This window comes from Candidatus Binatia bacterium (genome assembly GCA_029243485.1).
GTDB lineage: Bacteria > Desulfobacterota > Binatia > UBA12015 > UBA12015 > VGTG01.
In genome coordinates this window covers 1-57,302 of sequence record JAQWRY010000056.1, presented here as the reverse complement: position 1 = coordinate 57,302, position 57,302 = coordinate 1, and the positions used below count along the sequence as shown (strand labels likewise).

Annotated in this window: 54 protein-coding genes and 1 pseudogene (1 of these 55 running past the window's edge); 24 read left to right on the top strand and 31 right to left on the bottom strand. The window is 64.1% G+C overall.

Annotated elements, in window-relative coordinates; translation table 11 throughout:
- Positions 1–611 carry the 3' portion of a nitroreductase family protein gene (locus P8R42_16005; GenBank protein MDG2306117.1) on the top strand. The gene continues 31 nt to the left of window position 1, outside the view, so only the last 611 of its 642 coding nucleotides appear in the window; the start codon falls outside the window, past its left edge; it ends in the stop codon at positions 609–611.
- Between the two features lie 123 nt (positions 612–734).
- Here the strand turns inward: P8R42_16005 and P8R42_16000 are convergent, their stop codons facing one another.
- Positions 735–935 carry a hypothetical protein gene (locus tag P8R42_16000; GenBank protein ID MDG2306116.1) on the bottom strand — a complete coding sequence of 67 codons (201 nt, stop codon included), beginning with the start codon at positions 933–935 and terminating at the stop codon, positions 735–737.
- Between the two features lie 144 nt (positions 936–1,079).
- On the opposite strand from P8R42_16000, the gene P8R42_15995 reads away from it, so the two are divergent.
- Complete coding sequence (locus P8R42_15995) at positions 1,080–2,183, top strand: amidohydrolase family protein (GenBank protein MDG2306115.1); 1,104 nt, start codon at positions 1,080–1,082, stop codon at positions 2,181–2,183.
- A gap of 1 nt (position 2,184) precedes the next feature.
- On the opposite strand, the gene P8R42_15990 is transcribed toward P8R42_15995, so the two are convergent.
- Together P8R42_15990 and P8R42_15985 are read right to left on the bottom strand one after the other, a co-directional pair.
- Positions 2,185–3,135, bottom strand: coding sequence for a hypothetical protein (locus P8R42_15990; protein MDG2306114.1), 951 nt, complete (start codon positions 3,133–3,135; stop codon positions 2,185–2,187).
- Positions 3,136–3,149: 14 nt separating this feature from the next.
- Complete coding sequence (locus tag P8R42_15985; protein ID MDG2306113.1) at positions 3,150–4,316, bottom strand: amidohydrolase family protein; 1,167 nt, start codon at positions 4,314–4,316, stop codon at positions 3,150–3,152.
- Between the two features lie 494 nt (positions 4,317–4,810).
- Here P8R42_15985 and P8R42_15980 point away from each other — a divergent pair, with 494 nt between their 5' ends.
- Together P8R42_15980 and P8R42_15975 are read left to right on the top strand one after the other, a co-directional pair.
- A complete protein-coding gene (locus P8R42_15980) occupies positions 4,811–5,971 on the top strand; it encodes a hypothetical protein (GenBank protein MDG2306112.1) in 1,161 nt (386 codons plus the stop codon).
- 288 nt (positions 5,972–6,259) lie between these two features.
- Entirely contained in the window at positions 6,260–6,514 is a 255-nt protein-coding gene (locus tag P8R42_15975) for a hypothetical protein (GenBank protein ID MDG2306111.1), read from the top strand.
- Here P8R42_15975 and P8R42_15970 read toward each other — a convergent pair.
- From P8R42_15970 to P8R42_15960, 3 genes and pseudogenes are all read right to left on the bottom strand, one after another.
- Positions 6,511–6,969, bottom strand: a complete 459-nt coding sequence (locus P8R42_15970) for an SRPBCC family protein (GenBank protein ID MDG2306110.1) — start codon at positions 6,967–6,969, stop codon at positions 6,511–6,513. The two genes, P8R42_15975 and P8R42_15970, sit on opposite strands and share 4 nt — an antisense overlap.
- Before the next feature lie 4 nt (positions 6,970–6,973).
- Entirely contained in the window at positions 6,974–7,393 is a 420-nt protein-coding gene (locus tag P8R42_15965) for a hypothetical protein (GenBank protein ID MDG2306109.1), read from the bottom strand.
- A gap of 53 nt (positions 7,394–7,446) precedes the next feature.
- Positions 7,447–7,929: pseudogene (locus P8R42_15960) on the bottom strand (hypothetical protein).
- Between the two features lie 341 nt (positions 7,930–8,270).
- On the opposite strand from P8R42_15960, the gene P8R42_15955 reads away from it, so the two are divergent.
- Positions 8,271–8,477, top strand: coding sequence for a cold shock domain-containing protein (locus tag P8R42_15955; protein ID MDG2306108.1), 207 nt, complete (start codon positions 8,271–8,273; stop codon positions 8,475–8,477).
- 96 nt (positions 8,478–8,573) lie between these two features.
- On the opposite strand, the gene P8R42_15950 is transcribed toward P8R42_15955, so the two are convergent.
- Both P8R42_15950 and P8R42_15945 read right to left on the bottom strand, forming a co-directional pair.
- Entirely contained in the window at positions 8,574–8,819 is a 246-nt protein-coding gene (locus P8R42_15950; GenBank protein ID MDG2306107.1) for a hypothetical protein, read from the bottom strand.
- 174 nt (positions 8,820–8,993) lie between these two features.
- A complete protein-coding gene (locus tag P8R42_15945; protein ID MDG2306106.1) occupies positions 8,994–10,520 on the bottom strand; it encodes a hypothetical protein in 1,527 nt (508 codons plus the stop codon).
- 202 nt (positions 10,521–10,722) lie between these two features.
- Here P8R42_15945 and P8R42_15940 point away from each other — a divergent pair, with 202 nt between their 5' ends.
- Entirely contained in the window at positions 10,723–13,011 is a 2,289-nt protein-coding gene (locus P8R42_15940) for an O-antigen ligase family protein (GenBank protein MDG2306105.1), read from the top strand.
- 142 nt (positions 13,012–13,153) lie between these two features.
- Here the strand turns inward: P8R42_15940 and P8R42_15935 are convergent, their stop codons facing one another.
- Genes P8R42_15935 through P8R42_15925 form a run of 3 tightly spaced genes read right to left on the bottom strand, consistent with a single transcriptional unit; the run spans position 13,154 to position 15,469 of the window.
- The gene (locus tag P8R42_15935) at positions 13,154–13,429 is read right to left on the bottom strand and encodes a DUF4404 family protein (protein MDG2306104.1); all 276 of its coding nucleotides are present in this window, start codon (positions 13,427–13,429) and stop codon (positions 13,154–13,156) included.
- Positions 13,430–13,484: 55 nt separating this feature from the next.
- Positions 13,485–14,750: a hypothetical protein gene (locus tag P8R42_15930; protein MDG2306103.1), complete on the bottom strand. Its 1,266-nt coding sequence runs from the start codon at positions 14,748–14,750 to the stop codon at positions 13,485–13,487.
- An 11-nt stretch (positions 14,751–14,761) separates the two neighbouring features.
- Positions 14,762–15,469, bottom strand: coding sequence for a hypothetical protein (locus P8R42_15925; protein MDG2306102.1), 708 nt, complete (start codon positions 15,467–15,469; stop codon positions 14,762–14,764).
- Between the two features lie 212 nt (positions 15,470–15,681).
- Between P8R42_15925 and P8R42_15920 the strand changes: the two genes are divergently transcribed.
- On the top strand, positions 15,682–16,215 hold the full coding sequence (locus tag P8R42_15920; GenBank protein ID MDG2306101.1) for a hypothetical protein: 534 nt from the start codon (positions 15,682–15,684) through the stop codon (positions 16,213–16,215).
- Between the two features lie 154 nt (positions 16,216–16,369).
- Here the strand turns inward: P8R42_15920 and P8R42_15915 are convergent, their stop codons facing one another.
- Positions 16,370–19,510 carry a glycoside hydrolase family 2 TIM barrel-domain containing protein gene (locus P8R42_15915; protein ID MDG2306100.1) on the bottom strand — a complete coding sequence of 1,047 codons (3,141 nt, stop codon included), beginning with the start codon at positions 19,508–19,510 and terminating at the stop codon, positions 16,370–16,372.
- Positions 19,511–19,594: 84 nt separating this feature from the next.
- Here P8R42_15915 and P8R42_15910 point away from each other — a divergent pair, with 84 nt between their 5' ends.
- Positions 19,595–20,041, top strand: coding sequence for a sulfatase-like hydrolase/transferase (locus tag P8R42_15910; GenBank protein ID MDG2306099.1), 447 nt, complete (start codon positions 19,595–19,597; stop codon positions 20,039–20,041).
- Between the two features lie 512 nt (positions 20,042–20,553).
- On the opposite strand, the gene P8R42_15905 is transcribed toward P8R42_15910, so the two are convergent.
- The 5 genes from P8R42_15905 to P8R42_15885 form a co-directional block, all read right to left on the bottom strand.
- Positions 20,554–21,747 (bottom strand): cytochrome P450, encoded by a 1,194-nt coding sequence (locus P8R42_15905; GenBank protein MDG2306098.1) that lies wholly within the window; start codon positions 21,745–21,747, stop codon positions 20,554–20,556.
- Positions 21,748–21,828: 81 nt separating this feature from the next.
- Complete coding sequence (locus P8R42_15900) at positions 21,829–22,908, bottom strand: tRNA pseudouridine(13) synthase TruD (GenBank protein MDG2306097.1); 1,080 nt, start codon at positions 22,906–22,908, stop codon at positions 21,829–21,831.
- A 304-nt stretch (positions 22,909–23,212) separates the two neighbouring features.
- A complete protein-coding gene (locus tag P8R42_15895) occupies positions 23,213–23,623 on the bottom strand; it encodes a hypothetical protein (GenBank protein MDG2306096.1) in 411 nt (136 codons plus the stop codon).
- A complete protein-coding gene (locus tag P8R42_15890; GenBank protein ID MDG2306095.1) occupies positions 23,620–24,231 on the bottom strand; it encodes a hypothetical protein in 612 nt (203 codons plus the stop codon). The genes P8R42_15895 and P8R42_15890 overlap by 4 nt, the downstream gene beginning before the upstream one ends.
- A complete protein-coding gene (locus tag P8R42_15885) occupies positions 24,228–24,509 on the bottom strand; it encodes a hypothetical protein (GenBank protein MDG2306094.1) in 282 nt (93 codons plus the stop codon). The genes P8R42_15890 and P8R42_15885 overlap by 4 nt, the downstream gene beginning before the upstream one ends.
- Before the next feature lie 49 nt (positions 24,510–24,558).
- Here P8R42_15885 and P8R42_15880 point away from each other — a divergent pair, with 49 nt between their 5' ends.
- Positions 24,559–25,341, top strand: coding sequence for a hypothetical protein (locus tag P8R42_15880; protein ID MDG2306093.1), 783 nt, complete (start codon positions 24,559–24,561; stop codon positions 25,339–25,341).
- A gap of 283 nt (positions 25,342–25,624) precedes the next feature.
- Here P8R42_15880 and P8R42_15875 read toward each other — a convergent pair whose 3' ends face one another.
- Positions 25,625–26,476: a phytanoyl-CoA dioxygenase family protein gene (locus P8R42_15875; protein MDG2306092.1), complete on the bottom strand. Its 852-nt coding sequence runs from the start codon at positions 26,474–26,476 to the stop codon at positions 25,625–25,627.
- Positions 26,458–27,351: a haloalkane dehalogenase gene (locus P8R42_15870; protein ID MDG2306091.1), complete on the bottom strand. Its 894-nt coding sequence runs from the start codon at positions 27,349–27,351 to the stop codon at positions 26,458–26,460. The genes P8R42_15875 and P8R42_15870 overlap by 19 nt, the downstream gene beginning before the upstream one ends.
- 169 nt (positions 27,352–27,520) lie before the next feature.
- On the opposite strand from P8R42_15870, the gene P8R42_15865 reads away from it, so the two are divergent.
- On the top strand, positions 27,521–28,759 hold the full coding sequence (locus P8R42_15865) for an aspartate aminotransferase family protein (GenBank protein ID MDG2306090.1): 1,239 nt from the start codon (positions 27,521–27,523) through the stop codon (positions 28,757–28,759).
- A gap of 391 nt (positions 28,760–29,150) precedes the next feature.
- Here P8R42_15865 and P8R42_15860 read toward each other — a convergent pair whose 3' ends face one another.
- The gene (locus tag P8R42_15860; GenBank protein MDG2306089.1) at positions 29,151–29,609 is read right to left on the bottom strand and encodes a YaiI/YqxD family protein; all 459 of its coding nucleotides are present in this window, start codon (positions 29,607–29,609) and stop codon (positions 29,151–29,153) included.
- Positions 29,610–29,760: 151 nt separating this feature from the next.
- Here P8R42_15860 and P8R42_15855 point away from each other — a divergent pair, with 151 nt between their 5' ends.
- Complete coding sequence (locus P8R42_15855) at positions 29,761–30,627, top strand: RluA family pseudouridine synthase (GenBank protein MDG2306088.1); 867 nt, start codon at positions 29,761–29,763, stop codon at positions 30,625–30,627.
- 492 nt (positions 30,628–31,119) lie between these two features.
- Here P8R42_15855 and P8R42_15850 read toward each other — a convergent pair whose 3' ends face one another.
- Positions 31,120–31,485, bottom strand: a complete 366-nt coding sequence (locus P8R42_15850; GenBank protein ID MDG2306087.1) for a hypothetical protein — start codon at positions 31,483–31,485, stop codon at positions 31,120–31,122.
- A gap of 224 nt (positions 31,486–31,709) precedes the next feature.
- Positions 31,710–33,116: an aldehyde dehydrogenase family protein gene (locus P8R42_15845; GenBank protein MDG2306086.1), complete on the bottom strand. Its 1,407-nt coding sequence runs from the start codon at positions 33,114–33,116 to the stop codon at positions 31,710–31,712.
- Between the two features lie 262 nt (positions 33,117–33,378).
- Between P8R42_15845 and P8R42_15840 the strand changes: the two genes are divergently transcribed.
- The 6 genes from P8R42_15840 to P8R42_15815 all read left to right on the top strand — a co-directional run bounded on the left by P8R42_15840 (position 33,379) and on the right by P8R42_15815 (position 39,463).
- Positions 33,379–34,221, top strand: a complete 843-nt coding sequence (locus P8R42_15840) for a ThuA domain-containing protein (protein ID MDG2306085.1) — start codon at positions 33,379–33,381, stop codon at positions 34,219–34,221.
- A gap of 246 nt (positions 34,222–34,467) precedes the next feature.
- Positions 34,468–34,872, top strand: a complete 405-nt coding sequence (locus tag P8R42_15835; protein MDG2306084.1) for a hypothetical protein — start codon at positions 34,468–34,470, stop codon at positions 34,870–34,872.
- Positions 34,873–35,170: 298 nt separating this feature from the next.
- The gene (locus P8R42_15830; protein ID MDG2306083.1) at positions 35,171–35,992 is read left to right on the top strand and encodes a Rieske 2Fe-2S domain-containing protein; all 822 of its coding nucleotides are present in this window, start codon (positions 35,171–35,173) and stop codon (positions 35,990–35,992) included.
- Positions 35,993–35,997: 5 nt separating this feature from the next.
- A complete protein-coding gene (locus P8R42_15825) occupies positions 35,998–36,252 on the top strand; it encodes a hypothetical protein (protein MDG2306082.1) in 255 nt (84 codons plus the stop codon).
- Positions 36,253–36,368: 116 nt separating this feature from the next.
- The gene (locus P8R42_15820; protein ID MDG2306081.1) at positions 36,369–37,193 is read left to right on the top strand and encodes a DUF374 domain-containing protein; all 825 of its coding nucleotides are present in this window, start codon (positions 36,369–36,371) and stop codon (positions 37,191–37,193) included.
- 641 nt (positions 37,194–37,834) lie between these two features.
- Positions 37,835–39,463 (top strand): NAD(P)/FAD-dependent oxidoreductase, encoded by a 1,629-nt coding sequence (locus P8R42_15815; GenBank protein ID MDG2306080.1) that lies wholly within the window; start codon positions 37,835–37,837, stop codon positions 39,461–39,463.
- Between the two features lie 211 nt (positions 39,464–39,674).
- Here the strand turns inward: P8R42_15815 and P8R42_15810 are convergent, their stop codons facing one another.
- The 5 genes from P8R42_15810 to P8R42_15790 form a co-directional block, all read right to left on the bottom strand.
- On the bottom strand, positions 39,675–39,809 hold the full coding sequence (locus tag P8R42_15810) for a hypothetical protein (protein MDG2306079.1): 135 nt from the start codon (positions 39,807–39,809) through the stop codon (positions 39,675–39,677).
- Between the two features lie 480 nt (positions 39,810–40,289).
- Positions 40,290–40,499 carry a hypothetical protein gene (locus tag P8R42_15805; GenBank protein MDG2306078.1) on the bottom strand — a complete coding sequence of 70 codons (210 nt, stop codon included), beginning with the start codon at positions 40,497–40,499 and terminating at the stop codon, positions 40,290–40,292.
- Positions 40,483–42,144, bottom strand: coding sequence for an NAD(P)/FAD-dependent oxidoreductase (locus P8R42_15800; protein MDG2306077.1), 1,662 nt, complete (start codon positions 42,142–42,144; stop codon positions 40,483–40,485). The genes P8R42_15805 and P8R42_15800 overlap by 17 nt, the downstream gene beginning before the upstream one ends.
- A 5-nt stretch (positions 42,145–42,149) precedes the next feature.
- Positions 42,150–42,422 (bottom strand): hypothetical protein, encoded by a 273-nt coding sequence (locus P8R42_15795; GenBank protein ID MDG2306076.1) that lies wholly within the window; start codon positions 42,420–42,422, stop codon positions 42,150–42,152.
- Positions 42,423–42,565: 143 nt separating this feature from the next.
- On the bottom strand, positions 42,566–42,811 hold the full coding sequence (locus P8R42_15790; protein MDG2306075.1) for a hypothetical protein: 246 nt from the start codon (positions 42,809–42,811) through the stop codon (positions 42,566–42,568).
- Positions 42,812–43,102: 291 nt separating this feature from the next.
- On the opposite strand from P8R42_15790, the gene P8R42_15785 reads away from it, so the two are divergent.
- The 5 genes from P8R42_15785 (at position 43,103) to P8R42_15765 (ending at position 49,804) form a co-directional block, all read left to right on the top strand.
- Positions 43,103–43,360 carry a hypothetical protein gene (locus P8R42_15785; protein MDG2306074.1) on the top strand — a complete coding sequence of 86 codons (258 nt, stop codon included), beginning with the start codon at positions 43,103–43,105 and terminating at the stop codon, positions 43,358–43,360.
- An 85-nt stretch (positions 43,361–43,445) separates the two neighbouring features.
- Entirely contained in the window at positions 43,446–44,492 is a 1,047-nt protein-coding gene (locus P8R42_15780; protein MDG2306073.1) for a nucleoside monophosphate kinase, read from the top strand.
- A gap of 536 nt (positions 44,493–45,028) precedes the next feature.
- Positions 45,029–47,479 carry a TonB-dependent receptor gene (locus P8R42_15775; protein ID MDG2306072.1) on the top strand — a complete coding sequence of 817 codons (2,451 nt, stop codon included), beginning with the start codon at positions 45,029–45,031 and terminating at the stop codon, positions 47,477–47,479.
- The gene (locus P8R42_15770) at positions 47,479–48,834 is read left to right on the top strand and encodes an MFS transporter (GenBank protein ID MDG2306071.1); all 1,356 of its coding nucleotides are present in this window, start codon (positions 47,479–47,481) and stop codon (positions 48,832–48,834) included. Before P8R42_15775 ends, P8R42_15770 begins: the two co-directional genes overlap by 1 nt.
- A 136-nt stretch (positions 48,835–48,970) precedes the next feature.
- Positions 48,971–49,804 (top strand): phytanoyl-CoA dioxygenase family protein, encoded by an 834-nt coding sequence (locus P8R42_15765; protein MDG2306070.1) that lies wholly within the window; start codon positions 48,971–48,973, stop codon positions 49,802–49,804.
- Positions 49,805–49,949: 145 nt separating this feature from the next.
- Here P8R42_15765 and P8R42_15760 read toward each other — a convergent pair whose 3' ends face one another.
- The gene (locus P8R42_15760) at positions 49,950–50,096 is read right to left on the bottom strand and encodes a hypothetical protein (GenBank protein MDG2306069.1); all 147 of its coding nucleotides are present in this window, start codon (positions 50,094–50,096) and stop codon (positions 49,950–49,952) included.
- A gap of 1,297 nt (positions 50,097–51,393) precedes the next feature.
- Here P8R42_15760 and P8R42_15755 point away from each other — a divergent pair.
- Complete coding sequence (locus P8R42_15755) at positions 51,394–52,680, top strand: hypothetical protein (protein ID MDG2306068.1); 1,287 nt, start codon at positions 51,394–51,396, stop codon at positions 52,678–52,680.
- 149 nt (positions 52,681–52,829) lie between these two features.
- On the opposite strand, the gene P8R42_15750 is transcribed toward P8R42_15755, so the two are convergent.
- Positions 52,830–53,315, bottom strand: a complete 486-nt coding sequence (locus P8R42_15750; GenBank protein MDG2306067.1) for a 5'/3'-nucleotidase SurE — start codon at positions 53,313–53,315, stop codon at positions 52,830–52,832.
- Between the two features lie 1,411 nt (positions 53,316–54,726).
- On the opposite strand from P8R42_15750, the gene P8R42_15745 reads away from it, so the two are divergent.
- Entirely contained in the window at positions 54,727–55,461 is a 735-nt protein-coding gene (locus tag P8R42_15745; GenBank protein MDG2306066.1) for a methyltransferase domain-containing protein, read from the top strand.
- Between the two features lie 847 nt (positions 55,462–56,308).
- On the opposite strand, the gene P8R42_15740 is transcribed toward P8R42_15745, so the two are convergent.
- On the bottom strand, positions 56,309–56,587 hold the full coding sequence (locus P8R42_15740; protein ID MDG2306065.1) for a DUF1566 domain-containing protein: 279 nt from the start codon (positions 56,585–56,587) through the stop codon (positions 56,309–56,311).
- Positions 56,588–56,705: 118 nt separating this feature from the next.
- Complete coding sequence (locus P8R42_15735; protein ID MDG2306064.1) at positions 56,706–56,951, bottom strand: hypothetical protein; 246 nt, start codon at positions 56,949–56,951, stop codon at positions 56,706–56,708.
- Positions 56,952–57,302: the final 351 nt, after the last annotated feature.

The following is a 57,302-nucleotide window of genomic DNA, read 5'->3' as shown; positions in this document are numbered from 1 at the left end:
TCACTGCGCGCGCCGTGCGCCACCTGAAGACCGACCCTATTCCCCGCGCCGACCTCGAGTACTTGATCGAAGCCGCGACGATGGCCCCCAGCGCGGGCAACATGCAGATGTGGTCCTTCGTCGTAGTGACCGACCGCGACCAGATGCGGCGGATGGCCGACACCCACCGCGACGTCGGACGCCAGTACATCCGCGACGGCGTGCTCGCCGATCCCCAGCTGGATGACGCGCGACGCAAGATCTACACGGGCGCGATGCACAATGTCGAACACCTCGACGAAGCGGGCGCCATCATCGTCGCCTGCCTGACGATGCCCTGCCCCGACAATGTCGGTGTCGCATCGGGCCTGTTCGGATCAATCTACCCGGCGATCCAGAACATCACGCTCGCGGCTCGCTCTCGCGAGCTCGGGACGGTCATGATCACCCTCGCCACCGACCACTGTCCCGTCGGGCCGAAGGCCCACCCTCCGATCCGCGAGATCCTCGTTCTCCCCGAGGGCGTGGAGGCCGTCGCGCTGATCCCGGTCGGCTACCCCGAGCGCCGCTTCGGGCGACCGAACCGCCGCCCAGCCGCGAAGTGCACTCACTGGGACCGCTGGTCGGCCTAACGGCCGAAGCCCCCCTCCCCCCGCAACTCCGCCGGCCGGACGCCGAGAACGCGGCTGATGTGCACGATCGCGGCGCGGGAGGGCACCTGGGCAGGCAACACCCTCACCGAAGAGAATCGCGTCCTACACGACCGCGCCCAACTCGCCCGTAGTCAGATCGACGAGATTCGGCACATTGCCGGCAGCGTTGCCGAACCCGACGTCGTTTCCGTACAATGCGTCCCCGTCGATGAACTGCGCCGCCGCCCGGACCGACGAGATCGTCGCCCGCTCGTTCAAAACGACCTCGGCGGGCACGTCCCGGCCCTGACCGAGCACCGCCAACGGGCGGCCTTCGGTTCCCCTACCGGCCGGGTGCCGCCTCACCGCCGACCGAAACGAGGCCCTTCAACCCGGGCCGATGGAAAACCAACCCCACCTGGTGAAGAACCGGTCGACCGGCCCGACCCGATGTGGCAGGACCAACGCATGAGCGATCTTGAGCCCGTGATCTCCGCCGACTCACATATCTGCGAGATCGAGGCATGCTACGACGACATCGACCCCGACTTCCGCGACCGGCGGCCCAAGGCGATCTTCGACGAACAGGCCGGCGCCGTCCTCGAGATCTCCGACCTCGGTCTCCGCATCCCAATGGGACTCGTCTGCACCGGCGGTCGCCCACCAGAAGACTTCGGCCGCGCCGTCCCGTGGGAAGAGATCCATCCCGCCGGCTTCGATCCCGCCGAGCGCCTCGCGATTCAGGACGCCGAGGGCGTGCGAGCCGAAGTGCTCTACCCCTCATTGGGCATGATCCTCTGCAACCACCCGGACGTCGACTACAAGAAGGCGTGCTTCGACGCGTACAACAGGTGGCTCGCGAGTTTCTGTGAGAAAGACCCGCAGAGGCTTCTCGGTGTCGGCCAAGCGACGGTGCGTACAATCGACGAAGGCATCGAAGAGCTTCGCGCGATCAAGGCGCAAGGATTCCGCAGCGTGATGCTGCCGGGCGATCCCTCCGTCGAGGACTACGACCACCCCTGTTACGACCCCCTGTGGGAAGCGTGTATCGATCTCGGACTCCCCGTGAGCTTCCACATCCTGACCACGAAGGACGGGATCATGGACCGGGTCCGCGGGAACTCGAACCTCGTCCGCCAGATCAACACGGTCCGTGGTGTTCAGAACATCGTGATGGTGCTCATCCTCGGCGGCGTCTTCGATCGGCATCCCGACCTCCGTGTCATCTGCGTAGAAGCCGACGCCGGCTGGGTCCCCCACTTCAAATTCCGCCTCGACCACGCTTACGAGAGGCACCGACACCACCTGAGCACCACGGAACTCGCGCGGATGCCGGGCGAATACATGGACGAGAACGTCTACGTGACGTTCCAGGACGACTACAGCGTGAAGCACGTACGCGGCGGCCTCGAGATGAGTCGGGTCCTTTGGGCGACCGATTTCCCGCACAGTGACGGAACGTATCCCTACACGCGCAAAGTGATCGACGAGGTGACCGACGGCCTCGACCCGGCCGATCGCAACCGCCTGCTGCGCGGCAACGCCGCCGCGCTCTACGAGATCACCTACTAGTCTAGCTCCCGAAGAAGTGCTCCCAGATCAGGTCGCTCGCGGAGATGTCCGCCGTCGTGTGACCGAGAACGGGCACCTCGAGCGCACCGGGCCAGGTGTGCCCGCCCCCTTCGACGAAGTACCACTCCGTCTTCGCGTCACAGTTGGCCCACGAGTACCGGAGCACCTCGTCGCTGACCCGCTCCTCCATCCGCTGCGGTGCGCAGCCGTTGTGCTCGGCCCAGTTCTGCAGTGAATCCGGGACCGGTGGGTCGTACCAGGGCGCGCCTGAGCCGGCGAACGGCACGACGAAGTCCGCACTCCCATGGAAGTAGAGGAGAGGCCGCGAAGGCGCGCCTCCGCACTCCGCTTCGTTGTAGTACTGGTACGTCACGGCCGCGTAGGCATCGAACGGGCTCTCCGTCAGACACTCCAGGGCCGAAACCATATCGCCTCCGGCGGACATGCCGGTCGCGAAAAAGTCGTCGGTGCAGTACTCGTCCTTCATCAAGTCGACAAGGCCCAGAACGAAGTCGACGTCGTAGTCCCGCACGCGCAGGTTCGCCTCCCACGCGCTGTTCCAGTAGCCGGCGAGCTCGTGGGACGGGTCGAAGAAGACCTTGTTCGCATCCGGAGTGACGAGGATGACGCCGTCGCGATCCGCTTGTTGCGTGAAGTCTCCGTAGACCAACTGTGAAGGGGCCGTCGAGCCGGAGCCGTGGAAGTTGAAGACCACGTCGGCCCGGGTGCCCTCCTCGTAACCGGCGGGAAGGCGGAGCAGCCAAGTCCGGTCCGTGCCATCCGGAGCGGGAAACGTCCGCTCCATGTAGGGACCGTTGAAGTCACCGCCCGGCCCGCTGAGAGGGCCGCCCGAGCCGCAGGGCTCGGCAACCTCTTCCGCCGGATTGGACGAAGAGCCGCATCCGGCAATCAGTAGGGCCGCTACGAGGATCGAAAAAATCGGAAAGCGCACCGTCGGCAGGCCCCCTAGAGCCCCATCACGGCTTCCATGTTGCCGTGATAGAATGCGTCGAACGTCGCGTCGTCACACCCTTGCATCGTCGCCTCGAACTTCTCGATGGGATTATGGGTGCCCTCCGGATGCGGATAGTCCGAGCCGAAGACGAGAATCTCGGGGCCGATGTTCTCGATGATCCATCCCAGAGGCTCGCCGGCAAATGGCGCGAACCTGAGGCTCTCGCGAACGACGTCCGAAGGCTTCTGCTGCTCCCGAAGGTACGGCTGCAGATGACGGAACGTGTGCGCGGCCGTATCGATCGCCTGGAGCCACGACGGGAGCCACACCGCGCCGTGCTCCATCGAGATGCCCTTTAACCCAGGCACGCGATCGAACACCCCGTCGAAGATCATCGCCGACAGGAACAGCTCCGCGCTGTTCTTGAGACCGAGCATCCCGAGCGCTCCCGGAGGCGCGTCACCGGTCGCTGCCAGCGCCGCCTGCCCGTTGTTCCCAAAGCTCGGTGAGACGGGCTGGTACTCTCCGTTCACGGCAATGTGAACTACGAAGGGCGCACGCGCGTCACGAAAGCGCTTCCAGATCGGATCGAAGTCCGGATGCGTGAAGGACCGGGCCGCCGGGTTCGGCTCGTTTGTGTCGACCATGAAGGTGTAGCAACCATCGCGGAGCCCCTGGTCCATGAGCCCCGCCGCGACCTCTGGTCCGAGAGAGAGCGGAATGTACCCGATCGCGCGAAGCCGCGTATCGTGACCGCAGAAGGCGCCCATCGCCCGGTTCAGCGCGCGCGCCCCCGCCTCGAGAACGCGCGGATCCTTGCTGTGGGCGAACTGGTGAAACGCGAACGTCGGCAGAACGAGCTGCATCTCGAAGCCGAACAGATCGAGTGCGTGCGAGCGCTCCTTGGGGTCGAACGCTCCGATCCGACTCCAACCGCTCTTGCGCGTGTCCAGGAGGCTCGCCTCGAACTTCGCCATCACCGCATCGTCTTCCTGACGAAGCGCAAAGAGCTCCTTTGCGCGGGCGAGAGCCTCGGGCACGACCGGGAGTTCCGTCTGCGCGTCCATCGGCGGGATGAGCGCCCGCTCGGCCGGGTCGGCGAACTCCACGAGGAAGTCATCGAGCTCGATGACGTGACTGTCCGCATCGATGATGCGGCGGTGAGCGGCGTAGGTCATTGGCATCTCCTCAGCGAGCGTCGAGATTGCGGGACGCGGCCGAGCGCTTGCGGCCCAGGATCTGCGCCAGCGTCGCCCCCTTCGCATCCGCGATGTCCCCGCAGGCCTCATGTACGTGTAGCATCTCGAAGTGTCGTGCGTCACTCCGGCGGCGCCTTCACTTCCCTTCCCGGAAGGCCACAGCGTCGATGCCGAGTCCCGCACCCAAGAGCACCTCCGCCGTCCGGATGCGTCCCAACGGCTTCCGACTGGGGTTCGAGCCGCGGCAAAGGTGCAGCTAGTTCCGGCCCCGATCGTCAGGGAATCGCAATAGTTTCGGGTTCTCCGCAAGCGCCGTCGCAACCCCGTCGGCTTGCAGACTCGTCACCAGATCGAGCATCCGGGTCTTCGAGATCACGCATTCTCCTTCATCATCTCGGGCGGCGGATGGCTAGTGGTTTCAAGCGTTCACCTTTGCCCAAACATGCGCTATGGATCCTTGCGGAGGTCATGCAATGAGCACTCGATCCTGGTGGCAAAACGGGTTGGTTCTGACGGCGTTTCTGTTTGCTTGCGAGTCCACGACAGCTCCTCCGGCCACCCAGAACGACCCTCCACCACCCGCCGCGGCCGCTCCGACCGAGCCGGCCGCGGTCGTCGCGGCAACAGGGACCGGAACCCGCGGCTTTGTCGTATCCCAATGGTACGACGAGCTCCCCGACGCAAAGCCGGCCGATTGCCCCGACGGCATGAACCCCTCCGAGTCCGAGTACTACGAGGTGGACACCAAGGAGTTCGCAGCCGCGATCAAGGAGATCGGGTACAGCGAAGCCCAGCAGAAGTTCTTCCCTCCCGACGCATGCAGCGAGCCCACCGCGCAGCCCGATCCCGGCTTCAAGACGTTCAAAGCCTCGATTCCGGTGGCGGGACTCGACCTCGACGGCGTCGATTCCAGTGGTGACGACGGCAGCGGATGCGCGCACAAGGACTTCACGAGCCCTGACGGCGAGACCGGGATCGACAACCAACACTGGCGACTACTCGGCTGCACCAAGGGCTACCAACCCGACGGGCAGCTGGATCGCATGTACCGCGAAGGCAACTTCATCAAAGAGGGCTTCCCGATCCTCTTCGAGCTCACGGGCGTCGACGACCCGCAGAATGACGAGAACGTGGAGTTCCGCATCTTCTCGAGCGCGGACCCGGTCACTCTCAGCGCGTCGGGCGATGTCCTGCGCGATTTGAGTCTACGCGTCCACAACGAAGCGAAGTACACGAGCGCCTCCGCGAAGGGCCGCATCGAGAACGGGGTCCTCACGACGGACCCGATCGACATCCGACTCCGCCTGAAGCAGCAGGTCATCGACGACGAGTTCTTCTTCCGAGATGCGCGGGTGCGAGCGAAGCTCTTACCCGACGGTCGGCTCGAGGGCGTCATGGGCTACTACTGGGACACCGAGAATTTCTACAAGGTCAACAACGACCACTACATCGGCGACTACCACTCCGGACGCATCGCGGCAGAGACGCGGGGCTACATGTGCGCTGGGATCTACCACGCGATCCCGCGCATCGCGGATGGGCATCCCGATCCCGAGACCGGCAAGTGCACTTCGATCTCGGCCGCCATGCACTTCGAAGGGATGCCGGCGTTCGTGATCGAGGAGGAGTCGTAGGCCGGGCCCCTCAGGGCAACGGGTCGTGCAAGAACGTGAACTGCACTTTACACTTCACACCAGTGCCGATGTCGTCACCTCCTGCTGCGTGATCGAAAACACCGAGCTGCTTCGCATTCGTAATCAGGGGCGGTTCGTGGCCGGAAGAACTACGATCGCGAGAAGCTCCTGGGCAAGTGTCTCATCCGGATACGAGTAGATGGAAGGGCCAGGGAAGCGGCCATGAGACCCACGAGCACCAGCACCCCATGGAGATCGCCCGCGCCACGGCGAACCCCACGTCGTCGCATGGACGAACGATGCGGGCGGCACGCCCGTATTCGGAACCAGCCTGGGGCACGCGGACAGCACGATCGACGACCCGGCGCGCCGGCGCGCGACGACTTCTCTGCCGGCAGCGGCATGCACTACCTCGGCTGCATGGCACACCCGCTTCTGTGGGGAGAAGACGCCGAGACGTGCAAGTCGGAGTGCTTCGCGTCGAAGCCCAGTCTCGAAGAACTCCTCGTCGCCTGCCCCGAAACGACGCCGGGCTCGGACTAGGCCGCCGCGCCTTCTACCTTGGCCTTCAGGGCCGCAAGGATCTGCTGGTAGACCATGTTGTGCCCGCGCTCTCCCCCGAGCAGGAAGCCGACGTGCATGAGCCAGCGGTTCGACCGGACCTTGCAGTAGAACGACACCCGCGTCTCATCCGCGCCCACCTCTTCGAAGACCCAGCGGCCCGCCCCGACGAGATCACCGTCATCGTACGTCTCTTCGATCGACGTGGGTCGGTCAATCTTCTGAATCGTGCGCGTGAACCGAGACTTCACCGGCGAACCCTTCGGCGACAACTCGTGGCGGAGCCGCGCTCCGGGCTCCACCGCGCCCCCACCGATCACGTCGATCCGATACCGCGGATACCACTCCCTCATCCGCGGATAATCCAGAACGATGTCGAAGAGCTCCGCCGCCGGTGCCCTGATGACCATGCTGTCGACCGTGTCCATGCTCGGCATGAGATCAGTCCTTCACTTCCGGGATGGGCAGGGGGCAGAAACCGTTGGGATCGACGCGGAGCGGCCGATTGCTCTTCGCGAGCTCTCGAATGTCATTGCCCACGGTCGTCCGACTCGTGCCCATGATCGCGTTCGCGACGAAGTTCCCGACCATCATTCGAGTCGAGTGGGCCTGCACCTTTACGGGCTTGATTTCCTTGCCGACGTTCATCCGCAGCAAGAACTGAATGATCCTCGCGGCGACGGCGGCCTCACGGCCTTCCAGGGAACGGACTCGGGTCATCGGTGCCTCCTCCTTGACCCAACGAAAGCACTGGTTTTCAAGGCTGTCGAGGCCCCGCCCGGCCCAGCCGCAGATCTGGCGAAACAGGCGAAGAAAGTTCCCGCCCATCACCTGGACGACGGGTTTGTAGTTCGCATCCATGTCCGTGCCGATCGCTACGCGCCCTCGGTGTCGTAGCTCGGCGCTACGGGACAGTTCTGCCCGCGTCGCGCCGTCGTGATGAACGCGCGGTCGCCGCCGCCAAACACGATGTCGCGCGGCTCGTCACACGTGAGGAGCGTGTTCGTCACTTCGGACAGCATCGGATCCCCGCCGTTGATCGTCACGATGCTCACGGTGTCGGACAGGTGGTTCACGACCCAGACCTCAGTGCTCGTTGGGGCGGCAACGGGGTCGAGGCCGACCTGGACCTCACCGACGAGGGTCAATCCCGTCGTCGTGACATCGAAGATCGACAACCGGTTGTCCGGGGTATTGACCGCGAAGAGGCGTGCCCCATCGGGCGAAAGGGCGAGCGGGCGGGTGTGGCCGCTCTCAAAATTCACGAAAGAATTTGGCGCCGACTGCCCCCACAGGGCCGGCGGCGACGCCCCGAGCACCCCCACGAGAAGGCTGAAAAAGAGGCCGAGTAGCCCCGCAGATCCCGGATTTTGGAGTCGAATAGCCGGTCGAACCATGGAATTCCCCTGTAAAGAGGAGCGTTTTCGCCCCCGGCCCCTTCGGGGGCTACCAAGCCGGGCGGGCCCGGGCCGACGGCTTTTTGGCCCATCCGGCAGGCTCATGCCCCCGAAGAGCAAGTGGAAAGACGTGGAAAATCAGGAAAGCCCTCTCTGGACTCGCCGCACGGCTTGCTCTACGAAGTATGCCAGTGGTCACAGTGATCGCTGTTAACCGCGCTCAGAAGTTGGGGCGCGACCGAACCGGGCGGGTGTCCCGGAACAGAGAGTAGTCGGCAAGGATGATTAGCGTGAAACGCAACGCCGCATCCCGACGATTCGAACAGTAAAGGGAGTACGGCATGCGTACGACAGGAACGGTTAAGTGGTTCAACGACGACAAGGGCTTCGGCTTCATCACGCGCGACGACGGCGAGAAGGATGTCTTCTGCCATCACAGCGCGATTCAGGGTGAGGGCTTCAAGTCCCTCGCAGAAGGCGCCAAGGTCGAGTTCGACGTCGTTGACGGGCAGAAGGGCCCGGCGGCTGAGAACGTCGTCACCCTCTAAATCAGTAAAAGCAACGAGCCCTAGGGGCGTCGCCGGCAACCCCGGCGACGCCCCCCGGGGTGCTCTTAAAACGCTCGTAGCCGGTCGAAAGGCCCTCTACGAGTCCTGCTCGCGAGCGAGCAACTTCGGATAGAGCTTCGCCCAACTGCGAGGCGGCGCCAGACACATTCCGTCCTCCCGGACGAACGCGCACACCGAAGGCATCCGATGCTTGCCGCAGACCTCGGGGTTCGAGGCTCGACACCCGAAGGTGCGGTCTTCCGCATCCCCCGGCTGCAACGCCGCTTGGCGGCGTTTGCTCTGCGGGATCGCGTCCCAATCGTCCCGCGGTGGGACTTCCATTCCGGCACGTCCTTCCTTCAGCTCACCGAGATCCGTCTCTCGGCGTGATCCAGGACATCGAGTTCCACAACCCGGGCGTTCGAAATGCGGACCCCACGGAACGAGAATGGCCTGCCGCTGTGTGTAGCACCCTGACCGCCTCCGGGCACCGAACTACTTTCGGGCCTTCGCGGGCTACTTCTTGCGATCGACGAGCCAGGTCTCCTGATTCGTGACGTCCTTGCCGTTGTGAAAAAGAAGGAACTGCCCGTTGCCGCTGAGCCCGATGCGATCGATGTCGGTATCGAAACCACCGGTGAAATTCGGCACCGTGACCCGGGCCACCGGATTCTGGAGGGTCCCCCCGCCCGACAGAATCGCATCCTCGAGCAGTTGCGTTCGGCTCGTCAGGAAGCCCGATGCGGCGAGGCTGCTGCGACGTAGAAGATAGAGCGCGTCCTCATGAGCGACGTTCTCACCCACGTATGAACGATCCGACTGGAAAGCGATGTAGGCGCCGGTGCTCGCGATGCGCGGGAAGCGATTGCGTCCGGCGTCCGACAGCGTGACCTGGTGGATCTCCTGCTTCTTCCTCGCGACCACGAAGATCTCATTGTTCGCGTCGCACGCACCACATCCGCCGGCGTTGAGTTCATCCTCGCACTTCGACTGGAAAACGACGTACTTGCCCTTCTTGCTGACGTCGGCCCGCTGATTTGCGTCCTCGCCCCCGCAGAGCCCCGCACCGGTCGACGTCACCTGAGTGAGATCCCGGTCCTTCCGGTCGTAGAGAAAGATCTCCGAGCTTCCATCGACGTTCGCGCATGCCGAAACGTCGTCGAGACCTGTGCAGATCGTACCGGCCGCCGGCGTGGCCCCCGGATCCCGCGTGGACTGGAAGACCACGAACCGCCCGTCCACACTGACCCGCGCGCGGATGTTAGCAACGCCGGCCGTGTCGCCGGTGGTGGCCGTCAGCTGCATGAGCCGGGCCCCTTCGGGTTCGTAAACCATGATCTCCGCGTTCCCATCGGCGTTTGCACAAGACGTCGTTTCGTCCGGCATCGAGCACGAGGGCACCGAGGCAAAATCGCGCGTCGACTCGAACACGAGCACGTCGCCCTTGTCTCCAATCGCGACCCGCCGATTGGCGTCGGCCCCGCCGCCGATCGTGTCGGTGACCTGAGTGATCGTCCCGGTCGAGACGCGGGCGAGGAAAATCTCGCCGTTCGCATCCGCGTTGCCGGGCGCCCCCGGTACGTGGTCCCGGTCGGAATCCCAGGCAACCCAGTCGCCACGAGAGTCGATCTCCGGCCACCGGTTCGCGCCGTCGCCCCCCGACTCGGAGAACGTGAGCTGGGAAACCTCGTTCGAGGACTTCGTCCAGAGGTAGACGTTCGTCGGGTTGTCGATATCGGCGACGTCCGCGCAGGTGGGGCAAGCCGGGCTCGGTGGCGAGCCCGAAGCGAAGTCGTTCCCGCTGCCGTCGAAGTCGAACGTGTCCTCGAACTCGAAGGGCGGCAACACCCCCTCGTGGCCCGCGCGCGACAAGAAGACGACCTTCTTCGCCTTCTTGTCCGGGGCCGGGTGCCGAGTGAAGTGATCGGCGATGTTGGTGACCTTCTTACGTGTCGCCGTGAAGACGAACCCCGACGCATCGGGCGCTGCGGAGAGAAGCAGCCCGACCGCAACGACGAGCAGGGAGAGGCGGAGTCGGATCATCGAAGTCCTCGCGGTGGAACCCAACGCTACCGGCGAGCCGGAGCGGGCGTCAACCGAGAAATCCCAGACGGCTTGCCTCAATCACGAGCACCCGGCCGAAATCAGCAGAAGCTCCCGTCCCCGAGACCGCGTCTCCGAGCCTTTCCGCCAATTGCGAGCGACAACCGCTTGGGGATGGCTCCGATTGAGGTATGAACGCGAAGTGAACCCGGTTCACGGCCAAGCAACCCCTCGCGCACGGGACCCACAGGAAACGAGCTACGTATGGGCGCCGGCGGGCCACCCGTCCGCCGCCGCGAACACACTCTTCGCCGTGCTCGGCGCCGTCGGAATCCTCGTGGCCAGCGCCTTTGCTTCGGCCGAAGACCTCCCCGCGCGAATTGCCGTCGGGCTCGTCGCCCTTCTCGCCGTCGTTCACCCGGCCTGGTTTGCATGCCTGCTCATCGTGTCACTACCGCTCTTCGGCACCGGGCCCGGCGGCCCTCGCCTCCCCTTCCTGGACGCGGCCTTGTTCTCCGGACTCGGGGCGTGGTCCCTCAGCCGCGCGATCCGTCGCACGCCGCTGCCGTCCGCCGGGCTGGTCGGACCTGCCGCCGCATTGTTCCTCGCGCTCTCGCTCGCGTCGCTCCTGCCCACTCGGTATCACCCGCCGGTCGGCAACCTCGCCGACCTGGCCCTCGTCACGCGCTTTTTACTGCTCGCCAACGAGTACGTCTCGGCCTATCCCCTGACCAAAGCGCTTCACCTCTTGAGTGCGACGGGGGCCTTCCTGCTGGCGCTCTGCGTCTTCCAAGGGAAGGCGGGGGCACAGCGCTTCGCGCGCGTGAGCGCCGTACTGATACTCCTCACGGCCGGTGCCGGTATTGCGGAGCGGCTCGGATGGATCTCACTTGCCGCGTTCCGGCCGATCAGCCCGCTGTACGCCGAACGGATGCACTCTTTCTTCGACCACCCGTCGTGGATGGCGGAACTGTTGCTCACCGCCTTGCCGTGGCCGGTCCTCCTCCTGCGCACCGAGCGTGCCGGGGACCGCGCTCTGGGGACCACGGCGTTGTTCCTCGGCCTGGTTGCGATCCTGTTCACGCTGCAGCGAGCGGCGTGGATCACCGCCGCGCTTGCTGCGCTCGCGCTCGCCAGCTTCGAGGTTCGCCGGAGGCCCAAGATGGTCGCCGCCGCAGGGCTCACCGTCGCGCTCCTGATCGGCAGCGTGCTCGCGGTGAGCCCGCCCGCGCGGACACGAGCCGGCCTTCTCCTGTCCGACCTTTCGAATCGATCGAACTACTGGACGCCAACGATGGCGATGGCACGAGAACGTCTGATCCTTGGACAGGGCCTCGGCACGTACAGCTGGCTGTACCCCGACTACGTCGTACGCGACGCGCCGGGGTACATGAGCATGCACGGGTCGGCGCACAACACCTACCTCATGATCCTCGCCGAGCGCGGCTCTCTCGGGCTCGCTGCCTACTTCCTCCTCCTGGGTGCCGCCGCGATGGCGGCGTCGAGGAAACCCCGGGTCGGATTTCCGTTTATTCTCGTCGTCTCGGTGATAGGGCTCGTCCAGTACGTCTTCTACGTTCGAGTTGTGGAGCTCTACGTGTGGTGCGGGCTCGGTGTCCTCGCGTCGGTGCCGGCTGCCGCCGGCGCAAAGCGGGAGCGCCACGGCGCATTGCTCCTGTTCGCGGCGACGGTGGGCGTGCTGGCAGCGATGGTGCGTCTCGCAGGTCCGCCATTTCCTCCCACGCCGAACGACCGGGAGTTCGGGATGCACTATCTCGAGGAAGGCGGCGGGACCGCGTGGCGGTGGTGCTACGACGCCTGCGGCGTCGAGCTCTCGGGCGCGGGCGGCATCCTGAAGTTCGATCTCGCCGACGTGCCCCTCGGGTTCGACCTGGAGCGCCCGCTGACGATCGACTGGCGCATCGACGACACCACTGTGCGCGAGCCGCTGGTCGTAAACCCCGACGTCACGAGCTTCGCGTTCCCGCTCGAGCCTACTGAGAACGGAGAGAACCGCCGCGTGGTACTTCGTCCCAGACGCGCCATCCGCCCGTTCTTGCACCGCCCCACGCAGCGCGACCCGCGACTGCTCAGCATGCGGGTGTCGGGGATGCAGCTGGCTCCGATCCGGGGCGGCGAGTTCTTCGGCTTCGACCGGCCAGAAAGCGATGGCATGACCTGGTTTCGCTCGACCCTCGGCCGCGAGGGCATCGTGACCCTGGGCCATGGCCTAGGGTCCGTTCCTCTCCGGCTGAGGACCTTCGCCCCGAACGTTGCTTCCGACCCGCTCGAGGTCCGCATCGGCTCCGCTGGGATCTACGTACTCCTCGAGTTGCCCGACCACGAGTGGCACGAAATCTCCGTCCCCCGGCACCCGACAGAGGGCAAGATACTTCGGTTCGAAGCAAACCGGACGTGGCTACCCGCCGAAACCGGAAACAGCGACGATCCGCGCGAGTTAGCCTTCAGTGTCGCGCAGTGGTGGGACTAGCGCACGAGGGACAGGCGTCGCAGAAATTCTCGGGTCGCTTCGGCCGCATTCCCCGACGCCAGCCGTTAGTACGCGAAGAACTGGGCAGGGAACCCGGGCAGACCGAGCGGACCGCCCCGACCCGATGCCGCCCATGCCCGCGTCAGATCCCGAGATTACTGAGCGTATTGATCAATCGGCCGACCGTCGCGTAGAGGGTCGGGTGGGACGTCTCAAACTCGCTTGTTGCAGCCTCGAGACTCTCGATCAACGACTCGCGAGAGGGGGCCGTGTCGGCTCCCTCTCGCTCGAGGAGCACTTGAATGTCGTTCAGGAGTACCCCGAGCTGCTTGCGCGCATCATCGTCGATCGACGACGAAGACTCGAGTTCCTCGTGTAGCGAGCGAATATGGTCTTGGAGCTCCGAATCAGACGCCATGGCGATATGATGAGCGAGGAGCCGGGCCCGGGCAAGAGTGCGCGCGCTGACGACCTCAGTTCCCGAATCGTTCCTGCACGTGGCGTCTCCGGACCGCGATCTCGGCGGCACGCTGCTCGGGCGCGATCGTGGGCTCGTCGTCGGGCAGGTGATCCCGGACCTGGTCGAACGAAACCTTGGTGGCGGTCGGCTCCTCCCCGTCGGGAATGACCGCCGGCTGCATCCCGTCGAACCGCATGAAAATGACCCCGCGCTGGAAGCCCTCGGTGTCGAGCCAGTTTGCAACACCGGGATCCTGGCGAGCGATCACATGATAGTACGCGCCGTCAGAGCTCAGCCGCGCTTGATCGGCTGTCAGGCTGGTCTGGCGATCCGCATAGTCGAGAGATTCCCACCAGTGATGCCCCAGCTGGATCGCCTGGTAGACGGCGTTGCTCGGGTAGCTCTTGATGATCAGCGCTTCGCCCTCTTCCAGGTCGAAATGGCCTCCGACCATCAAGCGGCCCGGCAGGCCCCCCATCGCACCGGTGTCCTGGGCCGGGGTCAGCCAGTTCGCAGGAGCGAGGGCGATCCGCGTGCGGCTGAACTCTGGCCAGTGTCGCACGCGGGTCGCGAAGTCGTCAGCGACCGCATCGAGACGCGCCGCCATGATTTCCGCGTTCATCTCCGGCGCGACGACGAGCGGCTTCCCCATCCGATCGATGTGGACCTCACCCGGCCGCTCGTTCTCCCAGTCCGAGTGGATCTGGCGAACGAGAAGTTTGAGCGGCACGGATTCGCTCCGCAGCCAGTTGCCCGCGTGCTCGTCCGGGCTCACGACCACCTCGAAACGCCCATCCTCGTCGACGACGAGCTCGTTCGTCGAGAGCGTGGCGAGAGTCCGGCCCTGCACGACATCCTCGTAGAGGACGAAATCCAGACGACGACTGCTGCCCCGCGTCCCCCACACCCGATACTCCGAACCCCCGTCCAACGCCGCCGCTAGGTAGCGCTGGTCCGAGTTGTCCATCCCCGACTTCGTCCGCGGGCGAATGATGCGGAAGTAGGGAAAGTGCGGATCCATGAGACCCCGCTCCTCCAAGGAAGAGATCAGGATCCGCATGATGTGGCGATACGCTTCTGCCTGCTCCCGCTCGGTCCCGTACCACTTGTGGCCTTCTACGAAGTCGCCGGCATCTGCCAGCGTCTGGACGAACTGGTCGTAGCTGGCCTGCAGATTTCGGCTCTTCTCCACCGGCGGTGCCACGACCGAACCGGTGAGAACGAACACGGCGCCGAGCGTCAGCGCCACCCCGGCCACGAAGGCCAACGCGATCTTCATCGTTTACTCCGCTATCCCGCACCGGAGGCGATCGCGGCCTGACGACGCACGCCCAATTGGTGCATTTGGTTCACAAGGGCCTCAAAGTGGATCAAGAGCGCCAGCAGCGCAGCTTGCTCCGCCCGGCTCAGGTGCTCGGCGTCATCGAGGTGCGCCTCACGCATCTCTGCGATCAGGGGCCCCTTGTCGCTCGTCACGGCTTCGAAAATCAGACGATCCTTCTCGTTCGAACCGTCGAAGCAATCAATTGTGGTATGGAGCATGAAGTCGACGGACTCTACGAGCGTGTTGCGAAGCATCGCAAAAGTCGGGGACGACGACTCCGCAGAGAGGGCCAACCGCGCCACCCCGAAGGTCGACTCCTCGAGTTGCCCGAGTAGATGCTGCATCTCGATGGCCCGAACGAACCGGCCCGGGGCTTCAATCCGAAACTCGAACGCGTGCTGAAAGAACTCCTTAACGATCTCATGGGATTGCAGATAGCTCTCGTGCAGAACGTCCAGGTCGGCGCGCGGCCCTGTCCGGCCGGGAAGCCGCACCTTCTGCAGGAAGACCGGCATACGGGCTAGAAGCCGTGCCGTTTCGCGCTCGAGAAGCTCGACCACCGCCTCGGGTTCCTCGTCACGGAACTGGTTCGTGAATTGCGGACAAAACACTTCATCGTCCGCGTTGCGTTCGAGCCTGAGCGCCAGCCACGCGCGGAGCGGCCGTGAGAGCACTGCCCTAACGCTAGCACAGGCCGGGGCCCCGGAGCACGAGCAGCGGCCGGTTGGTGTGAGGGGCGCCCGTACTCGCCTGGCGCCCCCACTCGTTAACGCGAGCAGGAACCGTCCGGCTGGCACCTGTCCCCGGTCGGACACCGCGCTAAGCGCGGGCCTTCGTCGACTCGCTTGCCTACAACACCGAACCCGGAGGCGCGTCCGCGCGCACATTGCGCGGCGTACTGCGGAGGCCGCAGGCCCACTGCCTCGAAGCCGCGCTCTCTGGGGCGACCATCCTCGAAGCGCACGGCTTTCCGCCGCTCCTGCTCGACCTGCGCTCGAAGGACCAGCTCGACCAAGTCCTCTTCTTGTTCGAGCGCGACGGCCGCTTCGGAACCGTCGCACGCTCCCGCGACCCGGGGCTACACGGCCGACGAACGGTCTTTCGCACACTCAAATCCCTCGTACGAAGCTATATGCCACCGTTCATCGACCGCACCGGACGCATCACCGGCTACGCCACCTACGACCTGCGGCGGCTCGATCGGTGCGATTGGCGCCTGTCGACCCGCAACGTCTGGGCGGTGCAGCGGGCACTGATCGCAAATCGGGGGAAACGGCTCGGCATGTCCGACGACAAGTACCGCCGCTGGCACCGTCGCTCCGTTCGCTTTGGCGAGGAGAATCCGGACGAGAAGCCAATGTACTACCCAGGTCGCGACCGCGGGATGCCTGCCGGCCCGACCGCCGCGCGCAAACGTTAGCGGGCGCCGGGCTCGCGGTTCCGTCCCCGTACGCAAACCCGTGCGCCCACAGGACCGAGGCTAGCGCAGGGAAAGCCTGCGCAAGCGAGAGAAGCACCCAGAGGACGAGCATGCCGAGTTCGGTGGGCATCGCTGGACCCTGCCCGCCCAAAAGTCAACGACGTTCGTACGGTCGAAGCCACCAGCGCCACGCGTATCGCCCACCCCCCGCACGATACCGCGCAAGCGCATCCGGCCCACACGCGCCGGTCCCCAAGCCCCGCAGGAAGGCATCGACGTGAACGAAGACGGGCTCCCTGGCGTGCAATTCCGCAGTATGACGCGCGGCGGTCAGATCGTCCGCGGTGAAGTGCGACGCGGAGAACGAAAACGGCTTCTCCGCGCCGACCAGAACGCCCGCACCATCCCCCGTCGACAGAGAGAACCAGCGGGTGTCGAAGTGGCTGCCGTGCTCCTGCGGCACCACGTACGGGACGTACGTATCGGCAACCTGCATCGACCACCGACCGAACGGAGCACTGACGTAGCGATCGCTGTAGGTCTCCTGTGGACCGCGCCCGAGCCACTCCAGACTCGTGGCCGCGGCCGACGCGACGAAGCGAACGCCGACGCGGGGCAGATCCTCCAACGCGGCCGGGATCTTCACCTGTTCGTCGAAGCGCGCGGTCCCGTCCCCGACGACCGTGATCGTCTGCCTATGCTCTACAGTCCACTCTCCGTTACCCGTCACGTGACGGTCGATCACCATGCGAGCCGAGCCGTCGCGCAGCCGACGGGTCCGCACGTCGTCGAGCGTCGTCCGCAGAGCGTCGAGCCCCCAGGCGAGCCAGCGCTGTCGCACGCCGGCGACCTCGCTCATCCAGCCCTGCTTCACACCGTCGTTGTCGGTCGGCGCGCGCCACAGCGACAAGTTCGCGCCCTGCGTCACCAGAGCCTGTCCATCGAGTGCGACCCAGAGTTCCCCGGTCCCGTCGTTGACGTGGAACGACGCGGGCCCGACCTGAACCTCACTGCCGTCTTCCGCGGCACGAATCGACACCGCCCGGCTTCGGGCCTTCCTGACTGCACCCTTACGCGCCGAAGGAAGATCCACCTGTGCCCAGGCGACCTGAAAACCACGCCGCGCCCACAGCGACTTGCGACGTGTGAGGAATCGAACCGTGAGTCGGCCCTCCGCACCCCGAGGAATCGTGCGGCGACGGATGGGCAGGCGGACCTTCGCCCGGCGCCCTGCCGGGACGGCCGGGAGGTCGAAGCTGCCTTGCTGGACCACCTCGCCTTCCACGCTCACCTCGAAGGTCGCCTCGAGGTCTGCGAGCGACTCGAAGTCGCGCCGATTCTCGACGGAGAGGACACCCCGTGCCGGTTCGACTGCGTGAACCGCCACGGGCTCGCCGATCTTTTTGAGCTCCCACAGCGCCGGATGCGGCACGCGGTCGGGACCGATCAGTCCGTTGATGCAGAAGTTCGCATCGTTGGGCTCATCGCCGAACGAACCGCCGAAGCCGAAGTACTCTACGCCTTCTTCCGTGCGGGTCCGGAGCCCCTGATCGATCCAATCCCACACGAAGCCCCCTTGGAGCCCAGGATGCGCATCGATCGCAGTCCAGTAATCGGCGAGACTCCCGTTGCTGTTCCCCATCGCGTGCGAGTACTCGCAGAGGATCAGGGGACGGTCCTCGTTCGTCGTCTCGGCCCAACGGACGACATCGTCGATCGAAGCGTACATTGGGCAGATCACGTCGGTCTCGAGGCGGCTCACCCGTTCGGGATTTTCGAGCCAGTCGTGCATCACGCCGCCGCCTTCGTACTGAAGGATCCGAGAAGGGTCGCGCTTACGGATCCAGCCGGCGGCCGCGGCATGCCCCGCGCCATAGCCAGACTCGTTCCCGAGGGACCACCCGATCACGCACGCGTGATTCTCGTCCCGCAGCACCATGCGCCGACAACGGTCGAGGATCGCCGGGTGATAGCGCGAGTCGTCACAGAGGCTTTTCTGCCGTGCGTGGCTCTCGATGTTGGCCTCGTCGATGACGTACAGACCATATTCGTCGCACAGATCCAGGAAGTACGGGTCGTTCGGATAGTGCGCGGTCCGAACCGCGTTCACGTTGAACTGCTTCATCAGCTCGACGTCGCGGCGCATCCCTTCACGCGTGACCGCCTTGCCGTGGTCCGCGTCGTGATCGTGGCGGTTCACACCGCGGATCGGCACCGCCTTCCCGTTCACGAGAAGCTCCCGGCCGCGGACCTCGACCGATCGGAACCCGATTCGCTGGGCCGCGACCTCTTTCACCTTCCCCGCGGGACTGATGAGCGAGACGAGCACACGGTACAGCGTCGGCCGCTCCGCGGACCAGGGCTCGACGGACGGGAGCTCGAGCCGCAATTTCGCATTCACTCCGGTGAACGACATGCCCTCGAGCAACTCGTCCAGCGGAGTTCCCCGCCGGAACACCGACACGTCACCGTGGGCCGTGCCGAGACACTTGCCCTTCCCGTTCTCGACCTTGATGTCGACCGACCACCCCGGCTCCGGCACCGACGAGAAGCCCACGTCGGTCACGACGTCCAGGATGCCAGCATCTGCTTCCAAGCCACCCGTCAGCTTCGCGTCCGCGATCCACGTGGCGTCCGTCGAGTAGAGATGAACGCTCCGATGGAGACCGGCCATCCACCAATGGTCCTGGTCCTCGATCCAACTCCCGTCCGACCATCGCACGACCATGGCGGCCAGCGTGTTCGGCCCGGCCGCGAGGTGCGGCGTGAGGTCGAACTCCGCGGGCAGCCTGGAGTCTTTGTGGAACCCGACGAACCCTCCGTTCAGCCAAACGGCGAGCGCACTCTCCGCACCACCGACGTGGAGAACCGTACGTCGCCGACGCCAGGCCGCCGGGACACGAAACGTCGTGCGGTACAGCCCGGTCGGGTTCTCCGCCGGCACGAACGGCGGCTCCCCCGAGAACGGCATGATCACGTTGGTGTAGTGGGGACGATCGAATCCCTGCCGGGTCCAGTTCCCCGGGACCGCCACCTTAGACCAGGCAGTGTCCGAGAACTCCGGCGACGCGAATCCCTTCGGCGCGCGCTCCGGCCGATCCACCAACCGGAAACGCCAGTCTCCGTCGAGCGATCGCCACCAAGGAGACGATTCCGACCGCCCGCTGCGAGCCAGCTTCTCGGTCGGGAACGGCACCAGAGGACTGCGCGCCGGCAACCGGCCAACGGCCGGACACTCCGGCTGTTCCCAGAACCTCGGCAGAGCGATCTGGTCCAGGGCATGCGCTCTCGACATGGCCGGGACGCTATTCGCGCAACGGACCCGGCTCAAGGGGATCGCCGCATTGAAGACGCGGCTCCTCTCCAGCAGAGTCCACCGGTGAATGGCGTTCTCCGGAGTCCCGCCCTGGCCCTTGCCCTGCTCGGCCTCGGGGCCTCCGCCCCGCGAGAGAAAGGAACGCGACCGAACATCATCGTTCTCCTCGCAGACGATCTCGGCTGGCGCGACGTCGGGTACCACGACAGCGAGATCCGCACGCCCAACATCGATCGCATCGCGCGCGAGGGCATCGAGCTCGACCGGTTCTACGTCCAGCCCAGCTGTAGCCCGACGCGCGCCGGCCTCATGACCGGGAAGTCTCTGTTGCGCCTAGGTGTCGGTCGCCCCATCTCGAAGAACGAAGAGACGGGCCTCCCTCCCGACGAGAAGATCCTGCCGCAGTACCTTGCCGAGCAGGGGTACGAGACCGCAATGGTCGGCAAGTGGCATCTTGGCCACTACACCCCCGACCTCTTCCCGCATGAGCGCGGCTTCGAGCACTTCTAAGGACACGTGACGGGCGGCATCGGCTACTGGGATCACAACCACGGCGGCGGCCACGACTGGCAGCGGAACGGTCCGCGAGGAGGGCTACTCGACCACACTAATCGCGGACGAGGCGATCGGGCTTCTAAAGAATCGCGACCGGACGCGGTCACTCTTCCTCTACGTCGCGTTCAACGCACCGTACACCCCGAACGAAGCTCCGCCCGAGGCGCTGGCGCGCTACGCCGCTGTCGCGGAAGGCCGTCGCACCCATTGCCGCGATGGACCGAGCGATCGGCCGTGTCCTGGATACCGTCGCGCAAGAGGGGATGGCCAACGGCGGCCTCGACGGCGAGAGTGACAACCGACCTCTCCCAGGCGGCAAAATGAGCGTGGCGGAAGGCGGCGTCCGCGTACCGGCCGCGGTGTGGTGGCCCGGGCGGCGTGCCCGGCGCGAGCGGCAGGCTGTCTGCGCCGGGGACTATCGTCGAACTGGGGCTCTAGCTGGGCCTGGCTAGAGGCCTCGCCCAGCCTCACCACTCAACGGGCAGCTCTTCCAAACCATCCAGCAGCGCACTCGGCATTTCCACCGGTGCCGCTCCCGCTGCCAGTCGCAAATCCGGCAGCCGCTCGAGAACACGACTAAGCACTGCGCGGATCTCCAGTCGGGCGAGGTTGGCGCCGAGGCAATAGTGCGTACCGAACCCGAACGAGAGGAAATCGTTCGGCGTGCGATCGACCCGGAAGGAGTGCGCATCCTCGAAGACGTCCTCGTCCTGATTCGCGGATGCGTACACCATCACGACGGACTGCCCTTTCTCGATCCGCCGATCTCCGAGCGTCGTATCGCGCATTGCGACGCGACGCATCGCGCGCACGGGCGCGGTCCAGCGCAGGACCTCCCCCGCTGCGGTCTCCCACAACGCCGGGTTTTCGACCAGACGTTGACGCTCCGCCGGATGCTCGAACAGCGCGCGCATCCCCTGCGAGATACCGTTGCGCGTCGTCTCGTTCCCCGCGATGAGAAGGAAGATCGCGAAGTCGGTGATCTCATTGGCCTCGAGGCGGTCGGGATCACCGCCGAAGTCGATCGTGCCCTCCGCGTCGGCCTCGATGATCCGGCTGAGCAGATCGTCCCCAGGCGCCGCACGTCGCCTCTCCACCTCCGTCGCGAGATAGGCGTGGAACTCGCCCATGCACTCCGCCACCCGCGCCATGTCCTCGTCCGTCGCCTGCCCACTCGCAGCGACGACCGTCGCATCGGTCCACCGACGAAAGTCGTCCAGCCGCTCGTCCGCCACGCCGAGCATGTCCGCGATGATCCGCATCGGTACCGGCACCGCGAGCTCCGAGACAAAGTCACCGCTGCTCCGACCGGCGAGCGCGTCGATCGCGTCGTCGGCGAACTGCGAGGCTCGCTCGCCGAGCCGCGAAACCATCCGCGGCGTGAACGCCCGACTCACCACGCTGCGATGCCGCTTGTGCGGTTCACCATCCATCGCCTGCATCGAGAAATGAGCCTCGAACGCATGCCACGGCCCTCGGGGCTCGGACGAGAAGAGCTCCGGATCGCGGGAGACGTCGCGAACGTCCGCGTGCCGCAGGATCAGCCACCACTCGTTGGGAACATCCCAGTGGACGGGGTCGTCGCGGCGAAGCTGGGCCAGAGCCGCGTCGCGCGCGGCACGCTCGTGAAACGGGGCTAGTACGTCGTAGATCTGAGCCATGGGTTCTCCGAAGTCTTTCTCATAGGGACCGAGCCGAGTACACCGACCCGACGCCGCCCGCCTCGGCACAGAGGCGCCCGGCTACCCGCGGGGCCGCGCCCAGTCCGTCCCACAAAACTCGCGCACGACCTGCGTGGCGTACGCACCTGCCGGGAGCGAGAATTCGAGGACGAGCGAACCGTCGGACGCATTCGCTTCGAGATCCTCCGGCTGAACGAGCAAATCGCGACGAGTGCCGGGCGCGTGCTTTCCGAGTGCCGCCCTCGACTCCTCGGTGAGGCCCACGTCCGCGAGAATGCGCTCCTCGAGCGCGAGCGCCGCCGCTCCGGCCGGCCGCGCCTTCGGGCCTGGCAGCGGACCCGTGCGGTGGATCTCCCCGTCTTTCAAACGCAGGAGTTCCGCCGCCACGTCTTCCACGACGAACCCACTCGCCGAGCCCTCCAACCGAACGACTTCTCCCTCGAGAAGCGCAGTCGGATCGGCGAGGCGCGCAGCGGTGTAGCGATTGAAGACCTCCGCCTGCAGAACGCTCGGGAGAAGCTTGTTCGCGAACCGCCCACGCTTCCCACTCCGCTCGCCACCGTTCAGCCAGGCCCACGCTTCGCTCAGGTTCCGCCCGCCGCGCCCGAAGCGTTGGGAACCGAAGTAGTTCGGCAGCCCGCTCCGCCGAAGCTCGTCGGCCATCTCGCGAACGCGCTCCTCGCCTCCGCTCGGCACGTCGACGACCGCGATGCGGAACCGGTTCCCGGTGAGATGTCCGGTACGAAGCTTGTTCTTGTGGCGGGTGACCTCGAGAATCCGCACGCCGTCTCCGAGGTTCCACGCCTCGGCGTTCTCGTCTTTGCAGCAGACCGAGAACCATTGCCGCGTGATCGCGTTCCGGTCCTTCATTCCCGCGTAGCCGACATCCCGCTCGCGCAGCCCGGCGGCGCGGGCAACGCGCTGGGCGACCTCGGCCGTGTTGAGGCCGACCTTCTCCACCTTCAAGAAGAGGTGCTCTCCTTCCCCGGAGAGCGGGTACGCCGGGATCTCGTCGACACGGAAATCCGACGGCGCCGGCCCGATCCGGCCACCGCATGGGTCGTCCGCGAGGAATCGCGGCGGTACGAACGGGGCGCCCGAAACGGTACCGCCCGTGGGGCCTGAGCCGCTCGGAGTCATTCGGTGCCGGTATAGCGAATCGGCCTCTCGCTCTATAGTTCAGGCTTCACGGGGCCCGAATCGGCCAGCGACAGCGGGAGTACGAGCGACCACGCGCGGGGTTCCAGGCCGAGGCGGGTAGTCGGCTGCAAGGGCATGCCGATAGGACGCCGCAGCGAGACGGAACGTTGAGCGTCACCGCGCGAAAGACGAAGTAACCCGTCGCTCGTCGGGCGCTCTTCCGGATCTCGGTCGCGGGCCTGGGAGCTTCTTGGCGGACTCCAGATCGTGGCCCCTAGTGGTGCCGGGCGACGCTCTCGCGGAGCTACTGAAGTCTGTCGCGATGCGCGGAGAGGTACAACGCGGTGCCAATCGATCCGCCCAGGGCGAAGACCAGATAGACGATGATCCCGATGATCGGCCGGTCCGGTGGTGGGCGAAGGTACCAGAACAGTACGAGATTGGTCGGGACGTAGAACGCGTACGCGGCGGACAGAGGCAGCACCCAGCGCTTCATCGTCCAGATGCCGCGGGCATAGGCGAAGAGAATCCCCGCGAACAAGAGCCCGAAAATCAGGTTCGAAACCAGCGTCTCGAAGCGATACCCAAAGAGAACGAACCCGTTCGTCTCGGGCGAGTTCAGACTCTGGAGGAACTTCGTGGCGTTCGAGACCGCAAGAACACTGAACAGTACGGCCATCGTCGTCAGAAACGGGCCCCGCTTGGGATCGGTCATAGATGCTCTCCTCCAGCCGGCAGAGTGCCAACCCACTCGGCTATTTCCTTCCAAAGGCGTTCGGCAGCCACCTCGTCCTCCACGTCCGGTCCCGCCTCACCGGCGCGACAATCCAGATAGCAGCGACCGCCTACTGCGCCGGGGGCCGTCGCGCAATGGGTCTGCGTTTGGGCGCCCTCCTCCGCCGTCGCCATGAACAGGCTCTCCAACGGGGCTCCGGCCTTGCGCAACCAGCCGACGATTCTACTGCCCTCCAAGCCCTTGTCCGCGATGTTGGTGCGCGCACCGCTGACGCCGCCGGGATGCTGGCAGTAGCTCTGCAGGTGGTTCGGCCCGGCGAACCGGCGTTGCGCCTCGTACGTGAAGTGGACGAGCGCCAGCTTCGGCTCTTTCCACTTCGACATCAGGTCCAGGTGGATCCCGCCGTTGTTGACGAGGACGTCGAGCCGCCGGCCGCGGTCTTGCTCGTACCACTGGGCAAAGGCGAGGACGGACCCGGCATGCGACAGGTCCAGGTCATGTGCACCGATGGGAGCGTCGCTGCCTTCGCGGCGACGTTCCGCGCGTAGGGCTTCCGCGGCCTGCGAGGACCTTCGACGAGCCGTCACGACAACTTCCGCCCCCATTGGGCCAGCGCCTTCGCGGTCTCAAGGCCGAGCGAGCCGGGAGCGCAGCCGGTCACGACCGCGTGCCGGCCCGTCAGCGAGACAGGTTCCGCGAAGCGGGTCGTGAAAAACGGCTCGTCGGGCGTCACCAACAGGGAGCGGAGAGCCGTCCAATAGCCCTTCCACCCGATCGGCCTGGGCGACCCGGCGGCGGGAACCTCGGCTTCAGACGGCACACCGACGGCGACGGCCACCAAGAAAAAGAGGGCGAAGAGCTTCATTCCCCTGCCCGTTCGCACGAAAGCCCAGGCGCACGCTAGGCTTCGCCCGATGCCGAACGATTTCCGCGTCCCGCTCTGGCTCCTGAAGCTCGGCGTTGTGGTGAACCTCTATCTGATCGCGGGCACGCTCGAGATCGCGACCCCCGACCTGCACGTCGTCGTCCCTGCACTCATCCTCATTTGCGTCTCCGTGTTTCGGTGCCTGTTCCCGAACCGCTACGTCGACAACGTCGTCTTCCACGACACCCCTCTCAGCTCGATCTTCCTCACCCGCGTGCTCGCCACATTCTCCGAGGTGGCCTACATCTACGAGTTCTCGCACGTGGTCCGGGTGCTCGACGTCGACCACACCGGCTGGGTCACGGCGCTCTCGTGGCTCATGGTCGCGCAGGTCGTCGTCTCCCAGGGATTCGTATGGGGCGCGATCCTCACACGAAGACTCGATCTCTACTTCTATGAGGAACTCGGCTGGTTCGTCATCTTCGTCGCGAACACGGTCGCCAGCGCGTTTCTGTATTCGGGCCTCGCCCCGACCGATGGCGGCGTCGGCCTTCTCCAGCTGAACCTCGCATTCGGGCTCATCTACCTCCCCTGGCAGACACTTCACTTGCGATCGTTGCGGGCCGAAGCCGCGGATGACGCCGAACAACCCGACTCCGTTGCCGGCGTGCCGTGGCAAGAGGGCTTGCGAGACGCAATCTCGCAGCGGAACCGTCGCATCGACGCCGCGTCGTGGGGCGGAGCCATCGGTCTCACCTGGATGGTCGCGTATTGGGCGAGTCTGATTCCGCTGTGGGTTCACCACGTGGCCGTGGTCGTGTCCGCGCGGTAGCCGAGCCGTGTCGGCCGGCGGGCAGAGCAAGCCCCCAACTCGCGACCGGACGGCGCAGCGGGACGGCGGCTCCAGATCAGACGGAGCCGCTTCTCCCGACACACAGTGCGACGACCTCGCACGCTGGTACGCTGCGCCATGCCCAGTGTTCCGATTCAGAGACGGTTGGACCTGCTCACCAAACGCGGCGAAACGCTCCGTCGGACTCCGCTCGGCAGATTTTGGAAGGAACCGATCCGCGCGAGGAGTGGGCGTGGACGCCCCCCTCACGAGCGCCCGCCCCTTACTTCGACTGCGGCTCGTCGCGAACGGTCGGGTCGTAGAACCCGAGCGAACCGTGCATCTGATACCCGACGAGCGCTTGCAGTTCGGCGGGAAGACGCATCGCAAGCTCCGGTGTCACGTCGAGGCATTGGTTCTCCTCCTGACGCAGCCAGCCGAGCGAGTACGTGAGGATGACCCCCTGTCGCCAAGTCGTCGAAGTGTTTGCCCCCGCGCCGTGGAGCGTCCCACCCAGCCAGAACAGCAGCGAACCGGCGGGCATCTCGGCGGCCACGACCTCGGAGGGAAAGTGCGTGCGATCCGCGCTCCAGCGGTGACTTCCCGGAACGAGTAGAGTCCCGCCGTTGTCCGCGCGAAAGTCGGAGATCGCCCACATCGAGGCGAGGATGAGATTCGGCCGCGGCAGAGGGAAGAAGGGAAAGGAGTCTTCCTCGCGGTGGAGCACCTGCCTGCGCGCGCCCGGTCCAACCTCGAGCCCGGCGGTCACGTGGATCTGGGATTGCCCGGCGCCCGCGCCGAGGTGGTGGTCGCGCATCGAGCGCGAGACCGGGTGGAGGATGAGGTCGCGAACCCCCTCGGAGCGCGCCACGAGTGCGGTCACTCGACGCGTATGTGCCGGGTAGAAGTCGTCGGGCTTGTCGGTCTTGGAGACGCCCGCGGCCGCCAGCAGCGGAGTCAACTCTGCGCGGACCGTCGCGAGCGCGGCCGCCGAGAGCACGTCCTTCACGACGAGGCACCCGGCTTCGTCGAGGTCGTTCGCGAGAGCTTCCGGAGCCTCGTGCACCGAGCGCACCGGGATGGAAAGTCGTGTGTCGTTTCGGTCGGGCGAGCGCGTCACGACGAGGCTAGCCAATCATTGATCGCGGCCGCGACCTCCGGCCCGTGATCGTCCTGGATGAAGTGACCGCCCTTCTCGAAGGTCTGGTGCGGTTGGCCGGCGGCGCCCGGGATCCGATCGATGAACGGCTGACCCAGATGCCCGAGCACCGGGTCGGCGGTGCCCCACAGAGTGAGGAACGGCTGGGTCCGCTTCTCGAGCTCCACCCATGCGGCCTTGTTTTCTTCCACCGACGCATGCCCCGGCGTGATGGGCACGAGGGTCGGAAACTCTCGCACACCGGCCATGTACGACTCATCGGGGAACGGCGCGTTGTAGGCAGCGATGTCGGCGTCGGACAGGGTTCGGTTCTGCGCCGTGTTGGCGATGAGCCTTCCGCAATCGAGAACTTCTGCGGTCTGCGACAGGTTCAACCAGAAGTCGAAACCCTCACCGGGGGACTCGCCGATGGGCAAGCCGGTGTTGCCCGCAACGATCCGTGCGAACCGCTCGGGGTCCTCACCGGCAATGCGCAATGTGATCAGGCCACCCCAATCCTGCGAGACCACGGTGAGGTTCTGAAGATTTAGAGGGTCGAGGAACGACCTCATCCATCCCACGTGCGCGTCGTAGGTGTAGACCGAGCGGTCGACCGGCTTGTCGGACCTGCCGAAGCCGATCAGGTCCGGCACGATCACGCGGTGCCCCGCTTTGACGAGCGGCGAGGTCATGAACCGATACAAGTAGCCCCAGGTCGGCTCGCCATGCGGTAGGAGAATCGTGTGCCCTGATTCAGCGCTCCCCTCGTCGAGGTACGCCATCCGCAGACCATCCACGTCGGCGTAGCGAGGCTCGTAGTCGAAGCCGACGACGACGTCGAAGCGTTCGGCCGGGGTGCGTAAGAACTCGATGCCGGCAGGGGTGCGCTGCGTACTCATGATCTCTCATCCTCGTCTCCGCTCATCGTAGCCGATCCACCCAGAAGTCGCAGCCCTCTGGTACGGCGCCCGGATCTGTGATGCGTTCGAAATGCGCGCAACGCGCTCACTCCCGGAAACCACAGCACGCGAGGATCCGAACATGCCCCACTCGATGCCGCAGGCAGGCTCCCCCTGGGAGGACCTTCGACAGCAGATGATCGAACGCGGCACCGGCGACGCCAAGTGGCGCGACGGGAAGACCGCCGTCTACGTCTTCAACGCGGGCGACGACGTCGCCAAGGTGCAGAAAGAGGCCTACGCGCTCTACATGTCCGAGAACGGCCTCGGCCCGGCCGCTTTCCCCTCGCTCAAGCAGATGGAGGACGAAGTCGTCGGGATGGGGCTGTCCCTGCTGCACGGCGACGACGGGTGCGTGGGCAACATCACCTCGGGCGGCACGGACTCGATCACGATGGCCGTAAAAGCGGCGCGCGACTACGCGCTTGCCACCCGTGGGCTGGACGGCCAACCGAACGTGGTCGTCCCGTTCAGTGCGCATCCGGCCTTCGACAAAGCGTGCAAGCTGATGAGTCTGGAACTCCGCCGAGTCCCGGTCCGCGAGGACCTGATGGCCGACGCGGCCGCGATGCGTGCAACGGTGGATGCCAACACGCTCATGCTCGTAGGCTCGGCACCCAGCTTCCCCTACGGGTTGATCGACCCGATCGAGGAGCTCGGCGACATGGCTCTCGAACGCGGGATCTGGCTTCACGTCGATGCCTGCGTCGGCGGCTACATCGCCCCGTTCGTCCGCATGAACGGCGGCGACGTCCCGCCCTTCGACTTCGAAGTGCCCGGTGTCTGTTCCATGTCGGCAGATCTTCACAAGTACGGGTACTGCGCAAAGGGCGCATCGACCGTTCTCTTTCGTTCGGACGATCTTCGGCAGCACATGGTCTTCGACTGCGACGATTGGCCCGGCGGGCGCATGGTCACCCCGACACTCGCGGGCACGCGCCCCGGTGGGGCCATCTCGGCCGCCTGGGCGGTGATGAACTATCTCGGCGTCGACGGCTACCGCGCGAAGCACAAGCAGGTCACCAATGCGCGCGCCGCGATCGAACGCGGCATCGAGCCGCTGGGCTTCGAAGTGCTCGGCCGACCACAACTCGGCATCGTTGCCTTCCGCCATCCCAAGATCGACGTCTTCGCCGTCTACTTCCAGATGTTCCAGCGAGGTTGGTTCGCCGCCCTCACGACCGAGCCACGAGCCTTGCATTTGATGCTCTCGCCGTATCACCAGAGCGTGACGGACACGTACCTCGAGGATTTGCGGGCCAGTTGCGCAGCCGTCGAGAGCGGCGACAGCAGCGCGGTGAAGGAATCGCGATACAGCTGAGGAGCGAACACGGCCCGGGGAAGACGCTCTACCGACGAATAGACGCTGGCGACGCCGCACCGCCAGGGGCTAGTGCACTCGAGGCTGTAGGTGAAGCCGGCCAGCTGCTGGCTGACTTCCCACAACCCTTCAGCCGCGGCCCTGTCGCGAGCCAACCCATCGCGCTTCACCTGCCGGCACTTCCGAAAGTACCCACCGGACATACCATCCAACTCCGGTGAGGTTGCCAGGTGAATCGACCTCGTCGCCCCCTGGTCGGCCGCGAGCATGAAGGGTTGCCAGGCGGAACAGAAACGAGAACACGCAACGAACGGGCGAAGCGAACGGCTACATCCGATGTAACAACGCGTTGCAGCTGAAACGCGCCGAGTGCAACACCGTCGACCTCGCGTTAACGGCTTGCGGCCCCCCGGCTCCCTTGATCGACCAACTCGTTGAGCTTCGATGAGAAGCGGGATCGATCCTTCTTGGAGATCGGCGGAGGACCCGGCGTCTGGACGCCGGACTCGCGCAGGTGCTGCATCAGATCTCGTGTGGCGAGCGAACCGCCGATGGAGTCTTCGGTAAAGACGCGCCCAGAGATCCCGATGACGCGAGCCCCGCCATCGATGCAGCGCGCCGCCAGCGGGATATCCGCCGTGACTACCACGTCGCCCGACTGCAAGGTCTCGACGATCCAATCGTCCGCAACATCGGGCCCCTGCGCCACCACGACGAGCTCGATGCCAACGAGATCGGGTACGCGCATGCGCGAATTCGCGACGACGGCCACCGATACCCCGTAGCGAAGGGCGACCTTGTACGTCTCCTCCTTCACGGGGCAGGCGTCGGCATCAATGAAGATCCTCACGTGCGTCCCGTAGCAGCGCGAAGACGACGCTGTCGAACCCCGACGGGCGGCACCCGGCATTCACACCCAAGGCGTGATACCAACGTGGGCCTTCTGTACGTTCCCACCACTGCCATGGATCAGCCGAACCACTTCACTCGAGCCTTCCGCGATGTCTGAGCAGATTCGCGTCGACGCGAGCTCCGGTCTTCTGGAGTTTCTCACGACTCATCTTCGCGGCTGGTCGCGCAAGAATGTCAAAGAGCGCTTGAAGACAGGCCGCGTCCTCGTCAACGGCGAGAGCGTCACGAAGCACAACTACGCCTTGGCGGCCGAAGACGTCGTCGTTGTCCTTGCCACCGCGAAGAAGGTGAGCACCCCGGAGCAGCGACTCGACGTTCTGTATTCCGAAGGAGATCTCATCGCGATCGACAAGCCGGCCCGACTGCTCGCAGTCGGAACCGACGGCGGGGGAGCGCCTCACGCACTGGGCCTGCTACGGCGCCAGCTCGACCTGCCCTCCAGCCCGACGATGCTCTGGCCCGCGCACCGAATCGATCGCGATACCTCCGGGGTGATGCTCTTTTGCCGATCGCGCGAAGTGCGTGACACCGTCACGCGGCGCTGGTCGGCGGCGACGAAGATCTATCTCGCCGTCGTCGAGGGCACGCCAACGCAAGCGAGCGGTACCATCGACCAACCGCTGCGAATGGACGCCAAGGGGTTCCGCGCGATCGTCGGCCGGCGGAGCGCCAGAGATGGGACGGAGCCGAAGGACGCCGTGACGCACTACAAGCGGCTACGCAGTCGGAATGGCCGAACGCTTCTCGAGGTTCGACCCGAGACCGGGAGGCAGCACCAGATCCGCGCCCACCTGGCGTGGCTCGGCCATCCGATCACCGGGGACGAGCGCTATGGGACGCGAGGTCGCACGATGGGGCTGCATGCGCTTCGCCTGACGATCCCTTCCCCGACCACCGATGCGCCGATCACGATCGAGGCCGCCGCGCCGGGCGGGTTCCTCGCGCTCATGAGCTAACCCGCGCGCACGCCGACGCCCGCTCGTTGGGAGATCTGGCCCAAAGCCGCGGAGACCGGCACGGTCGTCAGCAGTCGGGGCTCTCTCACGCTCGAAGGTCTCGATCCGGACGCCCGCTGCGCACTCCGCCTGTTCGCGAGCCGGACAAGCTCGGACCCCGCGCGCACCCCCTACACGGTCTCGGGCGGCCGCGTCCCGACCGCGGCGGACCTCACCACCTTTGGCGCGGGCGCCGGCGCCGGCCGAACCGACAATGCGAACGACAGCGACATCGTCGAGTTCGTCGACCTGGCACCCGACGCGACGGGCCACGTCCACATCAACTTCGAGCCGGTCGATGTGGTTTTGGGGAGTACCGCGTATCTCTCGCTACTCGAACTGGCGGTTCAGCAGAGCACGCGGCTCGCGCGAGCGAACACGAAGAACGGCCCTGGTCGCGAACGACAACGCGGATCAAATCGCATAACCCCGACCCCCGATCGAGCCCGCGTCTCATCGAGACCTGCACACACAATGGAAGTTGTAGGCTCCGCAATCTCCGCGGGCGTAGAGGAAGAACGGCAAGGGATTGCGCACATCGGCGTTGTGAAACGTGCAACCGGAGGGCCAGTCCGTTCCCGGTGACGTGTACCCGGCCGGCGGCTGGTCGTAGCGGAACCCCTGGGCAGAGTCATCGGACAGCACCGCGCCGGCGTCTCGGCATTCGTCGATGTCGAGGATGCGCGTGAAGCCCTGATCCTCGCACGTGCCGCTGCTGACGATAGGAAACGACTCTCGAATCATCGCGCGAAGCCGTTCTGCCCCTCGCTGCGTCGCCACCGCCAACGCATCGCCCGAGGGCGAAGAGCCGCAGCCCATGCGCTCCACCTTCTCGAACGCGTCATCGAATCTCCGCCTGCATTTTGTGCGGCCGAAGTCGCGCCCGGCTGCGCAATCGTGTCGAACGCACCTGGCCTCGGCGACGAGCAGACAACGTGAGTAGACTCCGGGCACCATCGGCGATGGACCGATGGCACATCAGGGAAGTAGACGGCCCGCCGCCAGGCCGACATCGCCCGTGACGGCACTACCGCCGCGACACCTCACCCGCGGGCGATGTTGATCACCTTTCGCTGCGTGAACTCGTCCAAGCCTGCGCGACCCAGCTCGGTACCAAAGCCCGATTGCTTGGCGCCGCCGAAGGGGATCCCCGGGTCGAGTTCCCCGTGCTTGTTCACCCAGATGGTGCCGGCTTCCATCCGCGCCGCAAGCGCTCGAGCCGCGTCGACGTCACGAGCCCATACGCTGCCCCCGAGCCCTTCGGGGCAACGGTTGATTCGCGTCAACGCATCTTCCGGGTCCGCATACTTGATCACCGGGAGCGCGGGGCCAAACTGCTCCTCGTCGACGAGGCGGGCGCCCTCTTCGATGTCGCGGACGATCGTCGGCTCGATGAAGTACCCAGGCCCGCCTTTGGCATTGCCGCCCGCGATGATCGTTCCCTTCTCTGCAGCGTCGGCGAGGATCGTCTTCACCTTCTCGTATTGCGCCTTGTTCTGAAGCGGCCCGAGCTCCGTGCCCTCCTGCGAGCCGTCGCCGACCTTCTTCGAATTCGCGATCTCGGCAAGCTCGGTGCAAAGCGAATCGTAGATGTCCTCGTGGACGTAAAGCCGCTTCAGCGCGATGCAGATCTGGCCGTTGTTGCCGAAGGCGGCGTCGAAGAGCTTCGGAGCGATCTCCTTCGGGTCGGCGTCGGGGAGGACAAGACCCGCGTCGTTACCGCCCATCTCAAGCGTAATGCGCTTGATCGTAGACGCCGCACCGGCCATCACCTTCGCACCGGTCGCCGTGCTGCCGGTGAAGGAGATCTTTCGGATGTCCGGATGTGCCGAGATGCGAGAGCCGAGATCGTTCGCATCGGCGACCACATTGAGCACGCCCGCGGGGAGTACGTCCTTGATCAACTCGGCGAGCCGGAGCGTCGCGAGCGGCGTGGTCGGTGCCGGCTTCACGACCAGCGTATTGCCCGCGAGTAGGGCCGGAGCGAGCTTGAAACCGAGGAGCACGAGCGGAAAGTTCCAGGGGATGATCGCGCCAACGACCCCCAGCGGGGTTCGATGCGCCTCCACCAGTCGACGGTCGCTGTCCTCGATCACCTCGACGGGCAGCTCCATCCCGGCGAAGTGCTTCGTGAAGACGCCGAATCCGAACGCCTCGTTCACGGCGTCGCCCAACGGTTTGCCTTGTTCGCTCGTCAGGATCTTCCCCAGCTCCTGAGCGTTGGCCATGGCGACATCCGCGACTTTCTCGAGCGCCTCGCGCCGCTGTTCGATCGGCGTGGCGGCCCACTGCGGGAAGGCGGCGCGCGCTGCAGCCACGGCCTCGTCCAACTGCGCCGCAGACGCGCGCGAGCAGGTCCCAGCGAGGTTCTCGGTGGCGGGGTTGATCACGTCGAGAGTGGCGGCTCCCGGCACCATCCGGCCATTGATCAACAGTTCGAAGCTCGGCATTGGGATCATCCTTTCGTGCGAGTCAGGTCGTGGTGCGTGCAGCTCCAGATCGTCAGTCGGTACATGTCCCGCCTCGGGTTAGCGAGACCGGGGCCCGCCATGTCACGCGGCTGTTTGGAACCAACAGTGGCTCGCGGGCTTGGGCGATGTAGGAGGACTCGGGCTATCGCTCCATCGTGTGGATCGGCTTCATGCATCCTCGAACCAGGCAACTTCGGATCTCCGGTTGAGCTTGGCCGGACACCACTCTAGCTTGGGACCCATGGCGACCTCTTCTCCGTTCCCTCGTGCGCACGTCGTAACCGGGGGTTTCCCGCCGGGCTCGGCGGCGGGTCATGACATCGAGTTCGTGCGGCTACGAATTCTCGAGCTGCTCCGACCCGAAGAGCGAGCACTCGTGACTGTCGCGGACGACTTCGCAGACATCGAGACGTGGCTCCCCGGGAGTGACCTGCTCGTGACCTACGTCGCCGGCCCTTATCTCGACGACGAACAGGCGGGCCGCGTTGCGTCCTGGCTCGATCAGGGAGGACGTTGGCTCGCGTTACACGGCACGAGCGGCGGAAGGGCCGTTCCGCTCCCCGATGGGCGGCCCGGGCGCATCATGGCGAGGTCGCGCCACCACGACGTGCTCGGCGCAGCGTTCTTGAATCACCCACCCATCCGCAAGTTCAGCGTCGACGTCCGAGACCTCGATCATCCGCTGACGCGGGGACTGCCGGACTCGTTCGAGGTCATGGACGAGCTCTACCTGATCGAACTCCGCGCCCCCGACGAAAGCCACATCTTGCTATCAACGGAGGACCTTCCGGCGGACGACCCCGCCCCCCGCGAGTTCGGCTTCACCTACGACGAGGACACGTCGGTCGCACCGGACGGCCGGACCCGCGTGCTCGCGTACGTTCGCAACCACGGCGTCGGCGCGGTCGCATACGTTGCACTCGGCCACTGCCACACACCGCTGACAAACATCCAACCTTGGGTACACACATCGGTAGATCCGGAAGGCACGACGCCGCTTCACTTCCGCGGCCCGTGGAAGAGCGACGCCTTTCAGCGCCTGCTCCGCAATGGGATCGAGTGGGGCCTCGCGACTGGGGAATGACCGGAAGAACGCACGACCCTTGGTCAAGCTAGCCGTCTCCGCCCAGCCCAGGCCCCCCGGTCTCGCTGTGTTCCGGCGACGGCAATGCCCAGCGCGTACTGCATCGCGCCGCGTTGCTTCTCGATTGTCCCCCAAAGGCGCCCGATGGTGACCGCGAGAAAAACGGCGCCGGCGGTCGGAAACACACCGGTTCTCAGGAACAGGAACAGCGGGCTCAGAATCAGGAAGCCACCGATCGATACGGGAATGAGCGCGCTCGGTCGCGCCGACGGGATTCACTTCGTACACCTCAACCGGGTGCTGGATGTTCTTGAGCTCTTGAAGTCCGAGGTCACGGATCGACAGGTCGAGCCCGTCACGCACTTGCGGATAGACCGCTTCGGAGATGGCGATGCCGCCCGGCACGGCGAGTCCCTCGAGCCGGGCTGCGAGACTCACTCCCTCTCCGTACACGTGGTAGTGCTCGACGATGACGTCACCGAGATGAACGCCGATGCGCATCTCCATCTGCTGATCGCGGAGCTTCGAGGCGTTGAGCCCAGTCTGCTCTTCCTGGATGAGGCGCGCGCACTCGATTGCCTTCACGACACTGTCGAACTCGCCGAAAACGGAGTCTCCTGCCGTGTCGACGACGATCTTCTTCAACCATGACAGGCAGAGCGTACGACAAAGGCGAAACGCCCTTCAAGTTCTCGGTCTCCACGTGGGGACCGGCCGGCCGCGTCACCTGTTCAGCCGCTGGTAGCGCAAACGAGCGGCAGTCTCCCGATCACGGGGCGTCGGATTTGATGGGGGTGTCGGCGTGCGGCCTCGACTCGTCGCAGAGGCTCTACTATAGATCCGAGGACCGCGTCGCCGGCCCTGTGGTGCCGCGACATTCGAAGACGCCTCAAAGTACTTTCTCGGGCGGTATAAGAAACGGGGGAGCCCAGACCCGGAGTAGAAAGTAATGGCCACGTTTCCGTTTCCGATTCCGCACGGCTGGTTCGGCCTCTGCTTTTCACACGAGTTGAAGGCGACGGAAGTGAAGAAAGTTCGCTTTTGCGGGCGCGACCTGGTGGTGTTCCGCACCGAGTCCGGAAAGGCCGCGGCTCTCGACAACTACTGCCCACACCTCGGCGCACCTCTCCATCAAGGTGCCGTCGTCGGTGAAGCGCTTCGGTGCCCCTTTCATCATTGGCAATGGGGAACCGATGGGACTTGCCTCGACATTCCGTACGCCAAGAGAATTCCTGCGCGGGCCGTCGCCGAGACCCTCCCAGTGCAGGAAATGAATGGAATGGTCCTAGCCTGGCATCATTCGGATGGCCGACTGCCCTACTTCGAGGTGCAGACCGTCGCCGGACTCGCGACCGATCAGGATAAATGGGGCGAGGTCCACTACTACGAGCACGACCTCCCAACCTGCGCACAAGAAATCGCCGAGAACGACGTCGACGAAGACCGAACGATTCTACGCTGGTCGATCCTGCTCACGAAGAGCCTCGAGCAGGACGACATGGGCAAGACGCTGCTCTTCAGCTTCGGGGAAGGGGTGAAGGACGACATCCCCATCTGGCGGGACAAGATCTACCGCGAGAAGCCGGTGCTCTGCGACGGAGATGGGCCGATTGTGATCCAGCGGAAGTGGTTCTCGCAGTTTTATAAGTCGCCCGTCGTCTCCATGCGCGGCATCGGCAGCACGGCGACGGACGGAAGCGCCCCTTCCATGGCCGACGTCGCACCGAACTCCAGAATGGCCACCCGACGATACCCGAACCCAAGAAGGTGAACCTCATGCCCGATCAAGACGTCCAAGCCGAACTCGAACGCCTAAGAAAGGAGAACGCAGCGCTCAAAGCGCAGGCGAAAGCCAAACCCCGGCAGTTCTCCCTGAAGGTCAGCCAGAAGGGCGCGGTGAGCGCGTACGGAATGGGTGGCAGATTCCCCGTCACGCTCTATCAGGAGCAGTGGAAGACCCTGCTCGAACACGCCGACGAGATCAGGGAGTTCATCGTTGCCAACGAGAGCCAACTGAAGAAGAGGGACTGACCGGGGGCGTCACGACACTCACTGCATCGGCGGCCGGCGCTGTCATGGTCTCGTGGTGCCCAGCCGAGCGCGGCCTGCTAAAGTTCGCGGCTCATCTCAGCGGGGAAGAACAAGCAATGAGCAAGCAGACAAGCCGGGCGAGTTGTGCCCCCACGCCGCCCGAGCGGCTGCCACTCGGTGATAGAGCGAAGCGCTTCGTTTCGCAGGGGCTATCGAAGATCGTCGCGATCGTCGTGCCCTACATCTACATGGCCTACATGCGGTTCGTATGGCTCACGAGCCGGGTCGAAGGCCGAGAATTCGTCGAGTTGAACGAGTGGGCGGTCAAGCACAAGGGTGTCATCTGTCTCCTCTGGCATGAGGAGGTCTTCACCGTCGCGTACGGCTACTACTACCTCGGCATCCGCATTCACACGCTGGCCAGCGTTGGCGATTCGGGCGAGCTGATCGCGCGGATGCTGAAGCTTTGCAAGGCGGTCGTTTTCCGCGGGGGGAGTACGTCGGGCCAAGCCCGGCGCCGCGAGGGCGTCCTCGAGGACCTCATCCGCCACATGAAGACGAACGAGCCCGTGACTCTGGGGCTCACCGTAGATGGATCCAAGGGGCCGAGGTACCGGATGAAGATGGGCGGGCCCGTGGTAGCTCGCGACTCCGACCGTCCGATCGCGCTCGTGCGTACATGGTACAAGCGGTGTTGGCGGCTCCCTACGTGGGATCGCATGGCCGTACCGCTGCCGTTCAACCGGATTCGCTATTACTTGCGCGGGCCGTACTTCGCGCCGGAGACCGCGCAGACGCAGGAGGGCCTCGAGGCGTTTCGGATCCAGCTCGAAAATGAGCTGAACGACCTCGCTGGGCAGAGCTATGACGACATGGGGCAGCGACGGCCTGACGAGCTGAAGAAGCGCGAGGGAGAAAGCTGCGCGGAGAAAGCCGCGTAGCCGAGCGTCGTGGCCGATACGCGGGAGAACCGGCAGGAGTGGGCGGCCTTCCTTCTGAGGGTCATGATCCTCTCACCAAGGACGCTCCTCCTTTCCGCCGCCCTTCTCCGGCCGGCTCCGTTGCGGGAAGGCATGCGACTTCGACACGAGCGAGTGTCGCTCGGCATCCACCTGCGACGACTCCAAGGCCGACTCGGACGAGGTCTGTGACGGTGTACACATCCGACATCGAGGCCCTCCTCCGCTCGTCTACTTCTCCTCGACCTCCTCTCCTCACAGGAGCGGCGGGGGCCTGGGTCTCGATCGGCGCGAACCCTGGGGCGATGACCGGATCGTCCCCGAATCACGTGGATTGCACAGAGCGCCCCTCTATCGACGCACGCGGGCGCAAGCCGTCTTCGGCGAAGGAAGATGTTGACCGCCAAATTTCGTGGGGTTTCCAAGCGTGGTTTTGGGGCCGGTCGGATTGCTAAGAGACACTTCCGGCACCTTTGCCGCCTACACGACGCGTAGATTCTGCCGCTCACGACGGGCTATTGTCTTCTTCTTGAGTTGTTCCCAATAGTCAGAAATCGGCCTCAAAGATCCCGACGTCGTCAACGACTCACAGACTTGCCAGCAGAACCACAGGGAGAACGATGATGAGCTCGCAGCAAAAACCAGATTTCGACGTCATCGCCGTTGGCGCCGGCTTCGCAGGGCTTGCACTCTGCCACCACCTGAAAGAAGCGGGCTTGTCCTTCCGCGTGTTCGACAGGGCCTCTGACATCGGCGGAACCTGGACCTGGAACCGCTACCCAGGCGCAATGACGGACAGTGAGAGCTACTACTACTGCCTGACCTTCTCGAAGGAGCTCCTGCAGGAATGGTCCTGGAGCGCGCGCTATCCCGATTGGAAGGAAACCCTCGCCTACATGCACTTCGTCGCCGACAGGTGCGAAATGTGGCCTAACATCCAGTTGAACACCGAGATCGTCGCCGCCGATTACCAGGCCACCAGCGGCCACTGGAAGGTCACGACAGGCACGGGGGAGACCCATACCTGCAAGTACTTCGCGAGCAGCATGGGTATGATCTCGGAGCCCGTCATTCCGAAGATCAAGGGCATGGATGGCTTCAAGGGTCCCCTGTTTCATTCATCACGGTGGCCGGAAGATCTCGCGTACGCGGGCAAGCGCGTAGGAATCATCGGCGCTGGCGCAACCACAGTGCAGATGACGCCGGTCATGGCGCAAAATGCGGAGAGCGTGACAGTCTTCCAGCGCACCCCGAACTTCATCCTCCCGGCGATGCAGCGGCCAATGACCAAGGAGTGGGAACAGGACATCAAGGCGCACTACGACGAGATCGTTGCCAAGTGCCGCAATCACGTCTTCGGCATGGCCTTCGACAGCCCGGTCAATCGCAACCTGGTGGATACACCACCGGAGGAGGTGCAGCGGATCTTCGAGGAGCACTGGAATGGAAGCTTCCGCTGGGTGTTCGAAACCTTCGATGATCTGCTTGCGAATCCCGAGGCCAACCTCGCAGCGTCTCAGTTCATCATCGACAAGATGAAGGAACGGGTGGACGACCCTGAGATTGCGGATCTACTGACACCGGACCCCGGCGAGTATCCGCTGTTTGCCAAGCGTCCCCCGCTGGATCACGGCTATATGGAAGCCTTCAACCGCGACAACGTGCATCTCGTCGACATCCGGGACCAGGAGCCCCTGGTCGAAGTCACCGAAACGGGCGTGCGCACGACGGAGAACCACTACGAGTTCGACATCGTCGTACTGGCCACGGGATTCAGGGCGTACACGGGCGCGCTCGAGGCGTTCCCCATCCGCGGGAAGAGCGGCCAGAGCCTCCGAGAGAAGTGGGAGAAGACCTCCAATTCCCTCATGGGTGTCTGCGTAGCCGACTTCCCGAACCTCTTTACAATCACCGGGCCGCAGGCACCATTCGCCAATCTGCCAACCTCGATCGAGCAGAACGCCATGTGGATCGCCGACTGCATCAAGAAGATGGAAAGCGAAGGCTACGACGTTTTCGAACCCAAGCAGCAAGCCGAAGAAGAGTGGTCGGCACACGTCGCCGACATTCACCAACAGACCTTGATGGCGGCGGGTGACACGGTGCACTCCTGGATGATGGGCGCCAATATCGCGAACCACGACCCCCGAGTGTTGATCTACTTCGGCGGTGCGAATGTCTACTACGACAAACTGCGGGAATCCGTTAATGACGGCTTCCCCCAGCTTACCTTCGAGCGACTGGCAGGCTGATCCCCTTGGCAAGCCACGACATGGCGCACGTTGGTGTTCCCCGGACAGAAGAAGAGTCTCTTCATTTCGATCGCGTATAAAATGCGGTTGCGACGGCGACGGCTTCGGAGCTTATCCCGGCTCCATCGTTCACCTGCATCGTGAGCGATTCGTGATCCGCCAGAAGTCCACGTGTGGCGATTCCGATTCCCCCGCAAATGTTCTGCACGGGCTACTGCTCAGCGTCATCGAGGTCCAGAGCGGGGAAGAGCTGCGGCTCTTCTCCGGGAAGCTCGAATTCGACTTGCCCAAGATACGCCGCTCCGACCTCTGGGTTCCGCCGCATGCGGGCAGTCAATGCGTCCACGAGACCCTCCGAAACCCTGGCTGACTGACCAACGAAGACTCTCGTTCCTAGCGGAACGGTCAAGACCGAAGGCTTCAGTTCTTCCAGGGAGTTGCGCAACCACGCCGATTCGTCTGGAACGAACTCCTTGGAATGGGACGTTCCGACGTTGAGCACGATGTGGAGCTTCGGGTCGAGGGAAGATCGAAGCAGTGCGCGGGTCCAACGTAGTCGATCACCTCGCCCTCCGCCCACGTCTGAAGTCGCTCCAGCCGGTCGAACACCAGCAGGAACGGGACACCGCCACTCTCTACAACCAGAGGAGAGAACGACTCGTCTTTTTTCGAACGGCGCTTCCCGCCTTCCTGTGGGGCCGGGTCATGAGTTGGGAGAGGACATCCGACTTGAGCGAGAGGCTATGGACGGCGTCGGCCTTTGCCTCATTTTCGCGGGAGGCAGTCAGTGACTTGGTGACCCGCTCGGGTTCTTCGGCCCAGTCGGTTATTGAGAGATCGCCTCGGCCGGCGGGTTGATGTTGTTCTTGAACTCGGTCGGAGTCTGGCAGTCCTGGCTCGAGCGCGGCCGAACCTCGTTGTAGTGACGTCGCCAGGTTTCGATCACAGAGACGGTTGCGCCGTGCCGCTCTATCCAGTTTGAGAGCCGCAGGCCATTGAGCTTGCCGAAGCGGAGGTGCTCAGGCCGCTCCGACATCGCCCGCGCCGTGCGCTTTCTCGAACACGAACCCATCGTAACCCCCGGCCGCCACGTCCGCGATGCGCTGGTAGTATATCGAGCCGCCCAGGTACGCGGAGAAGTAGCGGGGCTTGCCCGGAACGTTCGCGCCGGTCCACCAGGAAGCCGTCCGAGGGAAGAGCGTGGCGTCGGCGAGCGCGTTGACCTCGTTGGCCCAGGCTTCTTCGCTGTCGGCCGAGGCCTCGACTGCGCCAAGGTTCCGGTCGCGCAGACGGCGCACTAGTTCTCCGATCCAGCCCATCTGCCGCTCGGCGCCTAGCGGCATGTTGTAGAACACGCCGGGCGACCCGGGCCCGTGAATCATGAACAGATTGGGGAAGCCGCCGATCGTGAGGCCCAGGTAGTTGTGGAACCGATCGGTCCACCGCTCCTTCAGGCTCATCCCCCCCCGCCCCTTCGGGTTGAGGCGCAACATCGAGCCACTGATGGCATCGTAGCCGGTCGCTAGAACGAGCATGTCGATAGGGTGCTCGCCTGTCCGCGTCACCACACTCGCCTCCGTGAACCGCTCGATGGGATCCCCGCGCAGGTCCACCAACGTGACGTTGTCGCGGTTGTAGGTCTCGAAGTAGCCGTCTTCGAGGATCGGACGCTTGGTCATCACGAAGTGGTCCGGCATCAACTTGTCGGCGATCGCAGGCTCGCGCACGATCCCGCGAATCTTGGCGCGCACGAAATCGGCGAGCGACTTGTTGGCTTCCTCACTGAACGCAATGTCGTTGTAGCTCTCCAGGAAGAACTTGAAGCTCCCCTGCTGCCACAGCTTTTCGTACAGTTCCTCGCGCTCCTCCGGGGTCGCCTCGAGGGCCGAACGCGAGTGGGGGTCGAAAGGGAAGCCACCCATATGCGCGAGCATCTTCGCCTTGACGGCTTCCCAACCCTCTCTCGCCTCCGCCATGTCGTCGGGAGTGAGGGCGCGATTCCCAGCAGGAAATGCGAATTGCGCCGTACGCTGGAGCACCGTCACGTGCGCCGCTTCCTTGGCGATCTCGGGGATCGCCTGGATCCCGGAGGAGCCTGTCCCGATCACGGCCACGCGCTTGCCCTCGAACGAAACCGGCTCATGAGGCCAGCGTCCGGTGTGGTAGCACTCGCCCGCGAAGTCGTTGATCCCCGGGATGTCGGGTAAGTTCGCCGTCGAGAGAGCGCCGACGGCACAGATCAGGAACTGGGCAGAGGCGCACACGCCCGTGCTGGTCTCCACAATCCAGCGCTGCGCCGCTTCGTCGTAGCGGGTGTCTTGCACCCAGGTCTCGAACTGGATGTCGCGGCGGAGGTCGAACCGATCGGCGACGTGTTCGAGATAGTCCAGCACCGCGGACTGCTCGGACTGCGTCTCTCCCCAGTCCCACTCCTGCATGAGCTCGTCCGAGAACGTGTAGCAGTAAAAGGGGCTGCCCGGACCATCGACTCGCGCACCCGGGTAGCGGTTGTACCACCAGGTGCCCCCCACGTCGCTGGCGCCGTCGTAGACGCGCACCGAGAGGCCCATCTCGCGCAGGTGGTGCAGGGCATACATGCCGCTGACACCCGCGCCGATAATCACCGCGTCGTAGTGTTCGGCAGGCCTGCTCGTTCGCGAAGACTGATTCTCGTTCGTCACTCTCTTTACTCCTGCGCGCTGCGCGCCGATGCGGCCCTGGAACCCGTGTGTCGCCGCAGATGGAGAGACTCCACCCGCGCCCGGAAGAGGATGCTCCAGGCCCCGACGTCTAGGAGCGCCGTTGCTAGAAACGCAGCGCCCCACGGCGCCATGGCCGGAGGCTCACCGTAAGCGGCTTCATGGGTATCCATGATCGACTGAGCAATCCCTTTCAATTCCTCGATGTGTCCCGAATCGTAGGCGTACGTGGTCAGATTCACGCCGTAAATAGCGTTCAACCACACCAGCCGCCCCAACTCTATGAGGATGTCCCGGCGTGACCAAACGAATCCGCGTAGATGGCCTCGCCCGTTTCGCGGACCAGGAAGTCGACGTCATTCAGGCTGCCCGCTGCGGACAGCAGTCGAAGTTCCAACGCGCTCTAGCCGTAGGGTATGCAGAAGAGGTCCACGCCCGGGTCGAGTGTACCAAGGGTATCGATGAGGTCGTGCCAGGCAGTCGAGTGACCTCGGTGCCAGGTGCTTGCGTAAGCGGCGGCGCCGGTGCTCTCGGGGTTCGTCCCCGAGGGTAGCGCGAGAGCAAAGCTCGTATTTGGATTCTGCGCCAGCGCGTACTCGACCCAATTCTCATAGCCCTCCGACGTGGGATAACTCGGGTGATAGGTCATGCCGAACAACTCGACATCACCGGTGTCGAGGAGGGTCTGGATATCGGCACGTTTGGCGGCGTTTTCCCAAAGCGACTGGGGTGCCCGGTTGGCGCCAGAGAAAGCTCGCGGCCGAAGCCACTGATCAGAATGCTTCGGCGGATAGGAACCTGATCGGATCGGACCAGTCGAGCCCTCCATCCGAAGTAGAATGGCAAGTGGAGGGGGGATCGAATGCGACGACGAGCCGAGCCTCAACCCAGCCTCACCCTCGAGCGTCCCGGCATGGCGAAGTCGGAAAGGGACCGATTCGTGTCGCTGCGGGCGCGTGACGTCAACGGCAACGGCACACGCACCGGCGACTGGAACGTGGTGCTCGTCTCGGCCGATCTTGCGATGCAAGACACGAGCGGGCTTGCCTTCGAGGACGCTGCGCTTGGCAGGCAAGATCCGGTGTTCTCGATGGGAATCGCCATCGCGGGCCTTATGCCCGAGCGCCGATCAATCGTGGCGACCGTGTCCTACCACAACAAGCCCCGTCCCAGCATCATCACCCGCTACCGCAACTAGTGCCTGGACTGACCGGACCCGCCGCGGGATCCCCGAAAGCCCGGAATGCTATTTGGAATCCATTCAGCTACTTCCAGGCCCGAATATGGTCGAAACGAAACCGCTGAAGCCCAATACGTTTTTCATTGAAGTGTCTGGGGCCGGTCTTCCCGAAGTCGACGGTCTCTTCCTACCTTCAACGGCTCCTCCCACCGAATCTGAATCCGGGACCGTATCCAGTCTCGGCTATTGGAACGGCAAGATGGCCTGGGATCGTGCCGATGGGAGATCTTCCAGAAGCCCGGCTCTTTCTTATTCCGACAGCTACAAGTCGTGGAGAATCTGTCGCCTTGACGGTCACCTCGCGTACGACATGACCTGTGAAGATGAGCTGCCGCCCACTGACACAGAGTGGCACGTCTACAAGATGGGAGTCGCCCCGGCGCCCAAGTTGGTGCTTCACCACTACGACCCCAGACAGCCCTGCCCCAAGCCCAACGTCGTTTTCGTTCTTGGCGGACCGGGTGCCGGAAAGGGAACCATGTGTGAGCTCGCTCAGTCGCAACTGGGCTGGACTCACTTGTCCACCGGAGACCTGCTTCGCGCCGAGCGCGAAGCGGGAGGGCCGGCTGCGGCTACCATTGAGGAGTCGATTGCCGCCGGAAAGTTGGTGTCCAACGAAATCGTCGTCACTCTGCTCCACAACGCCATAGAGGAGGTCACAAGGAAGACGGGCAAGAGCAACTTCCTTCTCGATGGTTTCCCACGCTCCCTGGACAATTTGGAAGCATGGTATGAAATCTTCGGCCGCGAGGCTGAACTTCCAAAGATGCTGTACTTTGAGTGTCCCTACGATGTCCTCGAAAAGCGCATCATGGGCCGCGCGAAGTACTCAGGCCGAAGTGACGACAATGTCGAGAGCATGAAGCTCAGGTTCGATACTTTCAAGGCCGAGACTCTGCCCACCGTTGAGCTCTTCAAGAGCAAAAAGAAGTGTGTCGAAGTCGATACTAGCCAAGACCGAGAGGCCGTCTATGCGCTCGTGGTAAACCACCTCGCCGAGTACACCGACCCTGGATTGGCTGCGAATCCGCTCACGGAAAGAGCTGAGATTCTCTTGGGCTTGAGGCCTTACCCTGGGAACGGTGGGTGAGGGAAGTTCGAAAAGGAAAAAATGGTGCACGTCGTCAAAGACGTCGGGACAGATGGGCCTGATTTATAAGAGATACTTCGGCCCCAAAGATCCCGACTCAGCTGACGATGGACAGCCGAAGAGAAGCGCGTTCAGGCCGAACCGACCCGTTCGGATCGAGCGCCTCGGGGTGAGGCCGAGCAAGCGCCCTATCCGATCATGCGGCATAGTGGTCAGCTCCTGTCTCGAAAAAGACAGGGAGAGATAACCGGGCGGCAGGCCACCAGCACTCGATCCAGGTCGTCGCGGATCAGGTAGGCTACGCCACCGACTATTAGGACGGACACTGCACGTCTATGCCCGATAAGGCACCGTTCTGTCACCCCAGCGGCAAAAAGGCGCTTCATGTCGACTACCCGCATGGCCGCTTCGCGAGCGACCGGTCGAGCCCCCAGCTCCGCACCCCATTCCAGGGGTTAGAGGCCCTCGCTTCGACACGACTCCGTGATATGAGGCGCCGAGCAAGGAGGGCTTCTCTCGATGTACCGAGGCGAGACATGACCCGCGGGGCGGGTGCAGTCGCAGTCTGCGTGGCAATCGTGGTTCTGCACGTCCTAGCCGCCGAAGCGGGAGCGCAGGCGCCCACCGCCCCCGAGGCCCCGGCCGAGTACCAACGGCAAGGACTCCCCGCGACCGATCCCTCGGGTACGACGGACGAGGTCGACGCGGCCACCGCGGAAGTCGAAGCGGCGGCGGCCGGCGAGCCCACGGGCCTCGACCACCAAGCCAAGAGCCGAATCGAAGAAATCGTCGTCCGCGCTCGTCGCCGGGCGGAAGCGCTCGAGGACACCCCGGTCTCGGTGACCGCGCTCAACGCCTCGAACCTCCGCGACTCGGGCATCTACCGCCTGGATCAGGTCGCGGAGTTGGTGCCGAACCTCCAGTACACCAACAACATCGTTGGCAACCTGGCCACGTTCCGAATCCGCGGAGTCGGCACCGCGAACTGGGAGATCCAGTTCGATCCGGGCGTCGCCATCTACCTCGATGGGGTCTTCCTCCCTCGCGCGTCGGGATCGCTTCTGAGCGTGGTGGACGTCCAGCAGGTCGAGGTGTTGCGCGGTCCGCAGGGGACGCTCTTCGGAAAGAACAGCGTGGGTGGTGCCATCAACATGACCACCGTGAAGCCGCAGCCCAACTTTGAAGGCTTCGCGCTGGTTCGACCCGGCAATTTCAGCTCCCTCGAGACCCAGGTGATGCTGAACATCCCGATCTTCGAAGACCGTGTGTTGAGCCGCTTCGCCTTCTTCACCGCGAATCGGAACGGCTATCTCTTCAACACGGCTCAGAACACGACGTACAACAATCGAGACGAGATGACCTTCCTCGGCGGCCTCCGCTTCCTCGTGGACGACGCGACAACCATCGACCTGACGGGAACCTGGGGGCGCTCCCACGTTCGGAGTCGCGGCGGAAAGTGCATCGTCGTCGACGACGACGCCGCTCTCTCCCCGCTGTACGGCCCCCAGTTCTATCCGGAGTGCCGGCGCACGACCCTCTTCGAGAACGATCAAAACATCCAGGGCCTCTCCGACATCGAGAGTTACGGGACCTGGGGTGTACTGAACCACGAGATCGGAGAGCTCTGGGAGCTCGACGACCTCTCGGTGAAGGCGATCGGCGCCTGGAACGAACAGCGCCCGCGGGTGCGCTTCGATGTCGACGGGACGTCCGCCGACGTCGTCTGGCAGTCGACGGCCGGCGGCTCGGTCTTCGACGGGCGCCCCGGCGAGCAGCAACAGGTTTCGGGCGAGCTGCAGCTGAACGGCAGCGCGCTCGACGGGCGACTCGTCTTCGTGACGGGCCTGTTCGCACAGTGGGAGACGGCGACCGACGAGCGGGCCACGAACGTGGGGCCCCCGCTGAACCAGCACAACACGAATGCGTCCAAGATCAAGAACTGGACGTGGGCTCCGTACCTCCAGGCGACCGCAGACGTGACGGACTGGCTGAGCCTAACCGGCGGCATTCGCTACACCGAAGACAAGAAGTCTCTTCTCCTGACGCAGTTCGTTCCCGATACGGGCCAGGTCCTGCTCAAGCCGGTAAGCGACTCGAGGCTGTTCACCGCCTGGACTCCGATGGCAAGCATTGCCTCGACACTGCCCGAGGATCTCCTGCCAGGTTGGACCGATCACCTCATGGGGTACTTCACCTACTCGCAGGGCTTCAAAGGAGGTGGCTTCAACGCACTCCCCGGCGGCCAGAACGAGGAAGGCGTCGACGCACTGGCGGCGCCGTTCGAACCGGAGACGCTCGAAAGCTTCGAGATCGGCTTCAAGACGATCCTGTTCGACAACCGGCTCACCTTCAATGCGTCGTTCTTTCTCGCCAAGTACGAGGACATCCAACGAATCTCGGCCCGGATCGTCGGTGAGGGACCCGAGGGCATTCCGATCTACCAGCGCATCACAGAGAACGCGGCAGAGGCGACCACCAAGGGCTTCGAGCTCGAGACGCTGGCCTATCCGATCGACGGCCTACAGATCACCGGCAACATCGGCGTCACCGATGCCCGGTACGACGACTTCCCCGACGCGATCAGCGCCCTGACCGACGAGATCATCGATCGGAGCGGAGAGCGGTTCAACCGGGTGCCGGAGTTCACGAGCTTTGTCGCCGTTCAGTACTCCTTGGCCGTCGAAGCAGACGGTCCGGAGATCCTCACAGGTTGGCTCACGCCGCGCCTCGAGTGGTACTACCAGAGCAGCATGTTCGTGACGGCTCCCGAACTGGTGGACACGTTCCAGCCGGGATACAATCTCCTGAACGCCCGGCTCTCGTACGTCTTCTGGGATGATCGAGCGCAGATCGCGCTCTGGGGAAAGAACCTGGCCGACCAGACGTACATCGACTTCACGGTCCCCGCCGTATCCACCTTCGGCTTCCTCGTGAACTACCCAGGCCTACCCCGGACGTGGGGCGGTGAGATCTCGTACCGGTTCTAATGTCCGACGCGCGCCCGTCCATTCTCCCCACCTCCACGATCTTCGCCTACTGCCTGCCGAGCACGGGGCTCGGGCTCGTGATGATGCTGTTCAGCATCTACCTCATGAAGTTCAGCACCGACGTGCTCCTGATCGCGCCGGCGGCGATGGGCACACTGCTGGGGCTCGGACGCTTCTGGGACGCGGTATCGGATCCAGTCGCCGGCTACCTCTCCGACCGGACGATGTCCCGCAGCGGCCGGAGACGCACCTGGATGCTCGCCTCTGCAGTCCCGCTCGCCGCGACGTTCGTGATGGTGTGGGCGCCTCCTGAAGCCCTCACGGGGTTTGCGCTCATCCTCTGGATGGGCGCCGCGCTGTTCGCCTTCGAGACAGCAAGCACGGCATTCGCAATTCCCTACGGCGCGCTCGGGCTGGAACTGACGACGGCCTACCACGAGCGCACCCGGTTGTTCGCCTACCGCCACGTCCTCCAGGCCATAGGCGCACTCCTGGGTCTGGGCGGAGTCTATCTTCTGCGAACAGCCGCAGTGCCGCGCACGATGGCCTTTTGGGTCTCCCTCTTCGCCGGAGTCGCCATGGCGACAGCGATCGGCATCGCCGTCACGCGGCTCCGCGAGCCACTCGCGCATCAAGGACGTGGATCAGTCCGCATCACCAAGGCGTTCGCCGACGTCTTCCGGAACGAACCGGGCCGCCTGCTCTTCGTCGTCTACGGCATCGAGACGTTCGGGATGACCAGCGTCACGATGCTCTCCCCGTACATCATGCAGTACATCGTGCTCGCCCCCGACCTTACCGAAGCACTCATTCTCGTGTACTTCCTTCCCCAGGTCGGGCTGACGCCACTCTGGGTCCGTCTCGCGCGCCGCTTTGGAAAGAAGAAGCTCTGGCTCATGGCCATGGTCTTTCAGGCCGCCGGCTTCTTCGCGATGTTCTGGGTCGGAGAGGATGGCTACGTCCTCTTGTTCGTCATCCTCTTCCTGATCGGCGTCGGAGGGGGTTGCAGCCTGGTCGTGGCGCCGGCCATCCAAGCCGACGTCGTCGACTACGACGAGTTCCTGACCCACGAGCGAAAGGAGGGCGCGTACTTCGCGATCTGGAACATGATCCGCAAAGGCGCGTTCGGGGTCGGGGCGATCCTCACCGGGACCCTGCTCCAGTGGGTCGGCTTCCAGCCAAACGTCGAACAGACCGAGACGACGAGGACGGCGATGCTTGCTCTCGTCGGGATCTTACCGGGCGCCTGCTACCTGGCGGGTGCCCTACTGTTCACCCGCTTCGGGCTGAACGAGCCGGAGCACGCGGCCATCGCGGCCGAACTCGAAGCGCGGTCACCGCCCGGGGCCGGGTGAGGGCCGGAGCTTCCCCTTCGGCCGGCTCGCCGACCGCTCGACCCGGCCGTGGGCGGTTCGCCCAAGGCCGGCTTCGCTCGCGCGAGCTCCTGTGATAGCGGCGAGAAGAGAAAATCTTTAGGTTCGGGAGGTAGCCATGCAGCAGGAACAGCTCCAAGCACATCTCGATAGAGTCGCCGAGGACGGATTCACAATCCTTGAGAACGTGTTCGACCAAGAGCGCGCCGACGCCTTCCGCGCGCGGGTCCGATCGATCGAGCACGACACTCTCCTACCCCTCGAGCCAGGAGAGACCGAGGCCGACAGCTCGTTCTATCGCACGGCCGGCCTCCTGCGCATCGATCCTGTGTTCTGGGACGTCCCGATCGATCCGACCGTCACTCAGGTGGTCGAGGGTCTCCTCGGCGCGGACTTCCTGCTCTCTACGTTCTCCGGGATCGACCTCAAGCCGAACGGCGGCAACATCCAGCCCTTGCACCCGGACGACGCGCTCGTGCCGGTGCCGAGGCCACACGAACGCCCGGTCGGTTGTACGGCCATGTGGGTCGTCACGGACTTCAACCAGAGCACCGGCGGAACGCGAGTGCTGCCAGGGAGCCACCGCGACTCGCTGGACCTACTCTTCTCGCAGGACGAGGAACGCCTCAGTAGGGCGATCCAACCCGATCTAAAGCCGGGTAGCGTGCTCCTCTTCGACCACGCACTCTTCCATGGCGCCTCCGACAATCCATCTGGCGACTGGCGGCTCGGGCTCCAGGTGTCGTACCACGCAGGCTGGGTGCGCCCGTACACGAACTGGTTCCGATCGATCCCGATCGATGAGGTCCGCCGATTCCCCGAGAGGCTCCAGGATCTGCTCGGCTACAAGACGTACAATGGTATCGGCAGCGTGAACCAACAACCCGGCTCATACCGGGAGAGCTACAGCGGGAAGGGCCGTCCCCGCCCGCCTCGCCTACCTCTGGACTGAAACGCCCGACCGCCGCTCCGGCTTTGCCGCGCCGATTTTTCGTGGGCCCGGAAGAGGCGAACATTGACATCTTCTGCGCGAACTCAGCCGGTGAGCGCTCCGAGCCCCGACCCTCCGATGGGTCGAGAGAACCGCAACCGGGAGCTCAACCCTTTGGAAGCACGCCTTCCACGGGGGGCGGATCCAGTTCGTCACCCAGCGCCGCGCGCAGCGGCGTTTGGTTCTCGATCATCTGCGTCTTCATCCGCTCGATGAACGCCTTGTACTCCCGTCGTCCGCGGATAGCCGACATGAAGCGCCTCTTTGCCGTTTGGATGACATAACGGCGCCTCATCGGGCATAGACGTGCAAGGCCCGGCCTAATGGCCGGGCGAGATCGGCCCCCCCCCCGGAACGAGCGTGTCGGAGGACCTCGAGTCCCGTCAGATCTCCCAGAGTGAGGCCCAGTCAAACCGCCGCGAGGGAGGTGCGATCGAGCTTCAGGAATTCAACACCGTCCTCACAGCAAACGGGCTCTATCCCGAGGGAGGTGAGCCACGCGGCCAGGAGCTTCCGGGGAGGAGGTCGTCGTCGACGACCGCGACCCGAGGCGCCCCAAGTTGGTCTCGACTAGACTCAACCCTCACCCGCAACCCCTGCGGTCGCGGAGGCCGGAGATCATCCCAAGGCCCGCGCCGTTCGCTTTCTGATTTCGAGACGGCCGACTTGCTCGCGCGATGACTTCCAACGTTACTTCTTCGTCTCAATCCGAGACACCTAGTGGCTCAATGAGATCATGCTCAGACAATACCGATTCTCATTTTGAACTGAATTCCAGACTGATTGAGCAAAGCGTCTTCGCGACAACGCTCTAGCCTAAAGACCTCCATCACGATTCCACGATGGAGAGTCGCTCGAAGACCAGGCGGGCCCTAGGACACAGACAAACTGCGTCGGACGTTCGTGAGCAGCCCGAGGGAATCCTTCTGGAGAAAACGAACACAACCTGGGCGGAAGCGACTGCTTTGAAGAGCACATGTCGCCAAAATCTGTTCCCGTGAATGATCAGCGAACCGATGCACTTGCAGCCCGAAAACGCCGAGCACTACGAGTGCTGACGCGCGATGCGGTCCACTCATTGGGCGGGGGTCGGCTATCCGCCAAGACGTCGGGATCTTTGACGGCGTCTACCTCGTCCTCGCGGAGTGGGCGCGCAATTTCGCGCATCGTCGGCTCGATCTGGCGAGGGAGCCAGCCAACGCCCATCAGCGAGCAGCGGCGATATGGTCGTGCTTGCGAGTCTGTGGAGCCGGGTTCGCGACCACCCATACGAGCCGTGGGGTGCCCAGGACCTCCCGGCGAACTTGGGCGTTTCACGGGTCCCCTTGCACCGCACTAGTCATTCGGCGCTACTGAGTCGGGCCCGGCCAGACCGTGGAGAACATCCGAATGGAGGAAACGAAACGCCTTCTCTCGGAAAGCTGAACCCAAACAGCTCCTAAATGTAGATCGGCTCTCTGGCGAAACGAGCCCTAAAGAACGGGGCCCGGATGCCGATGTTCTAGCTCTACTCTCAAGGCTTAAAGTACCCTCAGAGGAGTTCACCCTTCATGAAATGCAAGGTCTTGTTCTGCCGATCTCTACCACTCGTACTCGCCGCGCTCCTGGTTGGCTGTGGCGACTCCGAGAGTGAATCCCAGGGGACCAACAATTCGCGAACCATTGAACTCCTGCGGAGGTTGGACTGGGATACGTCCACCCCCGAATGGGTCAAGGTCGAGCCCGAGGGAGGGTTCCCTGCCCTGCTCGCGGATCCGAACTTTCGCGACCCCGTGCGTCAGATCAACACCTTCGCCGTGTTCGCCGACTGGTTCTACCGATGCCTTCCGACGGACTCGGACACGAAGCACTTCCTCGAGTATTTCATGGCGACTGCGTACGACAGTGAAGACTTCATCTGGAACCAGCGAGGCCTTCTGCCTTCCGGGTACGAGGCGGCCCTCCCGGTCGTGCGTGGGTCAGCGGAATACCTCCCCGGCGTATCCTCCTGGACAACCGACAGCGAGCGAGGTCGGGAGTTTCCCGTTTTGAATTCGGCCGCAGCCGATTCCATCATCGGGCTGGTCATGAAGCAGGTGCCGAAAGATTTCTGCGCGATCGGATTCGGTCAGTGGCAACAAAATTACGTCTCCGGTTCGATTCTCACCCTGCCATGGTCCGTACCGGTCGACACGGATCAAAACCCGGTCGTCTTCCAAGATGATGCGGACGCAAGCGAAGCGGTCAGCACCGGAAATCCGAATCGACACAAGTTCGTTCTCGGCCCCATAACCTGGCTGTCCATGGCGTTGGATGTGCGCGCCTGGGATAGGCAGTCTGAAAAATCAAGTTTCGAGAGCACGATCCTTCAAGGCCGAGAGCACTGGCAGCATCTCCACGAAAACGTTGGCGTCAACGAGGCTCTGTGTAAGCAGTTTACATCGGAGGAGGAAACTCAGGGGCCCTACCCGCCGGTGGTCAGCGACTTCATCAATCGCGTCATGAAATTTCTATGCAATCGGCCGGCCTCCTGCCAGAGCGAACTCGCGATGGAGTCGCTTGTCGAAGCAGTCGCCCTGACCCTGGAGGGGACTCTGTGCAAGCAACAGGGGCACGAGTGGAACTACATGACGTACGAGTCCGGTGTGGACGCACTACAGAGGGCGCAATCGTTTCTGAGAGACGAGTCTACGCCGACCAAGGGTCCCAATGTCCAAGCAATCAACCAAGCCGCCACTGTCGTACAGAAGTTCTACTTCGGAGAGGATTTCAGCAAGCGACCTTTCTCGAGCCCATTGATTTCTCCGCTCCTCCCGCCCGCCACCGTGATTCCAGGCTCTTCGACGACCAGCCACTAGGGCCGACTCGATCGAGACGGCCCCCGGGGAGAAGGCGGGTCGTGCTTCATCCTCATGCGTACGAAAAGGGGCAGAGTAGGCTAGTCGAAAGAAACGTTCGTCGGCGTGATGAAGCCGTTGATGAACGATTCGACGTCGGTAGTCGGATCTTAGAAAGTCGATTCGCAGTTCTGCAAATCGAGCTCACCTTGGGTGCTCGATGCAAGCGGCAGGTCGCTTATCGTCCCACGAACCGAGCCGCCATTGCAGCTGTGAACGTTCGTGCTGTCGGCTTCGGCTGCGGCGGTCTTGGCCACGCGGGCTGCGCGGCGGTCTCCCAGCCAGGCGAAAACCGCGTCGGCGCCCGCGGGGTAGTCCAACTCGCCTCCGGGCTCCGGCAAGCCCTGTGACGAGGCCGGGGCGGGGATCCCATTCCCAGCGGCCGTCTTTGCTGCCCCGACGGTGCCCGAAATCAAGTTGATCACGATACTCACGGTCTGGCCTTCGTTGACTCCTGAGATCACGAAGTGCGGCGGGGCGTGCGCTCCGCGAGCCAGCCCTCGATTCCTGCCAGCATTTGCCCAACGCGGAGAAGAGCCGGCCGAATTGCGGAATCGAGGTGCCCCTGGTCCGCGCGACCAAAGCCTCGAGGCCAATAGGTCGCTCCGAAGAAGACAAACGCGACGAGCAATCGTCGTCAGCAGGCGCGACCGGCCTGGAAATCACGCGACCACACCGAAAGCACGAAAAGTACATAGGCGAGATAAAAAGGCGGAACGAGTCGGAAAGCCAGAGCAAACCCGGCGTGTCGAATTACCTCCCGATTCCACTCGCCGGAGAAAAACATGTCGGGAGCACGGGCCGCCTCATTCCTCGTCATCTCGATCGGTCGCTGTATGATCTCAGACCACACTCTTTCCGCCCCAACACTAGAGAAAAGCCAATCCCGATTCGCGCGAAAAGCCCGGCGAGCAGCATCCATCCTTCATCCAGGGGATTGATACCGTTATGGATGAACAGCGACTCGAAGTAGAGACCGAATCCGGCCAGAAACAAGAGCCGTAGTCAGAGAAGCCTACCTGAGCCGGAGCGATCTTCGGATGGGATCTCCATGCTTCTAGAATCGGGCGAGCCCAGTGCTCACCGAGGAACTTTCGTGTCGTACGCAGACGATACGGCGCTCGCCTTAGCCGGTCACTCTGCTGCCGACCAGCCGCGAGGAAAAAACTCACAATCCGAAACGGTGCGACTTCCCTTCTAGGCAGAGACTTTGCCAGAGCTCGTCCTCGTCGGGCGCATGCGCCCGACGTCCCATCAGGAAATCAAGCAACTTTGAGAAAGAAGGCTCGTGCGTCAGACGTTCAAGGGTCATGCCTTCTCAGCCGTCCGCGACGGAGGAGTCTCCCGGGAACGTCCCCGGCCATTGATTTCTCTCGTGCGCCTTTCAGGTCCGGCAGCTTCGGCGCTGGGGCGATATGTAGCATGGCACCGGAGAGGGCGGAATGAACGGTTACGTCGGCGTACGTCGACCCGGGCAAATAAGCCGTTCATCTCGGCTACAGCCATCGACCTGGAATGCCGATTGCCGATAGCGGCATTCACTTTGGCGTGCGAACGGCCGCTCCGCGGCTCCGGCGCGGGCGGCGTGGGCCAAGACAAGGCTCTCCGAACCTCAAACCGCTCGCCCCCTCGCGCCGCCAGATACCATAATAGGGCCTTCCAGTTGCCTACCCCGTGCCGACACTCTCGCAGTGCGATCGCGCGAACTTCAGATTCGCGATTGTCGGGTTTGTCCTCGAAGGCCCAGGGGGTTCCCTCTTTCGAGCCGTCGGCGGGCTTCACGACCTGAGAGACCCAGAGTCGTCTAGACCGCAGGGAAGAGCGCCTCCCACGGGCTCGTTGCCCCGCCTGATCCCCGGCCCGCCGGGAGGGCACGGCAGCACACCGGCCCTGTTTGCCTGTCAAACAGGGCCTTTATGTTCCTTGCGCGCGGACCGGCCGGAGTGGTGAATCTGATTAGGGCGTTGGCCCGAGCCAAGGAGGACCGACTTCGCTAAGAAGCGTGTCATGGCGGGAGACCTAGCATCATTTGATCATGTTCTTTTCTATGGTCGGCCGTACGATACCGTCCTCGAAATGTTGCTTCTGCGCGAGGAGGATCTCGTCGGCACACGTATTCTGGACTGCCCTTCGGGCCCGGATGCCTTCGTCGCGGGGGCCAACGCCCGAGGCTTCGATGTCGTAGGTTGCGACCCGCTCTTCGCTGGTTCTGCCGCCGAGATTGCGAGTCTCGCCAGAAAAGACATCAACGACGCTTATGACAATGCGGTGGGTGGCCCGAACAGCGCACCCATCGGCCAGTTGAAAGCAGCACGTGACGAAAAGCTCCAAACGACGGAACTCTTCGCCGCCGACTTCGAGCAGGGCAAGGCCGAGGGCCGGTATGTCGAGGCGTCACTGCCGACTCTCCCTTTCGCTGACGACTCTTTCGATATCGTAGTCTCGGCTAACTTTCTGTTTGCCTACAGCCCTGCACGACTCGGAGGCGTTCTAACCTCTGACACCTTCGACCTGCATTTCCACCGCCGCGCGGTCCGTGAGCTGATGCGCGTGGCACGGCAGGAAGTTCGACTGTATCCGGTCTTGACGATCGAACGTCACCAACATCTTCACCCCTACGCTGCGCAGATCATCGGTCAGCTCGCCGCAGAGGGCTTGTCAATCAATCTTCAGGAGTCGCGAAAGGAAATGGACGGCATGCTGCATCAGGTGCTTATCCTCGAAAAGTCTCCCACCGCCTGAATCAGGTCACTTTTCTGGCTTCGCAAAACGGAGGACGAGAGTTCCTCTGCGCGGCTCGGCGTCCGGTAATTCCTTTTCGCATTTGGGGCAGCCTGTGTGCGAAATGTACTCGAATGGGCCTTCGTATCGGAATCCCGCGCCCGGGTACTCGTACTTCTTCATGCGGTAGAACAGAAGAAGCTCAAGGACACGTTCTCGGTGTTCGATTATCAGATAATTCTTCCGGCCGGACGACTGGCTGTCTCGTTCGAGCACGTCTCCATCGAGTTTGTCGCTGTACTCCGTGCGGTCTGGCTTCTTTTTCTCCGTGACGAAGAGCCAGACCGAATCGTGGCGGGCCGGCTGAAAGATGCCCGTGTTGATCGTTACGTTGGCGATGCCGAACGTCTCCTTCAGTCGCTTGCGGGCGTAGACGCCGCCAACGGTCTGGTGCTCGGTATGTCCTCATGCGGCCTCCAGGTCGATCTCCATTGGCGGCGCGCGCTCCAACGGGTGCCATCTAGGGTTTCTGCGAACAATCCCCCGCTTGAGCGCGCGCTGCCCCCACGCCGTGACACCGTTGCGCCCCGTGCCTGCCAGAATCTTTCGCTGGCCGGCCCTGCACCGCCGCTCAGCCCTGCATCCCCACCGCCCGACCGCTAAGCCGCAGGGCGTCCCAAGGGCCGCGCCGTCTCGGCGCGGGGCGGTCTCTGCCAATCTGTGGCCTTGTAGATCGGAAGATGCTCGGTCCGGGCCATGGCCTTCCCCCGCTCCGGTGGCCGTCGCCACGCGAAGAATCGCGACCGGCCAGCGTTCACGCGCCGGCCGGAATCAAAGGATCAAAGAACGAAGAGTCAAATCATCGACCTCACGAGCCGCCGCGTACGGCACGAACGTAGTGGCCGTAGCTCTTGACGTCGTCGATGACGTTGCCACCGGTGAAGCTCACGCCCCACCCGTTGCTCGGGTGGACCACGCCAGTACAGGACAACCAGTAGAACGACGAGACGGTCTCTCCTGGAATCGTCAGGCACGGCAATGTCCCGCAGGGAAGCGGTTCAATGAGAATCCCTTGCAGTTCCTCGACGGTCGGCAGACGCCAGTCGCACTTCGCCGCGAAGCAGCCCGTCGTCGCGACACCGCCCACCGACGTTCAGCCGTTCAGCGTACCCAGGAAGTCCACGAACACACCGCCCTCCGGGTCGCTGGACGTGTCGCTCCACGTGTACCGCCGCGCGAGGTCGTCATTGTCGTGGATCGACCCGTCATCGGTCTTCAGCTCCCACTGGGGCCCCGAGTCGAGGTCCGTCGCCGTCGTCCAGCCACCGGTACTCTTCCACCTTCTCCGCCGACGCGATCATCTTGTCGAAGTTCTCGGCGCACTTGGCAACGTCCGGCGTCTTGCCGAGAACCTCCTTCCCGCGCTCCGTCTGAAGGCACAGGTCGCGCTTGCCCAGCGCCAGCAGTTTCTTCTTCTGGCACTTCTCCTCGTCCGCAAGGCGAGGACCCACCTGCGATAAGACGCTCCATTAGGCCAGGGCCTACGGGCCTACCCGATCGGGCCCCGTTACGTGCGCCAACCGGCAAAAGGCGCTTCATGTCGGCCATCCGCCCGCACCTCGAGGACGGTCTGGGCCAAGGCGGGCTTCAAACGGTCGTTCTCGTCCTGAAGACGAAACATGCTGTGCCTTCCCCTGCGCCGGCAGTACGGAAGAGGTGTTCGCAGTGACGCCGCTCTTGAACAAGCGCGAAGGCGATGGACTCGACGATGCGGACGAAGAGCGCTTCGCCCCGCTGATCCGATCGCTGGCCGTGATTCTCGAGAGTTGGTGGGCGATGACCTGAGGGGACCTCCACAGGGC

Excerpts from the sequence above, each read along its gene's own strand:
- P8R42_15995 (MDG2306115.1), top strand. The coding sequence starts at position 1,080 with ATGAGCGATCTTGAGCCCGTGATCTCCGCCGACTCACATATCTGCGAG.
- P8R42_15985 (MDG2306113.1), bottom strand. The coding sequence starts at position 4,316 with ATGACCTACGCCGCTCACCGCCGCATCATCGATGCGGACAGTCACGTC.
- P8R42_15980 (MDG2306112.1), top strand. The coding sequence starts at position 4,811 with ATGAGCACTCGATCCTGGTGGCAAAACGGGTTGGTTCTGACGGCGTTT.
- P8R42_15975 (MDG2306111.1), top strand. The coding sequence starts at position 6,260 with ATGGACGAACGATGCGGGCGGCACGCCCGTATTCGGAACCAGCCTGGG.
- P8R42_15970 (MDG2306110.1), bottom strand. The coding sequence starts at position 6,969 with ATGCCGAGCATGGACACGGTCGACAGCATGGTCATCAGGGCACCGGCG.
- P8R42_15965 (MDG2306109.1), bottom strand. The coding sequence starts at position 7,393 with ATGGATGCGAACTACAAACCCGTCGTCCAGGTGATGGGCGGGAACTTT.
- P8R42_15955 (MDG2306108.1), top strand. The coding sequence starts at position 8,271 with ATGCGTACGACAGGAACGGTTAAGTGGTTCAACGACGACAAGGGCTTC.
- P8R42_15950 (MDG2306107.1), bottom strand. The coding sequence starts at position 8,819 with ATGGAAGTCCCACCGCGGGACGATTGGGACGCGATCCCGCAGAGCAAA.
- P8R42_15945 (MDG2306106.1), bottom strand. The coding sequence starts at position 10,520 with ATGATCCGACTCCGCCTCTCCCTGCTCGTCGTTGCGGTCGGGCTGCTT.
- P8R42_15935 (MDG2306104.1), bottom strand. The coding sequence starts at position 13,429 with ATGGCGTCTGATTCGGAGCTCCAAGACCATATTCGCTCGCTACACGAG.
- P8R42_15930 (MDG2306103.1), bottom strand. The coding sequence starts at position 14,750 with ATGAAGATCGCGTTGGCCTTCGTGGCCGGGGTGGCGCTGACGCTCGGC.
- P8R42_15915 (MDG2306100.1), bottom strand. The coding sequence starts at position 19,510 with ATGTCGAGAGCGCATGCCCTGGACCAGATCGCTCTGCCGAGGTTCTGG.
- P8R42_15905 (MDG2306098.1), bottom strand. The coding sequence starts at position 21,747 with ATGGCTCAGATCTACGACGTACTAGCCCCGTTTCACGAGCGTGCCGCG.
- P8R42_15900 (MDG2306097.1), bottom strand. The coding sequence starts at position 22,908 with ATGACTCCGAGCGGCTCAGGCCCCACGGGCGGTACCGTTTCGGGCGCC.
- P8R42_15895 (MDG2306096.1), bottom strand. The coding sequence starts at position 23,623 with ATGACCGATCCCAAGCGGGGCCCGTTTCTGACGACGATGGCCGTACTG.
- P8R42_15885 (MDG2306094.1), bottom strand. The coding sequence starts at position 24,509 with ATGAAGCTCTTCGCCCTCTTTTTCTTGGTGGCCGTCGCCGTCGGTGTG.
- P8R42_15880 (MDG2306093.1), top strand. The coding sequence starts at position 24,559 with ATGCCGAACGATTTCCGCGTCCCGCTCTGGCTCCTGAAGCTCGGCGTT.
- P8R42_15865 (MDG2306090.1), top strand. The coding sequence starts at position 27,521 with ATGCCCCACTCGATGCCGCAGGCAGGCTCCCCCTGGGAGGACCTTCGA.
- P8R42_15855 (MDG2306088.1), top strand. The coding sequence starts at position 29,761 with ATGTCTGAGCAGATTCGCGTCGACGCGAGCTCCGGTCTTCTGGAGTTT.
- P8R42_15850 (MDG2306087.1), bottom strand. The coding sequence starts at position 31,485 with ATGGGCTGCGGCTCTTCGCCCTCGGGCGATGCGTTGGCGGTGGCGACG.
- P8R42_15845 (MDG2306086.1), bottom strand. The coding sequence starts at position 33,116 with ATGCCGAGCTTCGAACTGTTGATCAATGGCCGGATGGTGCCGGGAGCC.
- P8R42_15840 (MDG2306085.1), top strand. The coding sequence starts at position 33,379 with ATGGCGACCTCTTCTCCGTTCCCTCGTGCGCACGTCGTAACCGGGGGT.
- P8R42_15835 (MDG2306084.1), top strand. The coding sequence starts at position 34,468 with ATGAGCGCGCTCGGTCGCGCCGACGGGATTCACTTCGTACACCTCAAC.
- P8R42_15830 (MDG2306083.1), top strand. The coding sequence starts at position 35,171 with ATGGCCACGTTTCCGTTTCCGATTCCGCACGGCTGGTTCGGCCTCTGC.
- P8R42_15825 (MDG2306082.1), top strand. The coding sequence starts at position 35,998 with ATGCCCGATCAAGACGTCCAAGCCGAACTCGAACGCCTAAGAAAGGAG.
- P8R42_15820 (MDG2306081.1), top strand. The coding sequence starts at position 36,369 with ATGAGCAAGCAGACAAGCCGGGCGAGTTGTGCCCCCACGCCGCCCGAG.
- P8R42_15815 (MDG2306080.1), top strand. The coding sequence starts at position 37,835 with ATGAGCTCGCAGCAAAAACCAGATTTCGACGTCATCGCCGTTGGCGCC.
- P8R42_15805 (MDG2306078.1), bottom strand. The coding sequence starts at position 40,499 with ATGTCGGAGCGGCCTGAGCACCTCCGCTTCGGCAAGCTCAATGGCCTG.
- P8R42_15790 (MDG2306075.1), bottom strand. The coding sequence starts at position 42,811 with ATGACCTATCACCCGAGTTATCCCACGTCGGAGGGCTATGAGAATTGG.
- P8R42_15780 (MDG2306073.1), top strand. The coding sequence starts at position 43,446 with ATGGTCGAAACGAAACCGCTGAAGCCCAATACGTTTTTCATTGAAGTG.
- P8R42_15775 (MDG2306072.1), top strand. The coding sequence starts at position 45,029 with ATGACCCGCGGGGCGGGTGCAGTCGCAGTCTGCGTGGCAATCGTGGTT.
- P8R42_15770 (MDG2306071.1), top strand. The coding sequence starts at position 47,479 with ATGTCCGACGCGCGCCCGTCCATTCTCCCCACCTCCACGATCTTCGCC.
- P8R42_15765 (MDG2306070.1), top strand. The coding sequence starts at position 48,971 with ATGCAGCAGGAACAGCTCCAAGCACATCTCGATAGAGTCGCCGAGGAC.
- P8R42_15760 (MDG2306069.1), bottom strand. The coding sequence starts at position 50,096 with ATGTCGGCTATCCGCGGACGACGGGAGTACAAGGCGTTCATCGAGCGG.
- P8R42_15755 (MDG2306068.1), top strand. The coding sequence starts at position 51,394 with ATGAAATGCAAGGTCTTGTTCTGCCGATCTCTACCACTCGTACTCGCC.
- P8R42_15745 (MDG2306066.1), top strand. The coding sequence starts at position 54,727 with ATGGCGGGAGACCTAGCATCATTTGATCATGTTCTTTTCTATGGTCGG.